The organism is Shewanella sp. 10N.286.48.B5 (genome assembly GCF_002874355.2).
Lineage (GTDB): Bacteria > Pseudomonadota > Gammaproteobacteria > Enterobacterales > Shewanellaceae > Shewanella.
On the sequence record NZ_MCVG02000001.1, the window covers coordinates 2,825,902 to 2,883,572 of the forward strand.

Annotated in this window: 53 protein-coding genes (2 of these 53 only partly in view); 36 read left to right on the plus strand and 17 right to left on the minus strand. The window is 42.1% G+C overall.

The features are described from left to right. From ychF to BCU57_RS12195, 3 genes are all read right to left on the minus strand, one after another. On the minus strand, positions 1 to 715 hold the 5' portion of the coding sequence (gene ychF, locus BCU57_RS12185) for a redox-regulated ATPase YchF (RefSeq protein WP_102438973.1). 377 nt of this gene lie to the left of the window's left edge; the window shows 715 of its 1,092 coding nt (coding positions 1-715); the start codon lies at positions 713 to 715; its stop codon lies beyond the left edge, outside the window. 75 nt (positions 716 to 790) lie between these two features. After that, positions 791 to 1,378, minus strand: a complete 588-nt coding sequence (pth, locus tag BCU57_RS12190; protein ID WP_102438975.1) for an aminoacyl-tRNA hydrolase — start codon at positions 1,376 to 1,378, stop codon at positions 791 to 793. A gap of 262 nt (positions 1,379 to 1,640) precedes the next feature. Continuing rightward, positions 1,641 to 2,864: an FAD-dependent monooxygenase gene (locus BCU57_RS12195; protein ID WP_102438977.1), complete on the minus strand. Its 1,224-nt coding sequence runs from the start codon at positions 2,862 to 2,864 to the stop codon at positions 1,641 to 1,643. Between the two features lie 259 nt (positions 2,865 to 3,123). Here BCU57_RS12195 and BCU57_RS12200 point away from each other — a divergent pair, with 259 nt between their 5' ends. The 7 genes from BCU57_RS12200 (at position 3,124) to BCU57_RS12230 (ending at position 9,790) form a co-directional block, all read left to right on the plus strand. Next, on the plus strand, positions 3,124 to 3,543 hold the full coding sequence (locus BCU57_RS12200) for a hypothetical protein (RefSeq protein WP_102438979.1): 420 nt from the start codon (positions 3,124 to 3,126) through the stop codon (positions 3,541 to 3,543). Between the two features lie 92 nt (positions 3,544 to 3,635). Continuing rightward, positions 3,636 to 5,066, plus strand: coding sequence for a tRNA (N6-isopentenyl adenosine(37)-C2)-methylthiotransferase MiaB (gene miaB, locus BCU57_RS12205; protein WP_102438981.1), 1,431 nt, complete (start codon positions 3,636 to 3,638; stop codon positions 5,064 to 5,066). Positions 5,067 to 5,199: 133 nt separating this feature from the next. Beyond that, positions 5,200 to 6,306, plus strand: coding sequence for a PhoH family protein (locus BCU57_RS12210; protein ID WP_102438983.1), 1,107 nt, complete (start codon positions 5,200 to 5,202; stop codon positions 6,304 to 6,306). Beyond that, positions 6,296 to 6,760, plus strand: coding sequence for an rRNA maturation RNase YbeY (gene ybeY / locus BCU57_RS12215; protein WP_102438985.1), 465 nt, complete (start codon positions 6,296 to 6,298; stop codon positions 6,758 to 6,760). Before BCU57_RS12210 ends, ybeY begins: the two co-directional genes overlap by 11 nt. 51 nt (positions 6,761 to 6,811) lie before the next feature. Further along, positions 6,812 to 7,690, plus strand: a complete 879-nt coding sequence (gene corC / locus BCU57_RS12220) for a CNNM family magnesium/cobalt transport protein CorC (RefSeq protein WP_102438987.1) — start codon at positions 6,812 to 6,814, stop codon at positions 7,688 to 7,690. A 43-nt stretch (positions 7,691 to 7,733) separates the two neighbouring features. After that, positions 7,734 to 9,260 carry an apolipoprotein N-acyltransferase gene (lnt, locus tag BCU57_RS12225; RefSeq protein WP_102439162.1) on the plus strand — a complete coding sequence of 509 codons (1,527 nt, stop codon included), beginning with the start codon at positions 7,734 to 7,736 and terminating at the stop codon, positions 9,258 to 9,260. Between the two features lie 14 nt (positions 9,261 to 9,274). Continuing rightward, positions 9,275 to 9,790, plus strand: coding sequence for a prepilin-type N-terminal cleavage/methylation domain-containing protein (locus BCU57_RS12230; RefSeq protein ID WP_102438989.1), 516 nt, complete (start codon positions 9,275 to 9,277; stop codon positions 9,788 to 9,790). Between the two features lie 157 nt (positions 9,791 to 9,947). Here BCU57_RS12230 and BCU57_RS12235 read toward each other — a convergent pair whose 3' ends face one another. Further along, complete coding sequence (locus BCU57_RS12235) at positions 9,948 to 10,448, minus strand: zinc ribbon-containing protein (protein ID WP_076543105.1); 501 nt, start codon at positions 10,446 to 10,448, stop codon at positions 9,948 to 9,950. A 120-nt stretch (positions 10,449 to 10,568) separates the two neighbouring features. On the opposite strand from BCU57_RS12235, the gene leuS reads away from it, so the two are divergent. The 14 genes from leuS (at position 10,569) to lipA (ending at position 25,241) form a co-directional block, all read left to right on the plus strand. After that, positions 10,569 to 13,148, plus strand: coding sequence for a leucine--tRNA ligase (gene leuS, locus BCU57_RS12240; protein ID WP_102439165.1), 2,580 nt, complete (start codon positions 10,569 to 10,571; stop codon positions 13,146 to 13,148). Between the two features lie 136 nt (positions 13,149 to 13,284). Continuing rightward, a complete protein-coding gene (lptE, locus tag BCU57_RS12245) occupies positions 13,285 to 13,779 on the plus strand; it encodes an LPS assembly lipoprotein LptE (protein ID WP_102438991.1) in 495 nt (164 codons plus the stop codon). Further along, entirely contained in the window at positions 13,779 to 14,810 is a 1,032-nt protein-coding gene (gene holA / locus BCU57_RS12250) for a DNA polymerase III subunit delta (RefSeq protein ID WP_102438993.1), read from the plus strand. The genes lptE and holA overlap by 1 nt, the downstream gene beginning before the upstream one ends. After that, positions 14,807 to 15,532 carry a nicotinate-nucleotide adenylyltransferase gene (gene nadD, locus BCU57_RS12255; RefSeq protein ID WP_102438995.1) on the plus strand — a complete coding sequence of 242 codons (726 nt, stop codon included), beginning with the start codon at positions 14,807 to 14,809 and terminating at the stop codon, positions 15,530 to 15,532. Before holA ends, nadD begins: the two co-directional genes overlap by 4 nt. Before the next feature lie 119 nt (positions 15,533 to 15,651). Continuing rightward, positions 15,652 to 15,981 carry a ribosome silencing factor gene (gene rsfS, locus BCU57_RS12260; protein ID WP_076543101.1) on the plus strand — a complete coding sequence of 110 codons (330 nt, stop codon included), beginning with the start codon at positions 15,652 to 15,654 and terminating at the stop codon, positions 15,979 to 15,981. Then, on the plus strand, positions 15,981 to 16,451 hold the full coding sequence (gene rlmH / locus BCU57_RS12265) for a 23S rRNA (pseudouridine(1915)-N(3))-methyltransferase RlmH (RefSeq protein ID WP_076543100.1): 471 nt from the start codon (positions 15,981 to 15,983) through the stop codon (positions 16,449 to 16,451). The genes rsfS and rlmH overlap by 1 nt, the downstream gene beginning before the upstream one ends. 95 nt (positions 16,452 to 16,546) lie before the next feature. Next, positions 16,547 to 18,403: a penicillin-binding protein 2 gene (mrdA, locus tag BCU57_RS12270; RefSeq protein WP_102438997.1), complete on the plus strand. Its 1,857-nt coding sequence runs from the start codon at positions 16,547 to 16,549 to the stop codon at positions 18,401 to 18,403. Continuing rightward, a complete protein-coding gene (gene rodA / locus BCU57_RS12275; RefSeq protein ID WP_102438999.1) occupies positions 18,400 to 19,512 on the plus strand; it encodes a rod shape-determining protein RodA in 1,113 nt (370 codons plus the stop codon). Before mrdA ends, rodA begins: the two co-directional genes overlap by 4 nt. Positions 19,513 to 19,607: 95 nt before the next feature. Beyond that, positions 19,608 to 20,639 carry a lytic murein transglycosylase B gene (mltB, locus tag BCU57_RS12280; RefSeq protein WP_102439001.1) on the plus strand — a complete coding sequence of 344 codons (1,032 nt, stop codon included), beginning with the start codon at positions 19,608 to 19,610 and terminating at the stop codon, positions 20,637 to 20,639. Positions 20,640 to 20,688: 49 nt separating this feature from the next. Continuing rightward, positions 20,689 to 21,504 carry a septal ring lytic transglycosylase RlpA family protein gene (locus BCU57_RS12285; RefSeq protein WP_102439167.1) on the plus strand — a complete coding sequence of 272 codons (816 nt, stop codon included), beginning with the start codon at positions 20,689 to 20,691 and terminating at the stop codon, positions 21,502 to 21,504. 281 nt (positions 21,505 to 21,785) lie between these two features. Then, entirely contained in the window at positions 21,786 to 22,976 is a 1,191-nt protein-coding gene (locus BCU57_RS12290; protein ID WP_076543096.1) for a serine hydrolase, read from the plus strand. Positions 22,977 to 23,254: 278 nt separating this feature from the next. After that, positions 23,255 to 23,521 carry a DUF493 family protein YbeD gene (ybeD, locus tag BCU57_RS12295; protein ID WP_076543127.1) on the plus strand — a complete coding sequence of 89 codons (267 nt, stop codon included), beginning with the start codon at positions 23,255 to 23,257 and terminating at the stop codon, positions 23,519 to 23,521. A 102-nt stretch (positions 23,522 to 23,623) separates the two neighbouring features. Beyond that, on the plus strand, positions 23,624 to 24,274 hold the full coding sequence (gene lipB / locus BCU57_RS12300; protein WP_076543095.1) for a lipoyl(octanoyl) transferase LipB: 651 nt from the start codon (positions 23,624 to 23,626) through the stop codon (positions 24,272 to 24,274). A gap of 1 nt (position 24,275) precedes the next feature. After that, positions 24,276 to 25,241, plus strand: coding sequence for a lipoyl synthase (gene lipA / locus BCU57_RS12305; RefSeq protein ID WP_076543094.1), 966 nt, complete (start codon positions 24,276 to 24,278; stop codon positions 25,239 to 25,241). A 70-nt stretch (positions 25,242 to 25,311) separates the two neighbouring features. On the opposite strand, the gene BCU57_RS12310 is transcribed toward lipA, so the two are convergent. The 4 genes from BCU57_RS12310 to BCU57_RS12325 form a co-directional block, all read right to left on the minus strand. Then, entirely contained in the window at positions 25,312 to 25,530 is a 219-nt protein-coding gene (locus BCU57_RS12310; RefSeq protein WP_076543093.1) for a DUF6500 family protein, read from the minus strand. Between the two features lie 60 nt (positions 25,531 to 25,590). Beyond that, complete coding sequence (gene rimI, locus BCU57_RS12315; protein ID WP_102439003.1) at positions 25,591 to 26,064, minus strand: ribosomal protein S18-alanine N-acetyltransferase; 474 nt, start codon at positions 26,062 to 26,064, stop codon at positions 25,591 to 25,593. Between the two features lie 115 nt (positions 26,065 to 26,179). Further along, a complete protein-coding gene (locus BCU57_RS12320; RefSeq protein WP_102439005.1) occupies positions 26,180 to 26,545 on the minus strand; it encodes a hypothetical protein in 366 nt (121 codons plus the stop codon). A 228-nt stretch (positions 26,546 to 26,773) separates the two neighbouring features. Then, positions 26,774 to 27,625: a GGDEF domain-containing protein gene (locus BCU57_RS12325; protein ID WP_102439007.1), complete on the minus strand. Its 852-nt coding sequence runs from the start codon at positions 27,623 to 27,625 to the stop codon at positions 26,774 to 26,776. A 383-nt stretch (positions 27,626 to 28,008) separates the two neighbouring features. Between BCU57_RS12325 and BCU57_RS12330 the strand changes: the two genes are divergently transcribed. The 4 genes from BCU57_RS12330 (at position 28,009) to BCU57_RS12345 (ending at position 34,250) form a co-directional block, all read left to right on the plus strand. Then, complete coding sequence (locus BCU57_RS12330; protein ID WP_102439009.1) at positions 28,009 to 29,664, plus strand: amidohydrolase; 1,656 nt, start codon at positions 28,009 to 28,011, stop codon at positions 29,662 to 29,664. Positions 29,665 to 29,932: 268 nt separating this feature from the next. Continuing rightward, positions 29,933 to 30,637, plus strand: a complete 705-nt coding sequence (locus BCU57_RS12335; RefSeq protein ID WP_102439169.1) for an oxidative stress defense protein — start codon at positions 29,933 to 29,935, stop codon at positions 30,635 to 30,637. A 235-nt stretch (positions 30,638 to 30,872) separates the two neighbouring features. Continuing rightward, positions 30,873 to 31,805, plus strand: coding sequence for a dihydroorotate oxidase (locus BCU57_RS12340; RefSeq protein ID WP_102439011.1), 933 nt, complete (start codon positions 30,873 to 30,875; stop codon positions 31,803 to 31,805). A gap of 276 nt (positions 31,806 to 32,081) precedes the next feature. Next, positions 32,082 to 34,250: a cation:dicarboxylate symporter family transporter gene (locus tag BCU57_RS12345; protein ID WP_102439013.1), complete on the plus strand. Its 2,169-nt coding sequence runs from the start codon at positions 32,082 to 32,084 to the stop codon at positions 34,248 to 34,250. 58 nt (positions 34,251 to 34,308) lie between these two features. Here the strand turns inward: BCU57_RS12345 and BCU57_RS12350 are convergent, their stop codons facing one another. The 3 genes from BCU57_RS12350 to BCU57_RS12360 form a co-directional block, all read right to left on the minus strand. Next, positions 34,309 to 35,667: a metal-dependent hydrolase family protein gene (locus BCU57_RS12350; RefSeq protein ID WP_102439015.1), complete on the minus strand. Its 1,359-nt coding sequence runs from the start codon at positions 35,665 to 35,667 to the stop codon at positions 34,309 to 34,311. 227 nt (positions 35,668 to 35,894) lie between these two features. Continuing rightward, positions 35,895 to 36,476 carry a hypothetical protein gene (locus BCU57_RS12355; protein WP_102439017.1) on the minus strand — a complete coding sequence of 194 codons (582 nt, stop codon included), beginning with the start codon at positions 36,474 to 36,476 and terminating at the stop codon, positions 35,895 to 35,897. Between the two features lie 245 nt (positions 36,477 to 36,721). Then, positions 36,722 to 38,959, minus strand: a complete 2,238-nt coding sequence (locus BCU57_RS12360; RefSeq protein WP_102439019.1) for an acyl-CoA dehydrogenase — start codon at positions 38,957 to 38,959, stop codon at positions 36,722 to 36,724. A 312-nt stretch (positions 38,960 to 39,271) separates the two neighbouring features. Between BCU57_RS12360 and BCU57_RS12365 the strand changes: the two genes are divergently transcribed. Together BCU57_RS12365 and BCU57_RS12370 are read left to right on the plus strand one after the other, a co-directional pair. Beyond that, complete coding sequence (locus BCU57_RS12365; RefSeq protein WP_102439021.1) at positions 39,272 to 39,919, plus strand: SOS response-associated peptidase family protein; 648 nt, start codon at positions 39,272 to 39,274, stop codon at positions 39,917 to 39,919. A 385-nt stretch (positions 39,920 to 40,304) separates the two neighbouring features. Beyond that, on the plus strand, positions 40,305 to 40,535 hold the full coding sequence (locus BCU57_RS12370; protein WP_102439023.1) for a cytochrome c3 family protein: 231 nt from the start codon (positions 40,305 to 40,307) through the stop codon (positions 40,533 to 40,535). A 146-nt stretch (positions 40,536 to 40,681) separates the two neighbouring features. On the opposite strand, the gene BCU57_RS12375 is transcribed toward BCU57_RS12370, so the two are convergent. After that, positions 40,682 to 41,353 carry a DsbA family protein gene (locus BCU57_RS12375; RefSeq protein WP_102439025.1) on the minus strand — a complete coding sequence of 224 codons (672 nt, stop codon included), beginning with the start codon at positions 41,351 to 41,353 and terminating at the stop codon, positions 40,682 to 40,684. 148 nt (positions 41,354 to 41,501) lie between these two features. Between BCU57_RS12375 and BCU57_RS12380 the strand changes: the two genes are divergently transcribed. The 4 genes from BCU57_RS12380 to BCU57_RS12395 all read left to right on the plus strand — a co-directional run bounded on the left by BCU57_RS12380 (position 41,502) and on the right by BCU57_RS12395 (position 45,899). Then, positions 41,502 to 41,780 (plus strand): peptidylprolyl isomerase, encoded by a 279-nt coding sequence (locus tag BCU57_RS12380; RefSeq protein ID WP_102439027.1) that lies wholly within the window; start codon positions 41,502 to 41,504, stop codon positions 41,778 to 41,780. Between the two features lie 95 nt (positions 41,781 to 41,875). Beyond that, entirely contained in the window at positions 41,876 to 42,517 is a 642-nt protein-coding gene (locus tag BCU57_RS12385; RefSeq protein WP_102439029.1) for a sulfotransferase family protein, read from the plus strand. A gap of 144 nt (positions 42,518 to 42,661) precedes the next feature. Continuing rightward, complete coding sequence (locus BCU57_RS12390; protein ID WP_157936438.1) at positions 42,662 to 43,402, plus strand: DUF2057 domain-containing protein; 741 nt, start codon at positions 42,662 to 42,664, stop codon at positions 43,400 to 43,402. A 127-nt stretch (positions 43,403 to 43,529) separates the two neighbouring features. Beyond that, on the plus strand, positions 43,530 to 45,899 hold the full coding sequence (locus BCU57_RS12395) for a penicillin acylase family protein (protein ID WP_198589941.1): 2,370 nt from the start codon (positions 43,530 to 43,532) through the stop codon (positions 45,897 to 45,899). On the opposite strand, the gene BCU57_RS12400 is transcribed toward BCU57_RS12395, so the two are convergent. Then, complete coding sequence (locus BCU57_RS12400; protein ID WP_102439033.1) at positions 45,896 to 46,864, minus strand: TDT family transporter; 969 nt, start codon at positions 46,862 to 46,864, stop codon at positions 45,896 to 45,898. The genes BCU57_RS12395 and BCU57_RS12400 overlap by 4 nt on opposite strands. Positions 46,865 to 47,097: 233 nt before the next feature. Here BCU57_RS12400 and BCU57_RS12405 point away from each other — a divergent pair, with 233 nt between their 5' ends. Beyond that, positions 47,098 to 48,024, plus strand: a complete 927-nt coding sequence (locus BCU57_RS12405) for a LysR substrate-binding domain-containing protein (protein WP_372004499.1) — start codon at positions 47,098 to 47,100, stop codon at positions 48,022 to 48,024. A 299-nt stretch (positions 48,025 to 48,323) separates the two neighbouring features. Here the strand turns inward: BCU57_RS12405 and BCU57_RS12410 are convergent, their stop codons facing one another. Next, positions 48,324 to 48,698, minus strand: a complete 375-nt coding sequence (locus BCU57_RS12410; RefSeq protein WP_102520808.1) for a hypothetical protein — start codon at positions 48,696 to 48,698, stop codon at positions 48,324 to 48,326. A 409-nt stretch (positions 48,699 to 49,107) separates the two neighbouring features. On the opposite strand from BCU57_RS12410, the gene BCU57_RS12415 reads away from it, so the two are divergent. From BCU57_RS12415 to BCU57_RS12425, 3 genes are all read left to right on the plus strand, one after another. Then, positions 49,108 to 50,829, plus strand: coding sequence for a bifunctional protein-serine/threonine kinase/phosphatase (locus BCU57_RS12415; RefSeq protein ID WP_102439037.1), 1,722 nt, complete (start codon positions 49,108 to 49,110; stop codon positions 50,827 to 50,829). 50 nt (positions 50,830 to 50,879) lie between these two features. Then, positions 50,880 to 51,320: a cyanase gene (cynS, locus tag BCU57_RS12420; protein WP_102439039.1), complete on the plus strand. Its 441-nt coding sequence runs from the start codon at positions 50,880 to 50,882 to the stop codon at positions 51,318 to 51,320. A 506-nt stretch (positions 51,321 to 51,826) separates the two neighbouring features. Beyond that, the gene (locus tag BCU57_RS12425; protein ID WP_241901124.1) at positions 51,827 to 53,752 is read left to right on the plus strand and encodes a putative bifunctional diguanylate cyclase/phosphodiesterase; all 1,926 of its coding nucleotides are present in this window, start codon (positions 51,827 to 51,829) and stop codon (positions 53,750 to 53,752) included. Between the two features lie 307 nt (positions 53,753 to 54,059). Here BCU57_RS12425 and BCU57_RS12430 read toward each other — a convergent pair whose 3' ends face one another. The 3 genes from BCU57_RS12430 to BCU57_RS12440 all read right to left on the minus strand — a co-directional run bounded on the left by BCU57_RS12430 (position 54,060) and on the right by BCU57_RS12440 (position 56,994). After that, entirely contained in the window at positions 54,060 to 55,526 is a 1,467-nt protein-coding gene (locus BCU57_RS12430; protein ID WP_102439041.1) for a carbon starvation protein A, read from the minus strand. A gap of 530 nt (positions 55,527 to 56,056) precedes the next feature. After that, positions 56,057 to 56,593 (minus strand): NUDIX hydrolase, encoded by a 537-nt coding sequence (locus BCU57_RS12435; protein ID WP_102439177.1) that lies wholly within the window; start codon positions 56,591 to 56,593, stop codon positions 56,057 to 56,059. Positions 56,594 to 56,673: 80 nt separating this feature from the next. After that, positions 56,674 to 56,994 carry a hypothetical protein gene (locus BCU57_RS12440; RefSeq protein WP_102439043.1) on the minus strand — a complete coding sequence of 107 codons (321 nt, stop codon included), beginning with the start codon at positions 56,992 to 56,994 and terminating at the stop codon, positions 56,674 to 56,676. A gap of 287 nt (positions 56,995 to 57,281) precedes the next feature. On the opposite strand from BCU57_RS12440, the gene BCU57_RS12445 reads away from it, so the two are divergent. Next, positions 57,282 to 57,671 carry the beginning of a M13 family metallopeptidase gene (locus tag BCU57_RS12445; protein ID WP_102439045.1) on the plus strand. It continues 1,683 nt past the right edge of the window, so the window shows 390 of its 2,073 coding nt (coding positions 1-390); its start codon is at positions 57,282 to 57,284; its stop codon lies beyond the right edge, outside the window.

The window sequence follows — 57,671 nt, forward strand, 5'->3', positions numbered from 1 at the left end:
CGGCACATACTGCAACCACCACGGCGTTTTCTGTCGCGGCAATGGCTTTAACAGCATCTAAATGTGGATTATTCTCAAATCCATCTTCAGATACGTTAGCAATGTACATGGTTGGCTTTAGGGTTAAGAAGTTAAGGTAGGCAATTGCAGCCATTTCTTCTTTGCTTAACTCTAATGAACGCAGCATTTGGCCTTCATCTAAAGTTGGACGCATTTTTTCAAGTACTTCTACTTCAAACTTAGCATCTTTGTCGCCGCCTTTAGCGCGCTTTTGCTGACGGAAGATAGCACGCTCTAAGCTGTCTAAATCCGCTAACGCAAGTTCAGTGTTGATAACATCAATATCGCCTGCAGGGTCAACCTTGTTAGCAACATGAACGATGTTGTCATCTTCAAAACAACGTACAACGTGACCAATGGCATCCGTTTCACGAATGTTAGCTAGGAACTTGTTACCTAAACCTTCACCTTTTGATGCGCCAGCAACTAAACCTGCAATATCCACAAATTCCATTGTAGTCGGTAAAATACGTTCTGGATTAACAATCGCTGCTAATGCATCTAAACGTGGATCAGGTACTGGAACCACACCCGTATTTGGCTCAATGGTACAAAACGGGAAGTTAGCAGCTTCGATTCCTGCTTTAGTTAACGCATTAAATAGTGTTGACTTACCAACATTTGGCAAACCCACAATGCCGCATTTAAAACCCATATTTTTACCTTTATATAATTAAACTCACCTAGGAAGTGGTAAGTTGTGTCAAATCAATAATCAAAGCGCGGCTAATTAGAGCGCTTTGAATGTGTGTAATCGGTGCATCGCTTTCGCCATGTCTTGTTTAAACAATATTTCAGTTGAACGCACCGCTTCATCTATTGCTGCGTCCATCTTTTCTTGATCGCTCGCTGGCGCTTTACCTAAGACATAACCACTGACGCGGTTTTTATCTCCAGGGTGACCAATACCAATACGTAATCGGTAAAAGCCTTTTTCATTGGCAAGCTTAGCAATAATATCTTTTAAGCCGTTATGACCACCATGACCGCCGCCCAATTTAAACTTGGCAACGCCCGGCTCCATATCAAGCTCATCATGGGCCACTAATATCTCTTCAGGTAAAATACGAAAAAAGTTCGCTAATGCGCCCACTGACTTACCGCTTAAATTCATAAACGTAGTAGGTATAAGTAGACGCACATCTTTACCATCAATAGTGACTCTGGCGGTTAAGCCAAAATATTTACTGTCTGGCGCTAAGGTGGCGCCACATAAACGCGCTAACTCTTGTACATACCATGCACCCGCATTATGACGAGTGTGGGCGTATTCTGCACCTGGGTTAGCAAGGCCGACAATTAGTTTTATTTGACTCATTAGCACTCAATTTCAGTGGTTAAATGACTGCGTTATCTTCAATATCATTTATCCATCTTAATAGTTATAGACTAAGATTTTGTGATTTGAAGGCGCTAAAGCGCGGCATTTTAACACTCAAAACTGAACTCAACAAATACACTGTGATAATTAGACAGAATGGGGATAACCTCACTGTGAAAAAGTTCACAGTGAATATAGTTAACCGCCATTAGAAATTGCGTGGTGGGGGAAGGCGTGATTGCTGATTAAATAGAATAAGTTACGCTAAACCCAATGCGTATTTAAGCACTTTCTGTTTGATCGGATTATCGTAGTTTGCCAGTTTCAACAACCCATTTCTTAACAGTTTTATTGGTAATAAATCATTACTAAAGCCTGCATAGAATGCATCCATTGCTGACATCATCAATAAATTATCGCTATAACGTTTGCATTGATACTGCTTTAAACAAGATGCTGTCCACCAAGGTTTATCATTGCCTACGGCATCGGCAATGGTTGCAATCAATACATCGACATCTTTAAAACCAATATTGACGCCCTGCCCTGCAAGCGGGTTAATGGTATGGGCTGCATCACCTAAAATCACAATATTATCTTGGCAATAATCTTGGGCATGACGTCTTGTGAGCGGGAAACTGCCTCTAGCTATAACGGTAAAGTTCTCATCAAGCCTTGATGGAAAGTTAAGCTTAATTTGCTCAGCCAGTTGTTTATGATTGAGCTGCATAAGCTGCTTAATGCGACTATTACTGTCATACCATACTAATGAGGCGTTATTACCCGGTAATGGCAGTAATGAGCGTGGCCCTTGAGGGGTAAACTGTTGCCAAGTTATGTCTTGCTGCGCGGTGTCAGTTTCAACATTAATGAGCATGGCTGACTGAGCATAATCCCAGCCAGTAATACCAATACCGGCCCATTGTCTTACTTGTGAGTTAGCCCCATCTGCGCCAACTAATAATGATGCATGTAATTCAACGCCACTTTTAAGGGTCGCTTTAATTCCTTGAGACAATGATTTTACGTCACTATTGCTCATTTCAATACGCTCGAACTTAGCAACGCTATCAGGGCAATAACAATGCACATTGTCCATCTTTTCAATTTGCTGCCACAGACTCAGTTGAATTAAGCGGTTCTCAAAAAAATAGCCCAGATGTGATTCATCGATCTGATCAGCATGAAAACGGGTAATGCAATCATCGAGCTCCCAGGTTTCTAAACCTTTATAGGCCACATGACGCATAGTGCGTAATTGCTCCATGACACCTAAGCGTTCAAGTAATTGCTCAGAGGCCACACTAATAGCTGATACGCGCAAATCTAACGGCTGCTCAGGTAAATAGGCTTTAGGCGCGAATGCTTCAACCATGGCAACATTTAAGCCAAGCTGACCTAATCCTACAGCTACAGCTGCGCCCACCATACCACCGCCAACGATGACGACATCATGTTCAACTACATTCGATGCTTGATGCATTGTCTATTTACCTTTAAAAAAGCTGTAATACTGAAACAACATTGACTGTGACGATTATTATGCCAATAAGTGTCATTGAAACTATGTACAAAGGTGTCTGTAACGCCTCGATTGTGTCGATATGTTGCTATCTTGAGTTTGAGCAACACTTGCTTACACTGGTTAAACTTTAACCACCAAACCTTACCTTATACTGAGACTGTCTAGTATGACATGCCTTGCAACCAACCCCTTAAATGCCAAGGTAAGAGAGGATAGTATGTTCAGTCAAAGCACCTATGTACAATCTAATAATGGAACCCTTAAATCACTAACAAGCAGCCGTAATACGTTAATGAGTTATGTAAAAAAGTTTACTAAGTCACTCTATACTATGCCGCTACTTGCAGGGCTTGTTGCTGGCGCAGCCATTATGCCAATGACAGCACAAGCCGAAGTACAACCGATGGAAACCATTACGGTTATTCACCGTTCATCCTTCGATTATGCCTTATATCAACAAACCACGGAAATGCTTACGCAGTTTAATAGAGAGCTAGCGCAAAAAATAATTGTTCAAGCAAGACAAGATAACGTCACAATGGCGAAACAATTTGGCTATTTTACCAATCAATCAAATGAGTTAGCCCAAATAGATAAACACCCTGAAAATATAGGGGTATTAGTCATTTCAGAATAATGCCGCTTAAGTGTGCACAAAGGCTAGCCAGCGAGCCTTTGTGCAGTTAAAATACTCGGCTATTTTTCTGTGGTAATAGAACGGCGTAACTGATGAGTAAAAAACTACACATAAAGACCTGGGGCTGTCAGATGAATGAATATGATTCATCTAAAATGGCTGACTTGCTGGACGATTATCAAGGTTATACCTTGACTGAGGATGCTGAAGAAGCAGACGTACTGCTACTAAACACATGTTCAATTCGCGAAAAAGCGCAGGAAAAAGTGTTTCATCAGCTTGGTCGCTGGAAAACCCTCAAAGACAAAAAACCTAATCTAATTATCGGTGTAGGTGGTTGTGTTGCCTCACAAGAAGGTAAAGCCATTAAAGAACGTGCTCAGTGCGTTGATATTATTTTTGGCCCACAAACCTTACATCGCTTACCTGAGATGATCACCCAAATTAATAATGGCGATAAAGCAGTTATTGATGTGAGCTTTCCTGAAATTGAAAAATTCGATCGCCTACCTGAGCCTCGCGCTGACGGTCCATCGGCGTTTGTGTCTATTATGGAAGGCTGCAGTAAATACTGTTCATTCTGCGTAGTGCCGTACACCCGCGGTGAAGAAGTTAGCCGCCCGGTTGATGATGTCATTTTAGAAATCGCACAACTTGCTGAACAAGGTGTACGTGAAGTAAACCTGCTTGGTCAAAACGTGAATGCTTTTCGCGGTGCTACCCATGATGATGATATTTGCACCTTCGCAGAGTTATTGCGTCTAGTGGCATCAATTGATGGTATCGACCGTGTGCGTTACACAACGAGTAACCCCATTGAGTTTTCACAAGACATTATCGATGTTTATGAAGACACCCCTGAAGTGGTGAGTTTCTTACATTTACCAGTGCAATCGGGATCAGATCGCATTCTAACTAATATGAAACGTGGTCATATGGCAATTGAATATAAATCAATTATTCGTCGTTTACGTAAAGCGCGCCCTGATATCCAAATCAGTTCCGACTTCATTGTCGGCTTCCCTGGTGAGTCAAATGCTGAATTTGAAGACACCATGAAGTTGATTGAAGATGTCAGTTTTGACCACAGCTTTAGCTTTATCTACAGCGCCCGTCCAGGAACACCAGCGGCTGATTTGCCTGATGATGTCACCATGGAAGAAAAGAAAAAGCGCTTAGCGATTTTACAAGACCGTATTACCCAACAAGCCATGCGCTACAGCCGCCAAATGTTAGGCACTGTTCAACGTATTTTAGTTGAAGGCCCTTCAGTTAAGAACCCTATGGAGCTTCGCGGCCGTACTGAAAATAACCGCGTAGTGAACTTTGAAGCTGATCCTAAGTGTATTGGCGGTTTTGTGGATGTTGAAATTGTTGATGTATATACAAACTCGCTGCGCGGCGTATTTATTCGTGGCGAAGACGAGATGGATTTACGTCGAAGTTTACGTCCGTCAGATATCGTAGCCAAACACAAAACTGATGATGATATTGGTGTAAGCCAATTTACCCCAGGCAGCTAATTTAGCCATAAAACGGGTTTATCATTATTTAATAAAGGCGGCCTCGAGCCGCCTTTATTGTGCTTTTCAGTTAATACCGTGGTATTTTAACTTTTATACCTATTCGCATTCTTTTTCTTTTGGAGCATTATTTTTGTCCACTAAAGTTACTACCATGAATTTATACCTCGAGCCTGCTGAAACTCGAAGAATTGCCTCATTATGTGGTCCATATGATGACAACATTAAACAGCTTGAACGTCGTTTAGGTGTTGAGATTATCCATAAGAATAATCATTTCAAAATCGTTGGCCTGCCAAGACATGCCTTTAATGCTAATAATTTACTGAAACAGCTATACATTGAAACCCAAACTGTTAAAGGTAGCACCCCAGATTTAGAGCCAGAGCGAGTGCATTTAGCCATTCAGGAGGTCATTAACCTCGAAGCTGAATCATCGGCTGAAGATGACACCCTGCATATCAAAACTAAACGCGGCATCATCAAACCTCGCAATCCAAACCAGTCTGTGTATGTGGCGAATATGGCCAAACACGACATTACCTTTGGTGTGGGACCTGCCGGTACCGGTAAAACCTTTTTAGCAGTTGCCGCAGCTGTTGATGCCCTTGAAAGACAAGAAGTAAGACGAATACTCCTTACCCGCCCAGCTGTTGAGGCTGGCGAAAAATTAGGTTTTTTACCAGGGGATTTAAGTCAGAAAGTCGATCCCTATTTACGCCCGCTTTATGATGCCTTATTTGAAATGATGGGCTTTGAGAAAGTTGAAAAGCTACTTGAACGTAATATTATTGAAGTCGCGCCTTTAGCCTATATGCGTGGTCGAACCCTAAATGATGCGTTTGTTATATTGGATGAAAGCCAAAATACTACTGTTGAGCAAATGAAAATGTTCTTAACCCGTATCGGCTTTAACTCGAAAGCGGTGATCACCGGTGATATTACCCAGATAGATTTGCCTCGCAGTCAAAAATCAGGGCTTCGCCAAGCCATTGAAGTATTGAGTGAGGTCGATGAAATCAGCTTCAACTTCTTTATGTCTCAAGATGTGGTGCGTCATCCGATTGTGGCAAGAATTGTCGAAGCTTATGAAGCCTTTGATTCAAAAGAGCTAGCACAAAAAGCTGAAAAAGAGCGCCAGTATAAACAACGTCAAACGGCCTTTAATGAACAAATGGCCAATGTGGACGTTAACGCCAACGAGATCAGTAAAGACGGAGCAATAAATAATGAGTCTTAAACTTGATTTAGATCTGCAAATTGCCGTTACTGACAGCAGTAAGCTCCCCAGCCGAAGTGAATTTGAGCTATGGGTAGCGACAGCCCTTGGTAACACTATGGCGCAAGCTGAACTGACCATCAGAATTGTTAAAAATACTGAAAGCCAGCAACTTAATAATACTTACCGTGGTAAAGACAAGCCGACTAATGTATTGTCTTTCCCCTTTGAAGCGCCTCCAGGGATTGAGTTACCGCTATTAGGCGATCTCATCATTAGTGCTGAGGTGGTAGAACTTGAAGCAAATCAACAAAATAAGCCCCTTGTCGCACATTGGGCCCATATGGTTATTCACGGCTGCTTGCATTTACTAGGCTATGACCATATTATCGATAATGAAGCTGAAGAAATGGAGTCATTAGAGACTCAACTCATTGAAGGCTTAGGTTTTTCAAATCCATATAAGGAAGCGTAAATAAATCAGACGACTGCATATAACATGCTGATTTTGATTTAGTAAAATATTATGAGTGACGACATCCCACCGAGTACCAACGCCCGTAAGAAGAACTGGATTGGCAAAATTAGTCAGATGTTTCAGGGCGAACCTCAAAATCGCGAAGACTTAGTTGATGTAATTGCTGGCGCAGAAGAGCGCTCTTTAATTACTGAAGACACCCGCGAAATGATGAATGGCGTATTAGAAGTATCAGGGTTGCGGGTACGCGACATCATGATCCCTCGAAGCCAAATAGTCACATTGCAAATCGATAGCACTGTTGAAGAGCTACTAGAAACAGTCATTGAGTCTGCACACTCCCGTTTTCCTGTGGTCAACGAGGATAAAGATCATATTGAAGGTATTTTGCTTGCAAAAGATTTACTTAAATATGGTTTCAAACAATCAGCTCAACCTTTCTCATTGCATCAAGTCATCAGGCCTGCGGTTGTTGTGCCTGAAAGCAAACGCGTTGATGTACTGCTAAAAGAATTCCGCTCCCAGCGATATCATATGGCCATCGTGGTCGATGAATATGGCGGTGTATCCGGCCTAGTGACGATTGAAGATATCTTAGAAGAAATCGTCGGTGAAATCGAAGACGAGTTCGATCATAGTTCAGTAGAAGATACCGAAATCAAAAAGATCAGTAACACCGTGTTTATGATTAAAGCACGTACACCGATTGATGAATTTAATGACGCTTGTGGCACCCAATTTAGCGACGAAGAATTTGATACCGTAGGCGGCTTAGTTTCACACGCATTTGGTCACTTACCAGAGCGAAATGAAACTGTCGTTATCGATAATATCGAGTTTAAAGTCACCAATGCTGACACCAGACGTTTAATTCAACTTAGTGTGAAGTTACCCGATCAAAAACTGCTAGAAGAACTTGACGACTAACTCTGTGCTAAAAAATAAACTTTCCAAGTCATCAGTGATTAAAATGGTGACTGCATTTGTTGCAGGTGCTTCAACCACACTTGCTTTTGCCCCCTACGCTATTTGGGCTTTTTACCCCGCAGCAATGCTGTTTGTTTTATGGCAAAGTCGCAGCCTAACCCCGAAAGAAAACTTCTTTCATTGGTTAAGCTTCGGCTTTGGCTGTTTTGCATTTGGCATTAGTTGGGTACATGTCAGCATTGATACCTTTGGTGGTTTACCGCTAATAGTATCAATGGCATTAATGGCAATATTGGCGCTTTATCTGGCCTTATTTCCAGCGCTAGCAGGTTATCTCACTGCGAAACTGTCCCAATATCAGCAAACTCAAGGCTGGCAAGTTTATTTTCGTTACTTAGGGTTATTCCCCGCACTGTGGGTATTTACCGAGTGGATGCGCGGTTGGGTTCTCACAGGTTTCCCTTGGTTATGGGCAGGCTACAGTCAAACCCAAGGGCCATTGTCAGAGCTTGGCAGTATAATTGGCGCATTAGGCTTAAGTTATGTTATCGCACTGGTTTGTGGCAGTATCGCACTGGTGTTATATCAACGTTTTGCCAGTGTTATCATCATATTCTCTTTGATATTTATCAGCACTTACCTTGCGCCGCACATCTCCGACATAAGCCCACGAAATGAAACGGTTAAAGTGGCTTTAGTACAAGGCAATATTGAGCAAAGTATGAAGTGGGAGCCTGACGCACTATGGCCAACTTTACTCAAGTATATGGATTTAAGTCGGCCTAATTTTGATGCTGATATCATCATTTGGCCTGAAGCCGCGATTCCAGCGCCTGAAGCTATGGTGGCAGACTTTTTACATAATACCGACAAGGTGGCTAATTTAAATAATAGCGCCATCATTACCGGTATTATTAGCATGCAACAAAATGACTTTTATAACTCATTAATTGTATTGGGCAATGCCTATCATCCTCAGCAGACTGAGGGCGATTACGTTGGAAGTGGCATTAATGATTACAAGAAACATCATCTATTACCAATAGGTGAGTTTGTCCCTTTTGAAAGCCTTTTACGCCCAATAGCCCCGTTTTTTAATTTACCCATGTCATCTTTTGCACGTGGCACCTATGAGCAAAAAAACCTTAATGCTTTAGGCTATCAAGTGGCACCGGCTTTATGCTACGAAATCGTCTTTCCTGAGCAATTACGCGCCAATGTGAATAAAGACACTGATTTTTTACTCACAGTGTCTAATGATGCCTGGTTTGGTGACTCTATCGGGCCACTGCAACACATGGAAATAGCCCAAATGCGCGCAATTGAGTTGGGGCGCCCCTTAGTCAGAGCCACCAACAACGGTGTTACCGCTGTGGTCGATATTAAAGGCCGTATTACTCACCAACTGCCACAGTTCAAATCTGGAGTATTAGTGGCTGACGTTGCCTTATATGACGGTGAAACTTGGTTTAAGCGAATAGGCCAAACACCGTTACTCATATTATGTAGCTTGATAATTTTATTTAGTTTTATAAATCAACTATTATTAAACAAAGGCAGAAAAAAATAGCAAGGAGGCCATGATTGCAGCAAGCATTGCCAGTTAAGCCAAATATATTCAATCCAAATGGATTTACATTAATTGAGTTAGTGGTGGTCATTATCATTTTGGCCGTCATTGCCATTATTGCTGCGCCAAAGTTTATCAACTTTGCCACTGAAGCCCGAATTAACGCATTATCACAATTACAGAGCAGCGTTAAAGCAGCTAATACCCTCGTTTATGCACGCACGCAAATGCCCAGTATTTCTACCCGAAGTGTTCCAGGTCGTGATGATTTAACCGATATCGATTTAGAAGGCGATGGCAGTTTCAATACCCGTTTAATAAACGGTTATCTTGATAATACTGATATCGAAAAATGGATTGTGTCGATGGACGATTGGGAAATCCAATATCGAGGTGCACCTGAAACCTATATTGGATATGATCTCAATGACGATGGTGAAGTGCGTGATGACAACTGCTATTTTTTGTACACCCAGGCCAGTAGTGAAGCTAACCCGCCAACATACCAAGTTAGCACCTCGGGTTGCTAAATATGCGCTTTAAACTCAGTTAATCGATAAAAAATTGACCATAAAACACTATTGCATAAACATAAGACCTAAAGCACTATGCCACTTAAGTCAGCTAGCATAGTTGCTGTCTCAAACAATCTCTAAAATCGTGCTATTGTTTGAAATAGGCAGCGCTTTAAGGCGTTAGCGCTTCTCGAGTGAACATTTCATTATCGCATTGTGGGCAATCTGGAATAATACTGGGGAATTCAATTTTCATTTCATGATTACACTCAGTACAAATCACTTTACCTTGGTTAATCACCTCCCCTGACATATAAAAACCCTGATGCTTAAAGTCTTGGGCAATTTCATGCCACTCTACTTGGCTGCGATCAGTAATTTCACCCAGCCAGTGCCATAAGGTGTTTTCAATACCAATGACAGTTGGGCTAAAACTGAGGTTATCGGCATTTTCCTCTTTTATGTAGCTGGCGATGTCACGCTTTAAAAAATCTTCTGCTAAAGCAAGCTCCTCGGCATCGGCGGCTGACTTTAATTGCAAATAATCTTTACACTGGGTCACAGAAGCAAAAAGGCTCTTTGCCGTCAATGAGTTATCTTCATCATATTGTTTCTTAACTTGCTCAAAAAGCGTCTTATATAGTGCTAATAACGCTGAACTTCGTCCACTCATAGTAAATACTCCTTCATCTGAACCTTTTTAATGCATCACTTCTAGTTTATTCTATGCAGATCTTACTCGCGCTTTTTAGCGCTAGATCAAACAATGGGCGGCATTGGCCGGAATAGAGTGATGCAAGAGCAATATAATCCCTCAGAAATTGAAGCCTTGGTGCAAAAGCACTGGGAAGACAAAAAAACCTTCGAAGTAACTGAAGATGCAAACAAAGAGAAATTTTACTGTCTCTCTATGTTCCCTTATCCATCAGGCCGACTTCACATGGGACACGTGCGTAACTACACCATAGGTGATGTTGTTGCTCGTTACCAACGTTTGCAAGGTAAAAATGTGTTACAACCTATCGGTTGGGACTCATTTGGTCTACCTGCAGAGAATGCCGCAATCAATAATAAGACTGCGCCTGCGCCATGGACTTATGAAAATATCGACTACATGAAGAACCAACTTAAGCTATTAGGCTTTGGTTATGATTGGAGTCGTGAAATCGCGACTTGCACCCCTGAGTATTACCAGTGGGAACAATGGTTCTTCACCCAGTTATTTGAAAAAGGCTTAGTCTACAAAAAGACCGCCTCAGTTAACTGGTGTCCAAACGATGAAACAGTACTGGCTAACGAGCAAGTACAAGACGGTTGCTGTTGGCGTTGTGACACTGAGGTGGTTCAAAAAGAAATCCCTCAGTGGTTCATTAAAATCACCGATTACGCTGAAGAGCTATTAAACGATATCGATAAGTTAGATGAATGGCCTGAGCAAGTTAAGGCGATGCAACGTAACTGGATTGGCCGCAGTGAAGGGATTGAAATGACTTTCGGTGTTGCTGGCAGTGACGATAGCTTTGATATCTATACCACTCGTCCTGATACCGTGATGGGCGTAACCTATGTTGCAATTGCCAGTGGTCACCCTCTTGCTGAAGCTGCAGCAAAGAATAACCCTGAGCTTGCTGCATTCATTGAAGAATGTAAAAACGTTGATACTACCGAAGCGGCTATGGCTGCAATGGAAAAGAAAGGCGTTGCGACCGGTCTTAATGCAATCCACCCATTAACCGGCAAAGAAGTGCCTATTTGGGTCGGTAACTTTGTATTAATGAACTACGGTACTGGCGCAGTAATGTCAGTTCCAGCCCATGACCAACGTGATTATGAGTTTGCTAAAAAATACGGTTTAACCATTGAAGCTGTGATCAAGCCTGCTGATAGCGATGTGGATATCAGTGAAGCTGCCTTTACTGATAAAGGCGTGCTATTTAATTCAGGTGAGTTTGACGGTTTAGAGTTCCAAGCTGCATTCGATGCTATTGATGCCAAACTGACTGCTGAAGGTAAAGGTAAGCGTCAAGTGAACTTCCGTCTGCGTGACTGGGGGGTATCGCGTCAACGCTACTGGGGCGCTCCTATCCCTATGGTTACGCTTGAAGATGGCACCGTAATGCCAACACCAGCTGAGCAACTGCCGGTTGTATTACCTGAAGATGTGGTAATGGATGGTATTCAAAGCCCGATAAAAGCTGACAAAGAGTGGGCTAAAACCACGGTAAATGGCCAGCCAGCACTGCGTGAAACTGATACCTTTGATACCTTTATGGAATCATCTTGGTATTACGCCCGTTACTGTAGCCCCCATGCAGATCAAATGCTTGATCCTGCTAAAGCAAACTACTGGTTACCAGTGGATCAATATATTGGCGGTATCGAGCATGCTTGTATGCATTTGCTATACTTCCGCTTCTTCCACAAGTTGCTACGTGATATTGGTTTAGTTGACTCTGATGAGCCAGCCAAACGCTTACTGACTCAAGGTATGGTATTGGCTGATGCTTATTACTATAACAACGAGAAAGGCGCCCGCGTTTGGGTTTCACCATCTGACGTTACAGTACAAGAAACTGACGATAAAGGCCGTGTAGTAAAAGCGGTAGACAGTGAAGGTCATGAACTGGTTTATACCGGCATGAGCAAGATGTCTAAGTCTAAGAATAACGGTATCGACCCACAAGAAATGGTTGATAAATACGGTGCTGACACCGTGCGTTTATTCATGATGTTTGCAGCCCCACCTGAGTTAACCCTTGAGTGGCAAGAATCAAGCGTTGAAGGCGCACATCGATTCATTAAGCGTTTCTGGAAAACAGCTCATGATCATATCGCTCAAGGTGATGTGGTTGAACTTGACCCTAAAGCACTTGATAACAATCAAAAAGCACTTCGTCGTGAATTACATAAAACCATTGCTAAAGTCAGTGATGATGTTGAACGCCGTCAAATGTTCAATACCGCCATTGCCGCTATCATGGAACTGATGAACAAGTTGCAAAAAGCCCCGTCTGCTAATGAGCAAGACAGAGCCCTGATGCAAGAAGCATTATCAGCAGTAACACGTTTGCTTTACCCAATCATCCCACATACTTGTTTCAGCATGTGGACAGCCTTAGGTAACCAAACTGATATCGAAGATAGCCTATGGCCAACAGTTGATGAGTCAGCACTAGTTGAAGACAGCAAACTGATTATCGTGCAAGTTAACGGTAAGCTGCGTGCTAAAATCACAGTAGCTGCAGATGCTGCTAAAGAAGAAGTAGAAGCCCTAGGTTTAGCTGATGAAAACGTACAAAAATTCACTGATGGCGTCACCGTACGCAAAGTGATTTATGTACCAGGCAAACTGCTAAACATCGTTGCTAATTAATCATTTATAAGTAACGATAGCTTGAAGGTGACAAATGACAAGCAATTAGCCTCGTCATTCGTCGCCTTCATAAAGTTAAAGATGTAACCTAATACCCATCTTATGCATGTACAGTTAAAGGATGCCAAAAACAGTGATGCTAATTAAACGCATTAACTTGGCCTTGTTGGCGCTCGTCATTATGACCAGTGCTGGTTGCGGCTTTAAATTACAACGTAGCTATTCAATTCCTGCCGAACTTGAAGAATTGCACCTGCGTTCCAATGACCAATACAGTGAACTCACGCGTCTAGTTAATGAACGCCTACGTATTCACCGTGTGGCAACCGTACCTGCATCAGATGAAACACCGACTTTAAGCCTCATCAATGACTCCCTAGAGCGTGCTACCCTATCTTTATATCCTACGGGTAACGTAGCTGAGTATGAGCTTATTTATGTGGTTAATTACACTGTTATGTTCCCAGGCAGCGAGCCACAGCGATTCGTATCTGAAATTCGCCGTGATTATCAAGACGATCCGCGTACAGCACTAGCAAAAAGCCGAGAAATGGAAATGTTAGTCAAAGAAATGCGTATTCAAGCGGCTGATAATATTATCCAAACTCTGGCCTCAATCGAGGTGAATTGATGCGGGTTTACCCAGATCAATTAAATCAGCATCTCAAAACACTCCATGGTTGTTATTTACTCTTTGGTGACGACCCATGGTTAATTGAAAACTGCAAAGCGCAAATTCTCAGCGCAGCTAAAAAACAAGGTTTTGAAGAGCGGGTACATTTAACTCAAGACAACAGCTTTAGCTGGAATGATTTGCAACAAGAGTGGCAATCAATGAGTTTATTTGCCAGTCGCCGCATCATCGAGTTGACGCTTCCCCAAGCAAAACCTGGCACTGAAGGTTCTGCTGCGCTGACCGCCATGATGCAAAATCCTAATCCGGATATTATTCTGATTATCCATGGGCCAAAGATATCTGCTGAAACCAAAAGCAAATGGTTTAAATCCCTTGATAACGACGGTATTTATTTACCTTGCGCTACCCCTGAAGGGAAACAGTTCCAGCGCTGGTTAGATAATCGCATTCATTTTTACAAGTTACAGGTGCAGATGGACGCCAAAGCCATGCTGTTTAACTTGTTTGAAGGTAATTTGTTGGCTGCTGAGCAAGCCTTGCAATTATTGCAATTACTCAGCCCTGATAAGCCAATCCACAGCGATCATTTAAACGATTATTTTGAAGATCAGTCGCGCTTTACTGTGTTTCAGTTAACCGATGCGCTACTAGGAAACCACCAAAAACATGCCCAGCATATGTTGGTACAGCTTAATGCTGAAGGCACTGCGATGCCAATTCTAATGTGGGCATTGTTTAAAGAGTTAAATGTATTACTCAGTTTAAAATCTGCAGTAGAGCAAGGCGAGCAACTGAATAGTTTATGGTCTAAACATCGTATTTGGGATAAGCGTAAACCCTTTTATCAAGCGGCATTAACCCGACTGAGCCTCAGTCAAATCGAACACATGCTAGCCTTTGCCTCAAAAATTGAGCGCAACCTCAAGCAGCATGGGGTAGAAGATTGGACCGCTATCAGCCATTTAAGTCTGTTATTTGATCCTAATGCCCACAGACGATTAGCCCATATAGAACTGCAAACATGAAGATTGGGATTTTAGGCGGCACCTTTGATCCCATTCATTATGGTCATATCAAACCTGCCATTGAAGTAAAACAACAGCTCAATTTAGACAAAATTTGGCTAATGCCTAATCATATCCCGCCTCACAAACAAACCACTAAAGTTAGCAGTGAGCAACGCTTAGCTATGGCTGAGTTAGTTTGTCAGCAATATGATGAGCTTGAAGTGTGTGATATCGAAATTAATCGTGATAGTCCATCTTACACTGTGACCACTCTTGAGTTATTAACCCAGCGTTATCCCCAGCATCAATTTTATTTCATAATGGGCACAGACTCTTTTATTCAGCTAGCGTCATGGTATCAATGGCAGCAATTATTTGCCCTGTGCCATTTGGTGGTTTGTCGCCGCCCTGGTTGGTCAGCGAGCCATGACCATCCGATGATGCAACTGCTTAAACAAAAGCAAGTAGATTGTCAGCAAGCTGAGTCGATTGAGGCTAAAGTTGGCAATATATTCCCAGTTGAAGTGACCTTGCAAGATATCTCCTCTACTGAAATAAGGGCGCAGCTGACTCAGTTAATGGCTAACGAAACTCACTTACCCACCCAAAGCACTAAACTACTCGCACAAAGCACTCATTTTTCCGCTGATGGCTCTTTGAAATTAGCAAAAGGCTCATTAAATAAAAAACTCCCAGCGTGCATCCAAGCCTATATTTTACAACATCAACTTTACCGTTAACCCCTCGTAATTCCCGCCTCAAAAATCGCTGCTGTTAAAATCAATTTCAGCTTCAATTGCGCTCGCATAGGTATTTTGCGTATAATGCCCCGTTATTTTTATATATCGAGGTAAGTGACGTGCAGAGCACGGAATTAAAAGATTTTGTTATCGATAAAATCGATGACCTGAAAGCCAAAGACGTTGTGGTATTAGACGTTGCAGAACAATCACAAATCACTGATTTTATGGTTATTTGCTCTGGCACATCAAAAACACACGTTCGCGCAATTGCGGAAAATATGATCGTTGAATCTAAAACTGCAGGCTTACAACCATTAGGTGTTGAAGGCCGTGAGAGCAGTGAATGGGTACTGGTTGATCTAGGTGGCGTAATCTTACATGTAATGCAAGACCAAACACGTGAGTTTTATGATCTAGAAAAACTATGGTCTGAAAACAACGCATAATGAAGTTACAACTGATTGCTGTTGGCACCAAGATGCCAGATTGGGTAACCCGCGGATTTGAAGAATACCAACGTCGTTTTCCTCGTGATATGGCGTTAGAGTTGATTGAGATCCCCGCAGGAAAGCGCGGTAAAAATGCTGATATAGCACGCATTCTTCAAAAAGAAGGCGAACTAATGCTAGCAGCAGTACCCAAAGGCAATCACATTGTAAGCCTAGACTTGCCTGGTAAGAACTGGGAAACCCCACAACTTGCCGAGCAACTCAGCAAATGGCAGCTTGATGGCCGTGATGTCAGTTTATTGATTGGCGGTCCTGAAGGTCTTGCGCCAGCATGCAAAGCTGCTGCAAGCCAAAGCTGGTGTTTATCCGCCCTCACTTTGCCCCATCCATTAGTTCGAGTACTGGTTGCCGAAAGCCTTTATCGAGCATGGAGTATAAATAACAACCACCCCTACCATAGAGAGTAAACCTTATTGGTCAAGGCTCTGGTAAAAGCAAAGCTAATTCAGCTAATATAACAAATCTGAATTTATTAGCCTGAATCTCATCGGAGAAAGCTTAAGTGTCGCCAAAAAAGCGCATTGCCATGCACGACCACGCTGCCGAGTCGTCGCTATTCAAACGTCGTGCTTTGTTCACTTTCCTGTGCGTGTTTATTCTCATCAGTGTTTTACTGTCTAACCTTTATCAACTGCAAGTTGTCTCATACACTGATTATGAAACCCGCTCTAATGACAACCGTATCCGCGTTGTGCCCGTAGCCCCGAGTCGCGGCTTAATCTACGACCGTAACGGCCAACTGCTTGCTGAAAACCAGCCGTTTTATACCCTAGAAGTCATCCCAGAAAAGTCTAAAGATATTACTGCGACCCTAGATAAACTCAATGAGGTTATTGCCCTTACTGAAGAAGAGCGTGAAAGTATCACTGAAAGATTACGTTATCATCGCCGCTTTAAACCATTAACCATCAAAAGCCGATTAACTGAAGAGCAAGTTGCCGCATTCAGTGTTAACCAACATCAATTCCCCGGTTTTAGAGTCGAAGCAGGCCTTAAACGCCATTACCCCTATGAAGATTTGATGACTCACGTATTGGGTTATGTGGGTAAAATTAACACCCGTGATCGCGCATCTCTTGAAAAATCGGGTACCTGGAAAAATTACGCCGCCACTAATGATATTGGCAAACAGGGGATTGAAAAGTTCTATGAGAGCCTATTATTAGGCACCCCTGGTCACCTTGAAGAAGAAGTGAATAACCGTGGCCGGGTGATCCGCACCTTGAAGGTGACCCCGCCAACGCCTGGGCAAGATATTTACCTCACCTTAGATTTAAAACTACAGCAAAAAGCTATGGAACTATTAGATGGTCGCCGCGGCTCAGTGGTTGCAATCGATCCACAAGATGGCGGCGTACTTGCGATGGTATCAAGCCCAAGTTATGACCCTAATTTATTTGTTCACGGTATTAGCAGCAAGGCGTATAACGCACTACTAAACGATAAATCACGCCCTCTTATCAACCGTGCAACCCAAGGCCAATACTCACCAGCATCAACAGTAAAACCGCATATTGCACTACTGGGCTTAGAACAAAAAGCCATTAGCGAAAAAACCCGCATCTGGGATCCAGGCTTTTGGCAAATCCCCAATGTCGAACGTAAATACCGCGACTGGAAACGCTGGGGCCACGGCTGGGTTGATGTATACAGTGCCATCATGGACTCCTGTGATACCTTCTTTTATGACTTAGCCTATAAAGTCGGTGTCGATAAGATTGCTGATTTCATGAACCAATTTGGTTTTGGCGAATCAAGTGGCATTGATATCTACGAAGAAGCTAACGGCATCATGCCATCAAAAGATTGGAAGCGCATGCGTTACAATCAGCCTTGGTATATTGGTGATACGATTTCGGTGGGTATTGGTCAAGGCTACTGGACCTCAACACCATTACAGCTTGCTAATGCCGCCACCATTTTAGCCAATCACGGCACCCGTTATACGCCGCATTTATTAAAATCATTTAAAGATGACACCGCTAAAATCGATACCCCGATTGATGAGCGTGAACCAATAAAATTAAACGATGATAATAACTGGGAAATCATTAACGAAGCGATGCGAAAAACGGCTGATAAGTCTCGCTTTACTGATGCCAAATATACCGCAGCAATGAAAACCGGTACTGCGCAGGTATTTAGTGTTGCCCAAGATGAAAAATACGATGCTGATACCGTGTCAGAGTTTTTACGAGATAACGCCTTAATTATTGCCTACGCGCCTTATGAAAACCCTAAGATTGTTCTCGCGGTGGTTATTGAAAATGCTGGCTGGGGCGGAGTCAATGCTGGACCTGTCGCCCGGGCGCTATTGGATGAATACATGTTACGAGATCAATGGATGGTGGAACAATGAATACCTCACACCACCCACACAAACAGACTATTTGGCAAAAACTACACATAGACTTACCGTTATTGTTGGGCCTACTCGCGCTAATGATTTTTGGCTTGTTTGTGATTTATTCTGCCAGCGGTGAAGACTTTGCCATGATGGAAAGGCAATTTACCCGCTTTGGCTTGTCATTATTTGTCATGTTTATCTTTGCCCAAATAAACCCTGAAATTCTCAGGCGCTGGGCTTTACCTATTTACGTGGCAGGTATCATCCTACTGCTTGGGGTACACTTTTTTGGCACCATTAATAAGGGCGCACAGCGCTGGCTAAACTTAGGCTTTATGGAGTTTCAGCCATCAGAACTTATCAAACTCGCCTTCCCTATTACTATGGCGTGGTACATCAGTAAATTTCCGCTACCACCGAAAAAACGTTATTTAGCCGGTGGTTTGGTTATTCTGCTAATTCCTACGTTACTGATTGCTAAGCAACCTGATTTAGGCACCTCAATTTTGGTCGCCGCTTCGGGGATTTTTGTGCTGTTTTTATCAGGCATGAGCTGGGTAATTGTCGGCAGTTGTGTGACCGCGGTTTTAGCCTTTTTACCGGTACTGTGGTACTTCTTAATGCACGACTATCAGCGCACTAGGGTGATGACCTTGTTTGATCCTGAGCGCGACCCTCTCGGCGCGGGTTATCATATTATTCAATCGAAAATCGCCATTGGCTCAGGTGGCCTATGGGGTAAAGGCTGGCTGCAAGGCTCACAATCACAACTTGAGTTTTTACCAGAGCGCCATACCGACTTTATCTTTGCTGTTATCGGTGAAGAGTTTGGCCTGATCGGCAGTTTACTGTTACTTGCCCTGTATATGTATATCATCGGTCGCGGCTTGGTGATCGCATCGCGAGCGCAAACCTCCTTTGCTCGCTTACTGGCAGGCAGTATTACCTTAACCTTCTTTGTTTATATTTTCGTCAATATTGGTATGGTATCTGGCATCTTACCTGTTGTGGGAGTGCCCTTACCTTTAATCAGTTATGGCGGCACCTCGATGATGACATTGATGATAGGTTTTGGCATTCTGATGAGTATTCAAACCCATAGACGCTTTGTGGATAGGTAATCCCAGCCAAACCTAATGAAATAACTTAATAAGGAAAACTGCCGCACAGCTGAATTGACATCACTTAGCGGTAGTCCAATTACACAGGACCTTAAATGCAAATAACAACTAAAATCGCAACAGCGCTGGCATTACTTCTCAGTTCAACAACACTTTTTGCGGCGCCAACGCCGCCAACAGAGCAAGAAGTCAGCGCACTAAAACAGGCTTTTATCACTGAACAAGTGAGCAAGGGCTTTACCGAACAAGAAGTTCAGCAATTCCTATCATCTGCTAATCATAATCAAGCCGTACTTGATGCTATTTCCAAACCTTGGGAAGCCAAACCTTGGCACCAATACTATCCCATCTTTTTAACTGACTCCCGTTTAGAAAAAGGCTTAGCCTTTTGGCAACAAAATGCTGAAACCATCAAGCAGGCCTCAGAAAAATTCCAAGTTGACCCGCAAATCATTGTTGCCATTATCGGTATCGAAACCTACTACGGCGGCTACATGGGTAACTATAAAGTACAAGATGCGCTGTATACATTAGGCTTTTACTATCCTCCTAGAGCCACCTTTTTCAGGAAAGAATTTGGCAACCTGATGTCATTAATTAAAGAAGAGCAATTAGATAATGACAACCTTAAAGGCTCTTACGCTGGCGCTATGGGTTATGGCCAGTTTATTCCTTCAAGCTATCGTCACTACGCGGTTGATTTCAGCGGTGATGGCCGCCGAGATCTATTGAATAGTAAGCCGGATGCTATTGGTAGTGTTGCTAATTATTTCCACCAACACGGCTGGAAAAAAGGCGCACCTGTTGCCCTTAAATTAAATCACACCGTTGAAACCGCGCCTAAAGCCAAGGTATGGCTTAAAGGCAAGCCGACACAAACTGTGGCTGATATCTTGACCCCAAGTTTATCCCTAGCGGTTGCCAAAGATATTGATGCTTCGCAATCTGCATTACTGATCAAACTTGAGCAACCCAAAGCAACAGACTACTGGTTAGGGCTTAATAACTTTTATGTGATTACCCGCTACAATCGCAGCCCACTATATGCCATGGCGGTATATCAATTTAGCCAGCAATTAGCAGCTGCGTACCACTCAGGTGCAGCCCCTGCACATGACAACAAATAAGATGCGCACTCACATGAACGGTCAAATAAACTGTCACATTAAATATGACATGCTAAAAAAGTCACTCATTAGTCTCGCCGTGGTTGGGTTGTGCGGTGCATTGGCTGCGTGTTCAAGTTCACCGACGCCAACTAGCCAAGATGACCGCTATCAGCTCAAAGATGATCGCGCCCCTAAAAGTGCCCCCGATGTCAGTAAGGTTGAAGATGCCCACCCAAAGTATGAGCCCTATAGTCGCCAAGGAAACCAGCAAAACTATACTGTGCGCGGCAAGTCATATCAGGTGATGTCGAGCGCGAAAGGTTTTAAACAAACGGGCGGCGCATCTTGGTATGGGTCAAAGTTTCATGGCCACCTAACATCAAACGGCGAAACCTATGATATGTACTCCATGTCAGCAGCCCATAAAACCTTGCCATTACCAAGTTATGTGCGAGTCACTAATGAGGCTAATAACAAACAAGTCATTGTCAGAGTCAATGATCGTGGCCCATTCCATGAAGGGCGCATCATTGATTTATCCTACGCAGCGGCCTACAAAATTGGTATGTTGCAGCAAGGCACCGCTAAAGTCAGCATTGAAGCCATTCATATTGAGTCACCAGAATCAATGGCACTAGATGAACTAAAAGACTCCAGCGTGCATTTTATTCAAGTGGTGGCCTCTAAAGATCTGCTGCGGATTAATGTGCTGGCAAAAGAGCTTGAACAAAAGTACCAAGTGCCGGCAAAAGTTGAAGCGGCTAATGGCTTTTATCGCCTACAACTCGGGCCAATTGGACAGCGTTATTTAGCGAATAAAGTATTAGTGCAGCTAAAACAAGATGGCCACCCTAATAGCTATATGATGTACCCTAAAAAATAACCAGTTTTTGAAAAATAATAAATTAGCCTGCCTGACAGTTTATTTATGTTAATGAAGCTTAATGTCAAATTGTCAGCGACTAATGATATAATGTTTTTAATTATGTCGTTTATTCATTTAAACCTACTAAAGGTGCTTTAAAGTAATAATCTTGCTTGGTTTTTATGCTATTTTTGATAAATGCGTTTGTTGGTGCTTTCACTAGCACATCAAACACGGTAAGTTAAAAATAAACCCTAAACGACGTCACCTTCTACATTGACCAGAGATGTGCCAATTTAATGATGAATATTGTTAACACTCCCCTAAAATCTTTGCTGTTGCTTTCTGCGGTATCTTTTTCATCTCAAGCAGCCAACGCAGCTAATGCACCTATGGTTATGCCTAATGCGCCGACTGTCGCCGCTAAAGCTTATGTTCTAATGGATTACAATTCAGGGCGCGTGATTGCTGAAAGCAATGCCTATGAATCACTTAACCCTGCTAGCTTAACTAAAATGATGACCAGTTATGTTATTGGTCATGAAGTTAAAGTCGGTAATATTTCTTTAGATGATGAAGTAACCATCAGTAAAAAAGCTTGGTCTAAAAACTTCCCAGATTCGTCAAAAATGTTTATTGAAGTGGGTAAAACTGTCACGGTCGAAGATTTAAACCGCGGCATTATTATTCAATCAGGTAACGATGCCTGTGTGGCAATGGCAGAACATATCGCCGGCACCGAAGATGGCTTTGTTGACTTAATGAACTCATGGTCAAAGCAACTGGGCATGACCCAAAGTTACTTTGAAAACTCACATGGTTTAGATTCTGATAATCACAAAACCACCGCCTATGATATGGCATTGCTAGGCGCAGCGTTAATTCGTGATGTGCCAGATGAATACCGTGTTTATTCAGAAAAATCTTTCACCTTTAACGGCATTAAACAATATAACCGTAACGGCCTATTGTGGGATAACAGCCTTAATGTTGACGGCATCAAAACTGGCCATACATCAGGTGCGGGTTACAACTTAGTGTCTTCAGCAACCAATGACGGTATGCGTCTCATTACCGTGGTGATGGGTACTAACAGCGAGTCAGCCCGTAAAGCTGAAAGCAAAAAGCTGCTTAACTACGGTTTCCGTTTCTTTGAAACCATTACCCCATATAAAGCTGGCGACACCTTTGTTACCCAAAAAATCTGGTATGGTGATCGTGAAACGGTTGATTTAGGTGTCGTTACCGACACGCCTATTACCATTAATCGCGGTCAAGCTAAAAACTTACAAGCAAACTTTGAGCTAACTAAGCCACTAACGGCGCCGTTAGCGAAAGGCGAAACTGTTGGCCGTGTTTTCTTCCAATTAGATGGCAAAGACATAGCTCAATTCCCATTAGTCACTTTAAATGAAGTCAATGAAGGCAGCTGGTTTAGCAAATTGATGGATTACTTCAAGCAAATGTTTGAAGGCTGGTTTGGTGAATAATAAGCTAAGCTATTTTCTAAATAATTAGCAAAATGGTCAGTTAAACAAACTGATATCTACAATAAAGCCACCTTCGGGTGGCTTTATTGTTATCGAAGCAGCAGCGCAAAACTAACGCCTTAGGTAATAAATTACAATGGCGCAGTAAAAATGACCATCAAACGCTGCTCGCAGACTTGTATTACAGTATAATTACCCCATATAGAAGTGATAACAGCTTCAACTGTACCTGCTGTAATATCTACAAACAGGCGCATTCAACCGTAGAGAGCAAACACATGTTAGAAACAAACTTTGGCGAACTAATGGATTTTCCAAATTCATGCCCATTCAAAGTCATCGGTAATGCTGACGATACCTTAGCTGATCGCATCGTTGCTGTAGCGCAAAAACTCGCTCCTGGCGATTATGCGCCAACAGTCAAAGCATCAAGCAAAGGCACCTACTACGCAGTATCAATTCGTATTACTGTTACCAGTAAAGAACATATTGAGCAAGTTTATACAGATCTTGCTGCAATTGAAGGTGTAAACCGCGTACTTTAACACCGCTCAAAATGGTATAAAACGTGATCCACCTATCACTTTGATGTTATTTCAGTGATAGGTGCGTATAATAAGCCAACTTTTTTGAGGGAGAGCTTGCCCTTGCAAACTCAGACGTTACATATCAGGCATCTTGGCCGCCAAGATTACGAGTCGGTCTGGCATGCCATGCAAAGTTACACTGACAATCGCGACAGTGACAGCAACGACGAGCTATGGATAGTTGAACATTCACCGGTATTCACCCAAGGCCAAGCAGGCAAAAGTGAACACATTCTCAATCCTGGCGATATCCCAGTGATCCAAGTGGATCGCGGCGGACAAGTCACTTATCACGGCCCCGGCCAACTGGTTGTCTATCCACTCATTGACATAAAAAGAAGTAAACTCGGTGTGAGACAATTAGTGAATAATATCGAGCAAAGCATCGTTGATATGCTCGCCATGTACGATGTCAATGCTTACGCCAAAGCAGATGCACCCGGTGTCTATGTTGACGAGCGAAAACTCGCGTCATTAGGGTTACGCATTCGTAAAGGCTGCTCTTTTCATGGCCTTGCCCTCAACGTCGATATGGATTTAGCACCATTTCTGCGCATTAATCCTTGTGGTTATGCCGGACTTGAAATGGTGCAATGCAAAGCCTTAGGCGGCCCACAAACCGTGACTGAAGCTGGCGACAAACTGATTCAAACATTAAGCCAAGTATTAGGCTACCAAGAACTTGTACATCATCAAGGATTAGCAGAATAAAATGAATAGGCCTGAAAGATTACAACCCGGTGTTAAATTGCGTGATGCTGAAAAAGTCGCGCGTATCCCTGTTAAAGTGGTTCCATCTGAACGTGAAACCATGTTGCGTAAACCAGATTGGTTAAGAGTAAAACTCCCTGCATCAAACCAGCGAATTACTGATATAAAATCAGCACTGCGTAAAAACGGTTTGCACTCAGTATGTGAAGAAGCCTCATGCCCTAACCTTGCTGAATGCTTTAACCACGGTACTGCCACCTTTATGATCTTAGGGGCGATTTGTACTCGTCGTTGCCCTTTTTGTGATGTTGCCCACGGCCGTCCACTAAAGCCTGATGCAGCTGAGCCTAAGAAACTCGCGCAAACCATTCAAGATATGAAGCTTAAATATGTGGTGATCACCTCTGTAGATCGTGATGATTTACGTGACGGCGGCGCACAGCACTTTGCTGATTGTATTCGTGAAATCCGCATCTTAAATCCTGAAATTAAAATTGAAATTTTAGTGCCTGATTTCCGTGGCCGTATTGACGCCGCTTTAGATATTTTAGCCACTGAGCCACCAGATGTGTTCAACCACAACCTTGAAACAGCGCCAATGCATTACCGTAAAGCGCGCCCTGGGGCAAATTACCAGTGGTCATTGGATTTACTAAAACGCTTTAAAGACCGTCACCCTGATGTTCCAACTAAGTCAGGTTTAATGATGGGCTTAGGGGAGTCAAACGAAGAAATCGCCGATGTATTACGTGATTTACGTGCTCATAACGTCGAGATGTTAACCTTAGGTCAATACTTACAACCAAGTAAGTTCCACTTACCGGTTGAGCGTTACGTGCCACCAGCAGAGTTTGATGAGCTAAAAGCATTAGCTGACGAGATTGGCTTTACCCATGCAGCCTGTGGCCCGCTTGTACGTTCAAGCTACCATGCGGATTTACAAGCGCAAGGTAAAGAAGTGAAGTAAGCTTTATTTGCTTCCTAAGAGACTAAAACGGCGCCTAGAGCGCCGTTTTTAATGTCTGTTATTAATAGTATTACTTACCAGCTTGAACCATTGCTTTAATCACATGGGCTTTAACGAAATGATCAAGTTGATGAGTTTCAATCCACCAAGTCGCAGCTTCCATCAATAATATCGGGTCATCGTTCTTATTGGCAAAAAAGGCATAAAATGATAAACCAACATTATCGCCTTTGGCGGCAATTTTTTTATCGCACACTTGGATTATTTTGGCTCTTAACGACTCTCTCATTTAACGCTCTTTATTGGTTTAACAATATTAATTTACTCAGCATATGATTCATTCAGTCATTTATTCTGGCAATAACCTGTAATCCATCAAGATAGCATCTTCACGGCCAGTTACGCTTGGGTAATAACCCGTGCGGCGACCTGCTTCAACAAAACCTAATGTATTATACAAGCCAATTGCAGCAAGATTAGACTGTCGAACCTCCAACATCACCACCACTGCCTGTTTCACTTTAGCATCATAGATAACATGATTAAGTAGCTGCTTTCCTAGACCCTTTCCTTGTTGATTCGGCGCAATACAAATATCTAATAACGTCAGCTCATCGACAATTTGCTGCACAATGGCAAAACCAATAAGCTCATCTTTATCAAAGACTCCATAAACGCGATATAAGCGGCCAAAACAGTCTTCTAAGCTTGCTAAACTCCAAGGGTGAGAATGTGCAGCAGACTCAATTTCAAACATTGCAGCTGTGTTTTCAGGAGATAATAACGAAATTGTTAAACTTGTTTGAGGAGAAGCTGAAGTCATAAGGTTTCTTCAATAGTGGAAGTTTGAATAATCGAAGCTTTAAATAATCGAAGCTTTAAATAATCGAAGCTTTAAATAATCACTGTTTTATATCGTCAATGTCAGTAACTAAATTCTAAGCTGACTTATCTGTATCAATCGAAGCCGTTTTATCAAGCTGCAAACCAAGCTGTTGCCACAGGTCTCTCTTACCTTGATGGCCTTGCAATAACGCCTCAATAGGATCGGTAATAATCCAAGCCACTCGTGGACGGACGCGCATTTTGCGCATATCCCAAATCACCTGCATGCCTTTGACCATTTCAGTATCAAACTCACATTGTGACTCATCAATATGTAATAGCGACAACACGCTTTTAACCAAACTATGCTGGCTAATATCATCACCGTCATCATGAATAATTAAATACGGCTTGCCTTGGCTATCAGCGCTGCGCCAACGGGTTACGCCCATGGCATCTAAAAAAGCTGATTTTTCCATAGTAATTCTCTATCAATGATCTCGTCACTAGAATAGCAGTTCATTAACCACAATGTGAGAGCAAATCAGCTTGAGCGGGTAGATTTAATCCAATTAAAGCCTTAACAACAAAAAACCGCAATAATTTAAAAACCTTGGTAAATACATATCTGGTTAATAGGAGCCCTAGGTTCTTCAGAATGAGCGATATTCACCACTCGCGATTCTAGTTTTAAGAATAATGATCCCTTAACTCTTTTCAACATCTAAAACAGATTCAGGTAGTGTGGTTGTCGGTAGATGAGATTGATAATACTGATGGGGCATTTCATTCTTTTTTGCGTGATACATGGCGATATCGGCATGCTTAATTAAGGTTTTGCTATCTTGCCCATCTTCTGGATACTGAGAAATTCCAATACTGGCGGCAATGACAATCAAATGTCCAGCACAAGGAATGTCAATTAATAGTGCAGTTTCAATATCTTTCGCCACATCAGAAATATTCAGATTGGCGGTATCAGGAATAATAATCGCAAATTCATCACCGCCAATACGGGCCGTTAAGCTATTTTCAGGTACGACTTGCAAGATCCGCTGGGCAATCACTGTTAAAATTCGGTCCCCTTCTGGGTGCCCAAACGTGTCATTAATCATTTTAAAATTGTTAATGTCTAACATTAAGCAATAAAAACCTTCACTTTTTAGCGCTAACATTTGATCCATATGGCGATAAAAGTGCTGACGATTGGCTAATGTGGTTAACAAATCATGGTTCGCTTGATGGTGCTTTTGCTGCAATAACACATCAATATCCATAATTGTTTGCTTACTTAGGTTCGTCACCAAGTACACAAACCCGCCGCCAGCGAAGAAAATACCAGCCACCACTAATTGTATAAAATCAATCTCACTGGTAGAGCTAAATAATAAAGATAAATAACTGAGGTAACTGACAATAAATAATCCAATTAACAATAACAGCGTCAACCAGCCTTTATTACTAAACTGAGAATAAGCACAGATGGCATAAGCTGGGCGTAACGATAACACCAGCCCGATGCTTCCAACCAGCACCAAAAATAAAGCAACATAATCCATAGCACACCCAAACAGTTGTCAAAATCACATTCGATTCATTTTATTCAGTTCTCGAAGCTCTTTGCCATAAAAGACATTGGCGTTGGAATTCACTGAAACCGATAAGGTTAATTAATATAAATATTGTTATATATTAACCTATTACATAATTTAAAGTATACCAGTTCATCGCAACTATCGATATTCAAGGTTTAGCCAACGGCCTACTAAATAAAGAGGGAGCATTGCGCTTTCGAGATGAATATTAACCACCAAAGTGCTACAGCCCTAGAGTCAAAGGTCTCTTTTCAAAATAAAGCAGTTAACATTTTGGTAACAGTGTGGCATTTTGTATTTAAGATACGCTAAAAACACAAATAATAAGAACATGGACCGGTTTAATCATGCTTAAGAACTATAAATTACTATTACTTACTTGCCTTTGCCTTCCCCCGTTAACAAGCCTTGCCCAAAGTAAACTTATCAATAATATCAATGGCTACACTGTCAGTAATGGTAAATTAGTTGAGTTTAAGGCATTACAATTTAACGGCGATGTCATTGAAAAAATCTACCTTGAAAATGAACATCTTCCCTACAGTACTAACACCAGTATTGTAAGAATTGATGGACAAGGCAAAACCTTACTACCAGGCCTTATCGATGCGCATGGTCATGTTTTAAGCTATGGATTAAGCCTGATGCGAGCCCAGTTACGTGGCAGCGTGACTGAACAACAAGCCGTTGAAACTGTTGTAGCATTTAGGCAATTACAACCAACAATGCAATGGATACAAGGACGCGGCTGGAACCAAGTGTTATGGCCACAACAAAACTTTCCCGTGGCTGCATCACTGGATAAAGTCTTTCCCGATACCCCTGTATGGTTAGTTCGCATTGATGGCCATGCTGGCTGGGCAAATAGCGCTGCGATGAAAATCGCTGGTATTAGCTCTGCCACCACCAGCCCTGAAGGTGGTGAAATTATCAAATATGCTGATGGTCAGCCGACAGGGGTATTTATTGATAATGCCATGAGCCTGATCACTACTAAAATCCCACAACCTTCTATCGACGAGCAACAAGAAATACTGCTAACAGCTCTTACTTCGCTGGCTAAGCAGGGATTAACAAGTGTCCATGATGCAGGTATTGGCAGTGACACTATCGCGGCTTATCAGGCACTTGATTATGCCGATAAACTGCCAATTCGCGTGTACGCCATGATAGATGCTCAAGACCCTGAATTTGACAAGATGATGCAGGCAGGGCCGATGGCTTCAGGCTCAGATAAATTACACATCAGCAGCGTAAAAATATCCGCCGACGGCGCCCTTGGCAGTCGCGGCGCTGCATTGATTGAAGACTATAGCGATTTAGCTGGCCACAAAGGTTTATTACTTTATTCAAAAAAAGATCTCGGCGATACCATACAACAGGCGATGGATGCAGGCTTTCAGGTCAATACTCACGCCATTGGCGATCATGCCAATAAAATAGTATTGGATCATTACCAAGCGAATATTGCCACAAGTAACAGCCGTCATTTACGCCATCGCATAGAACATGCCCAAGTGTTGCAATTAGCCGATATTCCACGTTTTGCGCAACTCAATGTTATCGCATCAATGCAAGCAACCCATGCCACAAGTGATAAAAACATGGCATTAGACCGAATTGGTAATGCCCGTATAAAAGGCGCCTACGCTTGGCGTAAGCTACTTAATGCCAATACGATTATTGCCGCAGGCTCTGACTTCCCCATTGAGTCGCCAAATCCTTTTTATGGCCTGCACGCCTCGGTAACTCGTCAAGATCACGACAATCAACCTGTTGATGGCTGGTATCGCCGCGAAAGCATGAATTTAACCGAAGCATTAGCCACATTTACCACCCACGCCGCTTTTGCCGCCCATCAAGAGCAAATGATTGGCCAACTTGTCCCTAAGCGTAAAGCAGATTTTATTCTGATTGATAAGGATATCTTTGCTATTAACCCTAAAGATATTTGGAAAACTAAGGTGCTGGAAACTTGGGTTGATGGTGAGCGAGTAGAATAACGCCGCAATCATTTTTAATATGCCTAACCTAAAAGCCTAGCGATTAATTTAACTAGGCTTTTTTACGCCTATATTTTGCATTAAACGCCAAACGCCTAAAAAGTGCTTATTAAAAACTGACTTTTCTTAATTAGGTTTTATCGCGTCAAAAATAAAATTCAATAAATTAACCCTTTTCAAATTTGCTCTCGTTTATAGCTATAACAAGGTTACTACCAACCTCATTTATTGTTTGGAGCACGACATGACAACATCAACACATCGCATTATAAAAACAACCTTAATGAATGGTTTGCTAGCAACAGGATTACTATTTGGTTCACTGTCTCAAAATGCTATTGCTGCTGACTATAATTTTCCACATATTGAAACGGTTGGTACGAGCCATTTAAAAATAGCCCCTGATATGGCGGTAATTTCAGTTCAAGTCAGCCTAACTAAAGATGATGCTAAGCAAGCTAAAGTCGCTGTTGATCAAGCCGTCGCTAAATTCATCAAGCGACTCAAGGATGCTGGAGTCGATAAAAATGCGATATCTAGCGCTAATTTGAGCATTCAGCCGCAATACCATTACCCCTCGAAACAACCCAAAGAGTTAGTGGGTTACCGCGCTAACAGACAAGTGATTGTTACCATCAAGCAGTTGCCTAAGCTTAATGACATTTTAGATTCCGCATTAGAAGAAGGCATTAATCAGGTGCAAAATATCAGTTTGAAATCATCAAACGAAACTGCAGCGATTGAACAAGCAAGACAAGCCGCTATTAAAGATGCCAAACAAAAAGCCCAATCATTGGCCCAAGGGTTTGAGCGTGAGCTTGATGGTGTTTGGAAAATCCGTTACTTAACTCAGCAGCCGGTACAACCTGTGATGATGCGTATGGCGGCAATGCAAAGTGACACGGCCGAAAGCTATCAATACGGTCAAGTCAGTGTCGAGGAGCGTGTTGAGGTCATTTACAAATTAAAATAGCTATAAACGTAAGTGGCGATTAACAGCAACAGTTCATCGCCGCCTTACTCGGTGGTATAAAGAACAGCGCATAAAGAACAGCAGCATTTATGCGCTCTAGTTAACACTCTTAAAAAATAATCACACATTTGTCATATTTATTGTTTTTAATCAATACCTCTATTGTCCCGCTGCATAAACTACCTCGCAATTTACACATGCTTTTTTATTGTTTATTCCACCAAGAGGACGCTTCATGAACATCGATTTATCCACTGAAATTGCTGGTATTAGCTTAGACAGTTACTTAATGAATGCCTCTGGCCCCAAGTGCACCACTTGGGATGAACTGCACACGATTGCCCAATCTCATTCGGCTGCTGTGGTCACTAAATCTTGTACCATGGAAGCGCGCGAAGGCAATCCTGAGCCACGCTATAAAGATTTACCATTAGGTTCGATTCAATCGATGGGCTTACCCAATTTAGGTTATAAAGCTTATTTAGCAATGGTGCCTCAATTAAAAGCATTAGGTAAACCTGTTGTTGTAAGCATTTCAGGCTTTAGCATTGAAGATAATATTGAAATGGTCAGCGCCTTTCAAAACAGTGATGTTGACCTAATTGAAGTTAACTTCTCTTGCCCTAATATCCCCGGTAAAGCGCAGGTCGCCTATGACTTTGAACAAACTGACAAAGCACTCGCTGCCCTAACAGCGCTAGGCAATAAACCAATTGGGATTAAACTGGCGCCTTATTTTGATATGTCACATTTTGTGGCAGCAGCCAATGTCATCAAAAAATATCCAGTAAAATTTATCACCTGCATTAACTCAATCGGCAACACTTTAGTTATCGACCCGTACACTGAGCAACCCATAATCAAGCCTAAAGGCGGCTTTGGTGGTTTGTGTGGTGATTATATTAAACCTGTCGGTTTAGCCAATGTGCGCGCCTTTCGTGAACTGCTGGATGATGACGTACAAATCATTGGCGTTGGCGGGATAAAAACCGGAATCGATGCCTTTGAATACCTACTCGCCGGTGCTGATGCGGTACAAATCGCGACCTGTTTTGAAAAAGAAGGTGAAGCTTGCTTTGAGCGTATTGAAACAGAACTCGCTGACTTCATGCGCGGTAAAGGTTACCAGTGTATTAATGACGCTAAAGGCAAATTAAAACCGCTTTAATGATACCAGTGGCACATTAAGCCTCTGAATATCTGTATTGAAACTCCCCCCCTTCCCCTTTAAAGCCACTGTATTTACAGTGGCTTTTTAGCCGTTTCAAAAACACTGCATATAAATAAATTCAGTAAGATATTTATTGTACAAATTATCCCTAATCCAAACTAACACTGTTAATATTAAACTTGAGCAACAACTTTGTAGCATTATCAAAACATTAGCCTGCTAACGGTTAATGTGAGTTTACCCTCAAGCCCAGATAATAAATGGAACATAACTGTGTTTAAAAAATTACTTGCGATGACCAGTTCAACCCAAATGCTAGTGGCTATGTTTGTCGGCTTTGCTGTGGGGATATTCTTTGGCGAGTCCGTAGGCTGGCTTAGCGCTATCGGTAATGGCGTTATTTTATTAATGCAAATGACCGTATTGCCTTACATAGTGGTATCGCTTATTGGCGGTATAGGCAAACTGCAAAAAAGCACGGCCATATTAATTTTTAGCCGCGCTGGCGCCATTATGTTATTGCTGTGGTTAGTCGGTTTAGTTCTCACTGCGTTAATGCCATTGTCTTTTCCGTTTATTGAATCAGCATCGTTTTTCAGCACCAGTATTATCGAACCTGCCCAGCCGATTAATTATTTTAAGCTCTATATTCCTTCAAACCCGTTTGAGTCGATGGCGGAAGGCTATGTTCCTGCCATGGTGGTATTCAGTATTGCCTTGGGTCTCGCGTTAATTAGTATGGAGGGCGACAATAAAAAGCTGGTGTTAACCTTCATGCATACCATCACAGAAGCCTTTTCTCGGATCACCCAAGGCTTGGTTAAAGTGTTGCCTATTGGTATTTTTGCCATGTCAGCATCGGCGGCTGGCACTATGGGAGTTGATGAATTTGCCAGTATGCAGGTTTACCTTATTAGTTACTTTGCTTTGTGCTTATTGCTCACATTTGCAGTGCTACCTTGGATAGTTTCGTCATTAACGCCAATCACTTATAGGCAGACGGTTAACATAAGTAAAGCCAGTTTAGTTACCGCCTTTGCCACAGGTAATATCTTTATTGTTATTCCGGTAATTATTGCTGAGTGTAAGCAAATTATGCGTGAGCATAATAACTTAACTGAAGATGGCGTCACCCTGATTGAGATTTTGGTGCCTATTGCATTTACCTTCCCCAATATCGGTAAATTAACCGTTATCTTGTTTGTCTACTTTGCTGGCTGGTTTAATGGCACCCCTGTTGATATCAGCGCTATGCCATCATTGTCTGTTAGTGGCTTATTATCTTTATTTGGTAGTGTGTATGTCGCCATTCCTTTTATGTTGGACTTAGTGCAACTACCTTCAGACTTATTCCAACTATTTGTCATGTCAGGCTTTATCACAGGCAAGTTCAACTCTATTGCCGCAGTAATGAACCTATTCGCCCTCACCCTATTAACCGTGTGCTTATTCCAAGGGACACTGAAAATTCGTCCGCCGCAATTAATTAAAATGTCGGTTGGGCTTTTAGCCAGTACCGCGGTCACCATTGTTGTTTGCCGCATAGGTATGGGATTATTTATACATAGCCCTGATATCACCAGTGAGGTGATCGCCAACATGAAAGTGGCTGACAAAGTGCCCACGAAAGTGACTCGCCAATACCCTGAAATCGGTAAAACGCCCACTCAAGCAATCGCCAGCGTCCATTCCATTCGCCAACGTGGCTTACTAAGAGTCGGTTACATTCCCAGTAATGTGCCTTTTAGTTACTACAATAATGCCGGCCAGTTAGTGGGCTTTGATATTGCAATGGCCACTAAGTTGGCGGAGGACTTGAAAGTCGAGGTAGAGTTTATCCCGTTCAAAAAAGATAAGCTCGCAGCGTCATTACAGGCTGGCTATTTTGATGTCGCCATGTCGGGGCTGTCAATGGATATCAAACAAATGGACAGGCTTAGTTATGGCGAACCAGTGCTAGAGCTTAACATCGCCATTGCCACTCAAGATCATCGGGTTAATAGCTTCAAAACTGATGAGTCCATTCTCGAAATGGAAAATACCACCATCGCCTATGTTGAACATGATGATAAAATTGCCGATGCCAAGAAAAAACTGCCTCATATTAATTTTGTTAAAATTGACGGTTATAAAGATTTCTTTAGGCAAAAAGCGCCCAAATACGATGCGGTGGTGATCAGCGCTGAAGCAGGTTCAGCTTGGACATTATTCTTCCCAGGCTACGGCATTGCCATTTTAGAAGGTAAAAATCGCTACCCTGTGGCTTATGCTGTCGCACAAACTAATCAGTCACTATTAAACTACATTAATAACTGGCAAAAACTGCGCCGAGTCGATGGCCACCAGCAACAATTTTATGATTATTGGATGCTAGGAAAAGGCGCAACCACACCAGTGCCGCGATGGTCGATTATTCGTGATGTACTGCATTGGGTTGACTAAATTAACCATCCATTAAAAAGGCTCCTTCGGGAGCCTTGGTGATAATGATTAGCCAAGGTTATTGCTTATGTACTTTACCTGATTTCATGACAAAATGAATATCAAGTAAGGCATCAATACTTTCAAGGGGGCTCGCTTTCATTGCAATAATGTCAGCATGCTTACCTTGTGCTAGCGTGCCTAGAGTATCGCTCATATCAATAAGGTCAGCAGCGTTAATGGTCGCACTGACTAAGATATCTTGATTGCTCATCCCCGCCTGACTCATCAGCACAGCCTCCTTAGCGTTATCGCCGTGGCGTGATACGCCGCTATCTGTACCAAAAGCAATGTTAACCCCCGCTTTATAGGCATTACCAAAGTTGTTTTGCATATCATGACCGACCCTAATCGCTTTGGCTTTAATTGCTTCAGACATAAAGTTGCCATCACTTTTAGCCATTTGAACCACAGTGTCACCCGCTAACAGAGTTGGCACTAAGTAAGCCCCTGACTTTTTAAATAGCTTAATCGATTCTTTATTGGCGTAACTGCCATGTTCAATGCTATCAACACCTGCTCTCAGAGCCGCATTAATCCCTTCAGCCGCATGGGCATGGCTGGCGACTTTACGCCCTAATGCATGCGCTGCATCAATGACTTCTTTTAACTCGTCATTGGCCATCTGCTGGCCTGTGCCGGTATTGGTATCTGACAACACGCCGCCTGTAGAGGTAATCTTAATCACATCAGCGCCATATTTTATCGCTCGGCGCGTGGCACGGCGGCAATCAAAGGGACCATCACAAATGGTTTTAGAGGTCAACATATCCAGCAGATCAGGGCTCTTACCATCCACATCACCATGCCCGCCAGTGACAGAGACGCCGCCTGAAGCAATAATTCGAGGGCCTGCCAACCAGCCTTTGTTAACCGCATCACGAAGCGCATAAATCTGCTCAGGCTTGGCGCCTAAATCTCTTACTGTGGTAAAACCAGCTAACAGTGTTTTATTTGCAAAATAAGCACTTTTCATTGCCACATCGGCATCTGACATGCGTAATGCTTCGCTGTCATTATTGGGCCCTAACTCCCCTTGTAAATGCACGTGCATATCCATTAAACCCGCCATGACAAAGCTGTCTTTGAGGTCAATATATTCAAGGGTATCTGCTTCAGTTATTTGGCTGGATGGAAGCTCAATATAGCCACTGTTGATGGCGCTGATTTGACCATCTTTAATCACTATCGATTGCTTAGTTGTCGGCTTTTCACCTGCAACAGCAAGTAACTCCCCGGCATGGATAACGGTAAAGTCTGCTGCTTGAAGCGCAAATGGTGTGCTGCATAAACTCACCAGCAATCCCAGTTTATAGGCTTTTTGATAAGGCTTTTTGTTAGAAAGCGCATTTGTGAGTCTTGAATTAAACCTTGTCATAATTCCCTGCTTCTTATGAGTTAATTTCCTGAGTATTAACATGCCTAACCACAGGCGTGTTTACAAGCTATTCACATCTTCAGCAGCAAATTAATCCCGTTATTTAATGATAAAGTAATAGCTAATACCTTGCTAAGTTGATTTCACCACATAAAAAAGCCCGAACAATTGAGTATTGAGCGGGCTTTTTTCTATCCAACTTTTTCAAGCGTAAATTTTCCCTAGGACTAGAAACGAAAATCAATGCCAAAATACACTTGCTCGCTATCATTTAGGGACAATGACAAACTGTTGTCGTTACCAGCACTGGAACTGAAGTTATGTTTTAAATAGCGAAAACCAAGTTCAGAACTAAAGTCATGGCCTAAATCAAACAATAGCCCTGTTTGACCACCAAAAACGTAACTGCTACTGCTGTCTTGATAACTGCTATCTAAATTGGTGAGTTGAATTTGGTTACCACTTAATCCCGCCGATGCCCCAATAAACCAATTGATATGATGTGCATCGTCAATAGAAAATAGTTTGTCATAGGACACTAAAATCCCTTCATGTTGATTCATATCATCAGAGTTATAGGAATAAGCACCGTATAAACGGTTACTTGGGTTTAACGTTATCGCTGTTCTATATTGATAATTAATGCCACTTTCTTGAGTATCAGAAAGCCCCACAGAAGAAGCGCTATAATCGGCATAACCCACAACGCCGCCCACAATGGCCTCAGCACCATGACCAACACTGGGCAGCAAGCAAATAAAAGTCACCTTGAGTATTAACGCCAATTTGCTGTTATAAGCACGAGTCATTATTCCTCCACAAAGTTAGTGACCATCATTAATTTATACGCCCTAGCGCTGAGCAAAAAACGAACTAAGATCAAACTTTGATGATTAAGACGCGCTTAAAATACAGCTTTAATACAAAATTGTGAGCCGGTTACAATTTAATCGACAATTAATCAAACATTAATCTTGCCAACATAAGCCCTAAACGCAAAAAAGCCGCTTAAAAGCGGCTTTTAACATCCTAAACAAGGCTGATTTTAGCGATATTAGTTAGCGATTTTTAAATCCGCTTTATCGGTAATTATGTTCATATCAAAATCAAACTCATCAACTCGGATCGCACGTTCACGCTTTAAGTTGTAATCTTGCAGCTGCTTATGCTCATCGGCTGTAATAACCTTAGCTTCAAGCGCGGCATCCAGTGTTAACGAGAAACGAACCCCAGCTTTAAATACACGCTGTTTAAGGGCCTTTTTCACTTTAGCTAGCATAGGTAAACATGCCATTTTAGCTAAGTAAGCTTGCTCATTAATGTAGTTACCATCACCAGCAACAGGCTTAATTAAATGAGTTAACTGCTTTTTAAATGTGGTATCAAGCTGGGCTTGATGGGCAAGCTCTCTGACCAAATCATCATTCACTTTTGGCATTTTAGCTGAGTAAGTCATGGTGATTAAACGCATGAACTGGCGAGTCGGCTTAGATGGGAAGTTCTCTAGGAAGCCTAGTAGTGCTTCTTCAGCTTTACATAGCGCCCAACGAGTCGCGTAATCAAAGTATGGCTTAGCTTGCGTGCGCTCATCTGCTGACACTTTTTGCTCGTAAAAACGAATCGATGCCATCGCCGCATAAAGGTAACTCATTACATCACCTAGACGTGCTGAGATCATTTCAGCCTGTTTAAGCTTGCCGCCTAATACAAGCAACGAGAAGTCAGCATAAACAGCCAGTTTAGATGCAAGCTTGTGTACTGATTTTTCGTAACCAATAACTTCAGGCAATGCAGATGAAGCAGGAGCAGTAAATGGCAATACGCCTAATTTGAATGCGCGTAAACTATTACCAACACTGTAACCTACGGTTTGTCTGAAAATACGGTTAAAGGTTTTATCAGCATCACTTGCATCACTATGAATTGATTCAACCATACTTTGTAAGTGAGGATGACAACGCATCACCCCTTGACCAAAAATCATCAAGTTACGGGTTAGAATGTTGGCACCTTCAACGGTAATTGCAATAGGTTGCGCCACATAACCTGATGCTAAGGTATTTTGTGGTCCACGTTGAATCGCTTTACCAGCTTGAATATCCATAGCAGAATCAAGAACATCACGTCCAAGCTCTGTCATGTGATACTTAGCAATAGCTGTTACTACAGAAGGTTTTAAGCCTAAACCTAATCCTTCAGTGGTTAGCACTCGCATCGCCTCTTGCAAGTAAGTTTTACCGGCAATATCTGCAAGCTTTTCTTGAATACCTTCAAACTTACCAATTGATAAACCAAACTGTTCACGCACAGCGGCATATTCAGCAGAAGACTTAAATGAACATTGGCTAACTGAAACACCTAAAGCCGGCAGAGAAATACCCCGACCTGCGCCTAAACAGCTAACCAGCATTTGCCAGCCGCGACCTATGTTGCTTTGACCACCAATAATAAAGTCCATTGGAATAAACACATTCTCACCACGGGTAGTACCGTTATAAAAACGACAGCCCATAGGATCATGACGGTTACCTAATTGCACACCAGGGTGCGCCTTAGGAATAAGCGCACAAGTAATACCAAGCTGTTCTTTGCCACCTAATAAACCTTGTGGATCTTCAACTTTAAACGCTAAACCGAGTACCGTAGCGATTGGCGCTAAGGTGATATAACGCTTATCCCAAGTTACTGATAAACCCAGTACTTGCTCGCCTTGATACTCACCCATGGTGACGGTACCAATATCAGGAATACCACCAGCATCAGAACCCGCTTCAGGGCTTGTTAACGCAAAACATGGAATTTCTTGGCCGTTAGCTAAACGAGGCAACCAAAAGTCACGTTGGCTATCTAAACCGTAGTGCATTAATAACTCGCCAGGACCTAAAGAGTTAGGCACCATGACCGTAACAGCAACCGCAGAACTTTTAGCAGCAATGGTCGCTACGATAGTTGAGTTAGCATAAGGGCTAAACTCAAGTCCACCGTAAGACTTAGGAATAATTAAAGAGAAGAATTTGTTCTCTTTTAAGTAAGTAAGAATATTGTCTGGTAAGTGTTTACCATTTTGAATCTCAAAATCATCAACCATTTCGATTAATGTTTGCACCGGGCCATCGAGGAAAGCTTGCTCATCAGCTGACAGCGTTGCCCCAGGAATGTCACGTAAGGCGGCAAAATCAGGAATGCCCTGATAAATAGACCCTTCTAACCAAACATCTCCGGCATCTAACGCTTCTTGTTCTGTCGTCGAAATACTTGGCAATACTTTTTTAAATGTTGTTCTTAAGCTCATAGTTTTACACTCATCAGACCAGACTAATAGTGTGCATTACGTCACAAAAATTAAATTAGATCAAACATTCTAATTAAAAATAAACCCAATAATTACAACAACAAAGTAACATTTAAAAAATAATACCAGCATTTCATAAACTTACACGTGTGCGCTGAAGCAAAAAATTTTTAAAAAATTTATACGCTCGTTTGAATTTTTAAAGTCGAGAATGCTATTTAAGCAAATTTCAAAGCTACTCGACACAAATCATTAGTCAAACTCATGGGAAAAAATGCTACTTTAAGTGAATGTAAATAAAAAGGGGCCGAAATGATGTGTGGCAGAATTGAAATGCTATTTGATGGCATGAAGCAAACACTTGATGACTTGTTTGATATGCCACTGTCGATACAAACAAACCTTGATTTACGCCCAACAGATACTGTTACCTGCATCACTCGTACTTGCCCTGAAACAACCCCATCAATAAATGCCGCAGACCCTAGTAGCACTGCAATTGCAACAATAAGTCACTCGGCAAATATTCCGCCTTTAACTGTCATAAATAGCCTTTGGGGGATAAAACCTAATTGGTCTAAAAAAATCATTATTAATGCCCAAGGAGAAACCGCGGCCGACAAAGCAACCTTTGCCAATGCCTTTAAACAGCAGCGCTGTATCATCCCTTGTAGTGCTTGGTTTGAGTGGCGCGATGAACGCCAGACTAAAAAACAAAAGTATCGTTTCAGTCACGCAGCTAATAAGCCATTGTTTATGGCTGGCATACTGTACCCTGAAGAAAATCAACTGGTTACACTTACCATTAACCCTAATGATAAATGCGCTCAGTATCACCACCGCATGCCATTGTTTATTCCGTCTACCGAGATTAACAACTGGCTTTATCACGATGTTTCGCAGCTCCAGCCATTACTTAATCCACTACCAGATAAATGGATTAAGATCTGTCGCGCCTAAATGATTAAGCCGCTTTCTCCAAAAAATTCCCCCTGTTAATTCTGAACTCGGATAGGGTTAACACATTTTAATTTTCTAGAATTTTATTAAGCAGATCACAACCTTGAGAATTAACTAAGCTAGAAAATGCAAAACTGTAGCTTTAAGGGCAATTTTAAGTTTCAATTAACATAAATCGATAAGATAGTCTTCGAGTAAGGCAGTTTAGGCTGTATTACAAAGACTAATTTAAAAAATGTGCTATCCAATTTTCAGTGTTCTTAGTTTTAAAGTAACGGATTTATTTTCATTAAGATATTGGTTCATTGAGTATGCGCAGTTTGTTAAGGCCAACTTAGGTTCTTAGCATGGGCGATTAAGCCCCTTAACTGATGATGGAGTTACTATGAAATATTTATCTATGATTGCTGCACTTATGTTTGCAGGTTCTGCTTTTGCTGTTGATTGTGTTGATTGTCACAATGCTATCAATGTTGAAGAGCATGCTGAAATGGAAGCAAACATCGAAACTTGTAATGATTGTCACAGCCTAACTGACGCTCACGAGTTAGATACTGATCTACATACACCAGATCTTACTATTACTGAATGTGCTGATTGCCACACAGTAAAATAAGCTCCTTAACCTTGATGTAGATTGTCCATAATCCAGATTTGGTCAAACTAGTTAATCAAGTGTAAGCGCTCTATAAAGAGCAATAAAAACCAGTTGCCTTGCAACTGGTTTTTTTGTGCCTGTCATTAACCAAAAATAACTGATAGTTACTCAGCTAACAGCTTGTTAATCGCTTTTAGACTGACATTAACGTCTTTATAATCCAATGGAACACAATAGCTTTGCTGATCAATCGCCAATACCAGTGACGGAAAACCCTCAATAGGTAAAGACTGAGCAACATTAAGCTCAGACAGTAATTGCTGCTGCGTGGCACTGGAGGTTAATTTCGCCCTAAAGTCTGCTTCATCAATACCCAGTTGGCTTGCGAATGCAATGAGTGTGCTGTCATCTGAGGGGTTTTGCGCCTGCAAATAATAGCCTTGTTGAATGGCAAACAGCATTTGCTGCTCTAAACCATAGTGCCTTGCCACAAGGCAAGCCCGACAGGCGGGATAAGTCGAACGCCTTGGCTTGCATTGACGCCAAAAATCAAAATTAAATTGGGTTCCTAGCTGCGTCGCTATTTTTTGCCAGGTGTTAGCTAAAAATTGCTGCATTTCTAGTGGCATTGGCACATCGGAGTCTGGGGCTAAGCCGCCTAACAGGTATGTCAGTTGCACCTGAGGCAACTGCAGCTTGATTTGCTCAGCTAATGCCAGCCAAGTGGGGCGATATCCCCAGCACCAACTGCACATAGGGTCGTAAACGTAAAACAATTGCACTTGCTTACGGGCTAATGGCTGATCCACTAACGGGCTGCTGAGTCGTTGAGGCATGTATCACTCATCTGTTTTAAAGGGACTAAGCTAGCTGTTATACCATCAATTCAACTAAAAATCAGAGTCAAACTCGGGCGATTAAATTCGATTCAAATTTTGCCATTAAACAAGGTATAATCTGGCCATTATTGATTGGAGAGTCCCCATGGCCAGAACCGCTGCAGCACTGCACATATTAGTTAAACACAAAACCCAAGCAGAAGACTTAATCAAGCAACTTGATAATGGCGCTAAATTTGATGTGCTAGCAAGAAAACATTCATCGTGCCCTTCAGGAAAAAGTGGCGGTAACTTAGGTGAATTTAAAAAAGGTCAAATGGTGCCACAATTCGATAGAGTCTGTTTTACTGGTGAGCTTATTACCCCCCATTTAGTTAAAACCAAGTTCGGTTGGCATGTGATAAAAATTTTGTACCGCACCTAAGGAGCCACCTTAGTTTATTGCGTTTTCGGCGCACATTTAACTCACCATACCCAAGCCTAACATCATTGTTTCTTGAGTATTAATCGAGAGCAATCATGTCCAAAGTGTTTATCATTGGTTTGCCCAGAACTGGCACCACCAGCGTGAGTGCTGCCTTACTTGAACAGGGATTAAAAGTCGCCCATATCGGTTTAACCAAACGCGCTTTTGAAGTGGCCGATGTGGTTTCAGATGTGCCCTGTTTTTGTGATTACCCACAGTTAGATCAGTTATTTCCCGATGCCAAATTTGTCTACATCGACCGACCTATCGACACTTGGGTTGCATCAATACAAATGCTGCTCACAAAAATGAGGCCAAACCTTGCCGATAAAACCGGCACCTTCCATCCGATCCTTAAGCGCTGTTTCAAACAAACTTTTGGCCCGTTAGACGCTGATAATCTGCTAGATGAAGCGCGTTTAAAAGCTTGCTACCTTGCGCATCAACAAGCTGTTTACCATTACTTTAAGCATCGAGATGACTTTCTATCGATCAAACTTAGCGATAACAATAGCCTGCAAACTTTACTCAACTTCATTGGTATACATGACAGCCCCACTGCTGAGTTTCCACAGCTTAATGTTGGCACCCATGTGGCAAGCTGGGGCGAATATAAGCACCCTAATAAAGTGAACACCAACTTAGCAGGCCCTGAACATCGCAAGTTTTTTGATTATCAAATTCCTAAAAGTTAGTTATGCCTAAGTTGTAACTCAGGCGAGCTTTGCTATAACTTAATGGAACGATTAAGCATTGTTTTGAACAAATAGTCACTGCTCGCTCAGCATCATTCAATGCCAATAGTGACCATACCCACTTCTAGCCATAATGAGAACACCATGAAATTACATCCACTTATCATCGGACTCCTCATCGTCATCACCAGCCCTGCAAGCTTTGCCGCTAGTGTATTAGATATTCCTAGTAGTGTTGATGTATTGCTATTGAATGGCCAACAATTGGATACTGATGAAGTGACTTTGGTTGAAGGTGACAATCAGCTGCTATTTCGCTATCAGGTTAATTACCGTGATAGCGGCATGCAAACGCAATTTAAATCTGAAGCGGTGATCGTAAAGTTTAGCGCCAGTAATGATACCTATCGCCTTAAACTGCCAAGCATACGCAATCGAAATGCCGCCAATAGCTTTAATAAATCGCCCCAATTAACCCTTACCAATAGCCAAGGTCTACCTGTGGAGTTTATACAAGATTTACTCCTAAAAGATGGGCTGCAATTAGGCCGCGATTTTGAGCTTGAGCTCAGCCAGTACAACCTTAGCAATAAACCTGCCGCCATGAGCTTTACGCCGCTAAGTGTCGACAACGCCAATCTCGCGACTAAGCCAGCGTTAACTGCTGCACCAACAATAACCTCGACAGCAACGATAACTCCTGCGTCAACGACCACAGCAGCACCTGCCACTGTCGCGGCTGCGCCAGCATTAGCTCCGACAGTGATGACACCTAAGACAATTGCTCAAGATCAGGCAGAAATCACTGAAATGCTCGATTATTGGTACAGTAAAGCCAATCAAGAAACTCGCGCTAAATTTAAAGCCAAAATTAATCAGCAATGATTAACTAACCCTAATTTATAAACGCTATTTTATAACGTTAAGTTATTTTGCTATAAGCAACAAAATGCTGTTAACAAACTAGTAACCTTGGTTATCATAGACTCGAATATTCTTTAGGGTCATAACCATGTCTATTAGCTTTACCAAGGTGCTGCAATCTAACGTCACCAAATACACGCTCACCAGCCTAGTCGTACTGTTCATGCTGGTGTTATTAGCCATTTATAGTGTATTGCGCCTAAGTATGCCCAGCTTAAATACAAGCTTTAATAGCCAAGATATAACAGCGCCTGTCACCATTGAACGTGATGAACTCGGCACGGCGATTATCAGCGCCAGCAACCGCCTTGATGCCTCTTATGCCCTTGGCTATGCCCTTGGCTATGCCCACAGCCAAGACCGCTTTTTTCAAATGGACTTATTACGACGCAATGCCGCAGGTGAACTAGCTGAAATATTTGGTGAAAAGGCACTTGAGCGTGATAAAAACCGCCGCTTTCATCAGCTACGCAAACGGGCACAAATGATATTTGATGGCTTAACCACAAAAGAAAAGCAAACCCTTAGGGTTTACACTAAAGGGGTAAATGCCGCACTGAAGGCGCAAACTCTGTCCTCATTTGAATACCTACTCACCCAATCAAGTCCTCAACCATGGCATGAAACCGACAGCTTATTGGTCATATTTAGTATGTATCTTGATTTACAAGGCAATACCATTAAGCGAGATATGGCCTTAACCCAAATAAAACAGACCTTTGGCCCCGATATGCTGGCATTTTTAACCCAAACAAGCCACCATCAGGCAGCTCTTGATGATAGCCAAATCCCCTACTTTGACGGCGATATCCCAACACTTGAGCCCCAGCTTTTGGCTCAAGCAAACAGCAGCACAATCACCGCCCCATTAGAGGTCGGCAGCAATAACTGGGCAGTGACCGGAGAGCTTACCAAGTCTGGCCGGGCAATGTTATCTGATGATATGCACTTATCGTTTGCCGTACCTATTATCTGGTATCGAGCGCAATTAAATTACCCCAGCATTAGCGATGCTAAAACCAATAATGTCCCAAATAATACCAATCCATCGGCGCAAATAACTGGCGTCTCATTACCCGGCGCGCCAGCCATTGTTGTGGGCTCTAATGGCAAGCTCGCTTGGGGATTTACCAACAGTTATGTGGACACCGCTGACTGGGTTGAAATTGACGCCAACACTGAAATAGCGCTTGAATATGAGCCGATTAAACTGCCCAGCTCAGAAGTGATGCATACAGTACAAGTCAGTGAATATGGCCCGGTAAAAACCGTTAATGATAAAAACTACGCACTATCATGGGTCGCCCATCAAGACTATGCGGTTAATATGGGCTTAATTGAACTAGAGCAAACAACCACAGTCGATCAAGCCATGGCATTAGCCAGCAGTATCGGTATTCCAGCACAAAATATGTTGTTAGCAGACAGCCAAGGCAACGCGGGCTGGAAGATAGCTGGCGCGCTACCAAGTCGTAGTAATCCTGCCAATGTCGCTCAAACAGCAACTGAAGTGCAAACCCAAGCTTGGCAGCAACCCCAACCCAATGTCCCAAGTGTCATTAACCCACTCAGCCATCGTATTTGGACCGCTAATTCACGGGTGCTCTCCACCCACGATTTAGCCCAATTCGGTGATGGCGGCTATGCTCTTGGGGCCCGCGCTACGCAAATTCGGGACAGATTACATGAGCAAGAGCAATTTACTGAAACTGATTTTTTTAATTTGCAGCTAGATAATCAAGCACGATTTTTACAGCCTTGGCAGCAATACCTACTTAATCTGCTAAGCCAACAACCCAAACGGTTCGCTGAAGATGTTAAGTTCATCAATCAATGGGGCGATTGTGCCTGTGCAGACTCGGTGGGCTATAGCTTAGTAAAACATTTTCGCGCCGCCATGATAGATCAAAGCTTTGCGCCGATTGAAACTAATCTAACAAGCCAAGGCAGCAGCTTAGCTGTGATTAAGCGCTATTTAGAAACGCCTATGTGGCAACTGATCAATCAGCAGCCTAAAAGCTGGCTACCTAAGCAATTCCAAAGTTGGGATGAATTTGCCATCAGCGCCTACAAACAGGCTAAAACCGCCTTACTTAAACAGCACAGTCAAGATAATCAGCTAGCTGATTTACGCTGGGGTGAGGTAAATAAGCTCGACATTAAGCACCCATTTTCAAAACAGATGCCCTTACTGAGCCATTGGTTAGATATGCCTGCTGCACAAGGTTATGGCGACAGCTTTATGCCAGCGGTGCAAGGTGCCTCATTTGGCGCCTCACAGCGATTTATTGTACAACCGGGCAATGAGCAAGATGCCATCATGAGCATTCCTGGTGGGCAATCTGGCCACCCGTTATCGCCTTATTATCGTAGTGGCTATCAGCAATATGTTAATAATCAAGCTACGCCATTATTGCCACAAACTATTGAGCACACATTAACCATTAAGCCGCGCTAAACTTGCGCGGATTTTGCCCTTCGGGGTTGGTAAAAGTGTAAATAGCACGCGGCCACATACACCACTACCACGGTGGCTATCGATAATTCTATAATAGCCAGTATCCGCACTTGCTGAATGTATTGCTCAGCCATATTAATGCTTTGCATCCAGCTGATCATTTTAAATAATGCTGTCGCGCCTATGACCATAGGGAAAGTAAACGCGGCATAGCCAGGGCTAAAAGGGAGGGTTAGTAACTTAAAGAAGGCTAAATAAATAATACTGGTCATCAGCACTGCAATGCCAAATAGTAAGGCAATGATAATGGGTGATGGCGTAGCCGTTACCGTTAAATAACCCGCTAGTGATAAGCTTGCTGGCGCCGCTAAAATTGCCATGGTCGGTTTAGCCGCATCAGGCACTTCATGGGTAAATATCAAACGATAAATCATCACCGGCAGCATCAAGGCATAGGCAAGCATGCCAAATACCAAGGCGATATGGACGATTAATGTCAATTGCGGGTTACCTGAAAAAGACACATCGGCCACGATAATCCCCACCGGCGGCACAAACCAACTTGGCACCATATGATGTAGCTCAAATGCTTTAGCGCGGTGATATAAAAAGCTAATCAAAAATACGATATGAAGCCCTACTGCAAATAACCATAAAGCATCACCGACTTGAGGGTAAAAATGCCCAACTGAGTTAGATACTACCATGGTGGCCATGGCAAAGGTCGGTACTACACTGCCAACCACAGGGTGCGCTAAATCTGCCTTTAAGGTATGAGACAGCAATAAAAACTTCAGCGTTAACACCAGTAATAATAGGCTCGCAATAGCAGCGCTGCCCCATTGACCATAACCCTGAAAATCGGCGAGATTCTCCCAGCACCAACCTAAGCTAGCAATCGCCAATGCTAAGCCTGCCATAGGGGTTGGAGCGGTCATTAATTTAGCTTTAGCGATGTTTATCATGGTGGCCTCAACTTAACTCTCGGATAAACCCCTTTGTTAGCAATCAAAGAGATTGCAATAAAAGAGTTTCAACTTTTTAGCTTGAGTTGATATTACTCTTGCTAATTGTTCAGATATATCCAATTATTTAAAACATGCGTTAAGTTTAATTGAACGTATAATTAGGCCATCAACAAAACAACTGACAATAAAAGCAAACTGGCGTTAAACCTAAGTCAGCGCTAATGATAACCATGAAAAGCGGGGATGATAACACCATGGCGATACTGATATCTTTGCGGCAGCTCAATGTATTTAACGCTATTACTCAGCACAACACCTTAACTGCAGCAGCTGAAAAACTATACTTATCAAAAGCGGCGGTAAGCATGGCGCTAGCAGAGCTTGAAAAACACTTAGGACAGCCACTATTTGATCGCGTAAATAATCGACTTATCCTTAATCAAGAAGGTCAAAAACTGCTGCCTTTGGCCGATGAATTACTGGATCGCGCCCAGCAAATCAATACCCTCTTTGATGATGAGCACGCCAATAGCGGTAAACTCAGGCTTGGTAGTAGTGACACCATAGGCAACCATGTTAGCCCTTATTTACTGAGCCAGTTTCGCCAGCAACAGCAACACTTCAGCCAAAGTTTATTCATTTCAAACTCCGCTACTATTTGCCAAAAACTGCTTGATTTTGAACTAGATGTCGCCTTAATTGAACGAGATAATTACCACCCTGATCTCCTCTCTGTGCCCTTCAGTGCCGATAACATGTGTGTTATTAGTGCTTCTGAGCACCCTCTAGCTAAGCTTGAAAAGGTAACTATTAACGATTTAGACAATCATGATTGGGTGTTAAGAGAGCCAGGTTCCGGATCGCGAGAATGCTTTATCAATACGCTGGCACCACAACTTAAACACTGGCAACTGGCCTTTGAGCTTAATACTACAGAGGCGTTAATTAGCAGTGTCTCAGCAGGGCTGGGCTTAGGTTGCTTATCCACCTTAGCCGCGCAATATGCTATAGAAAGTGGTCGAGTTAGTTTACTCAAACAACCAATTGAAATGCCGCGCAGCTTTTGGCTGCTGGTACATAAAGACAAATACCAAAGCCCACTACTCAAAAGATTTATGACGTTTTGTTTGCAATGGCAATCAAGTGTTCAGCTTTGATATCAATAAGGTATTGCAGCGGCAGTAATGCCGCCCATTTGTTTCTGATTGCTAGTACATAAAGACAAATACCAAAATCCACTACTCAAACGCTTTATGAGGTTTTGTTTGCAATGGCAATCAAGTGTTCAGCCTTGATATCAATAAGGTATTGCAGCGGCAGTAATGCCGCCCATTTGTTTCTGATTGCTAGTACATAAAGACAAATACCAAATCCCACTACTCAAATGCTTTATGAGGTTTTGTTTGCAATGGCAAACGAAAAACTAAATAACTTGTTCATCGAGTCGAGCTGAAAATCACTTCGTAGTAGGTGCCGCTACCGTTATACGCTCTTGGTTAGATAAGCGAATTTGAATGCCATCCACAGTGGTAATACGCTGCGCTTCAATGTCTTTTTTGCGCACATAATAAGTTGCCGACATCGCTTCAACAGGCGATGAAATGGTCACTTGCACAATTTTATTATCGTCATACCATGACCAGCCCCAAAAGGCTGCAGTTACTAGCATCGAAACGGCGATCATCGGATAAATAATCAACTTTGAAAATAGCGGTGAAGAATCACTGCCCATTGACACTAAAGCCGGCTTTTTCTTTGTGCCACGACCGCTGCGTATGTACAGCACACAAGCGACGATCACTAACAAGGTTACCAGTATTTTTGTAAGCACAGCGTGTTCCACAGTTAATTAGCTTAAGTATAATTATACTGATTTTAAAGATATAAACCGTTATATAAAACACAGCCCGTTAAATTAACTATTGCTAATGGATAATGTTTTAACCCCAAAGCCAATAAGCCAGTCACAGCCGCTATTTCGATCTATTTAAGTGCGTTAATTATTCGCACTGCACCATTACGTAACAAAGCAAACGACCAACTGAGCGCCATCACAGACTTTCATTGGTTTAACTTAGTTACCGCTAGGCAATAGTAATGCTGCAACGCTATAACTTGTTAGCCTTTTGACTGAGTTAACATTGCGCACTGGCCACGTTTTGGAATGTTAGTTGCACTTAAAAGCAAGTATTTATGATTGGCGCTGATGAGCCATTACTTTTAGCTTAATAAGAAAATATATGACTCGAAAGCTCACCGTTTCAATAGGCCAATATTCCAACAAAGGCATTAAGGAAATCAATCAAGATTTTCATGGCGCCACGATCCCAAAGCAACCACTATTGACCTCTAAGGGCATTGCTATTGCCATTGCTGATGGGATCAGTAGTAGTGATGTGAGCCAAATTGCCAGTGAAGCTAGCGTAAGGGGCTTTTTAGATGACTATAGTTGCACGCCAGAATCTTGGTCGGTTAAAAAGTCCGCCGCTCAGGTGCTAACCGCCACAAACTCTTGGCTCTATTCCCAATCCCAAAAAAGTGAACATCGATTTGATAACGATCGTGGTTATGTATGCACTTTAAGCGCGATGGTCTTCAAATCGACCACTGCCCATATATTTCATATTGGTGATAGCCGCATTTATCGGTTGCGGGATAATGAAATAACTCAGCTTACTGAAGATCACCGCCTGTGGATAAACGCTCATAAAAGCTACCTTAATCGCGGCCTAGGTATCAGCCCCTTCTTAGAAATCGATTATGATGCTAAGGCACTAGAACTCGGTGATACTTTTATCTTAACAACCGATGGCATTTATGAATTTATTTCCGAAGACGAAATTAACTCATTAATAAAATTACATCATCAAGCCTTAGATATTGCCGCCCAAGTCATTGCAGAGGTTGCACTGGCCAATGGCAGCCAAGACAATTTAACCATTCAAATTATCCGCATTGATGACTTGCCGCTGCAAAGCGCTGATGAAGCTTTACAAAAACTCACCGAACAACCTTTTCCACCTATTCTTGATGCCAGAATGAATTTTGACGGCTATCAAATCCTCAGGGCTTTGCACCATAGCAGTCGCAGCCATGTGTACTTGGCCATGGATATCGACAACCTAGAAAAAGTTGTCATTAAAACACCATCAATAGATTTACAAGGTGATCCTGCTTATCTTGAACGATTTTTAATGGAAGAGTGGATTGCCAGAAGGCTAAATAATGCCCATATCCTTAAGCCTTGTCCGCCCACTAAACAGCGTAATTATCTCTATGTAGCCATGGAATACATCGAAGGCATTACCCTGAGCCAGTGGATGTTAGATAATCCACAACCCGCTATTGAAACCGTGCGTGATATTGTCGAGCAAATAGCTAAAGGCTTGCGGGCTTTTCATCGGCAAGAAATGATCCATCAAGATTTACGCCCTGAAAACATCATGATTGACATTAATGGCATGGTAAAAATCATAGATTTTGGCGCCACCAAAGTAGCTGGTCTTGCTGAAATATCATCCCCAATCGTACATGCCGATATTCTCGGCACAGTGCAGTATACCGCCCCCGAATACTTTGTAGGTGAAGTTATCACCCATATGGCTGATAACTTTTCACTGGCGGTGATCACCTATCAAATGCTCAGCGGCAAATTACCCTTCGACGGTAAGATGTCCCAAGCAAGGACCAAAGCGGCGCAAAACCGCTTGGTATATCAATCAGTACTGGATGATGAGCGCGACATCCCGGCCTGGATTGATGATGCGTTAAAAAAAGCGCTCCATCCTAATCCTTATAAACGCTACAGTGAATTATCAGAATACTTATACGACTTGCGTCATCCCACTCAAGCTTTTTTAAATAAAACCCGTGCCCCACTTATCGAGCGCGAGCCTGTTAAGTTCTGGCAAGGGATTTGTGCAATCTTAAGTCTCATCATCTTGCTATTAATATTTCGCTGATGTGCTAATTAACTTTACCTTAACTATGTCACTTAAACTGGAGCTGCACTATGGAAATCAACACCCTAAGTAAAACGATTTTAGCTGCCAAAAAAGCACAAAAACTCACCTTCAATGATATAGGTCAGATGGTGGGCCGAGATGAGGTCTGGGTGGCGGCATTATGCTACGGCCAAGCCTGTGCATCTGAAGCTGAAGCAATTCAAATTGCACAAGCCTTAGGTATCGAAGCAGAGCAAATGATGCCACTAACCAACTCCCAACTTAAAGGCTTAGGCCCGACAGTGCCTACCGATCCATTGGTGTATCGCTTTTACGAGATCATGCAGGTGTATGGTATGCCGATGAAAGCTGTGATCCATGAAAAATTTGGTGACGGGATAATGAGCGCAATCGATTTTAGTTTAAACATTGATAAAATTGAAGATCCCAAAGGCGATCGCGTATTAGTGACCATGAATGGTAAATTTTTACCTTATAAGAAATGGTAACTGGCAATTACAACTGAGCTAGACAAGGTGTAACTACCTAGACCATGCCTCGCCGATTAATAAATCCTATCGCCATTAATGGGCGGTGGGATTTTTGTAACAGTGACGCGATAAAGTTAACCGAAGCAGTGCTATTACCTTAATACTTTTGTGCCATCTATGTTGGGCAAATAACTGACGGGTCAAAGCCAATTGGCTATAGTGCCGAATATAATGCTAATTCATATTATTACTTCACCTTATTGCACTGTAAAAAAAGCCAATTTAAAGCCAGTTACAAATCTGGTTAAAACGCTCCCCTCGTCCACAGAAAAAGCTTTGTCACATTCGTAACACATTATATTTATTGCACTTTTTAACAATTCGATAACCCAAAAAATCTTGTATCCCCGTATTAATGAGCTTATAATTCAGCCGCTACATCATTGAAACAAAATTGCCAACTACCGTAAACAAAATGCGAACATCATACGATTTTCAATCGGCACACTTTACTAAGACTCTTTATGACTAAAATTTCAAAGTTCGTATTCATGTTAATTAGCTTTTTGATGATGATGAACGTATTACTGGTGTTAAGTTTTAGCCAGGGTATCGATGCTATTCATACTGAAAATTTTCACCACAACGTAATTAAGATTGCACCTGCCAATGTCATAGATACTAATTCCAATTGGGAAAAGTGGCTGTTTTTAGAAAATGATATCGTGAAATCTGGGCAGCATTACTTTGCGGTACTGGCTCGGGATGACAATGAACTCACCGTAGTCAAGGTCACAGACGTGTTTGGCGCTATGATGATGTTCAGTAATGTGCCATTACTACTCATGTTTCTATTTGCCTGCTTTATCCCTTTTTATATCAAAGCCAGTTCTGATAAGAAGAACAGTGCATCACTTGAATTTATCAGTAATGAAACCGATAAATTGTTAGCGACCTTCAAAATAAAGCAGCCAAACAATCACACTAACAATACTCTGTCACACATTAGCGTGGCATTAAATGAGTTAAATAGGCATGTAAAACAACAAAATATTGATACCCAGTTAACTATATTTCAAGACAAGCTCACCGGTCTTGTCGATCGCCATGCCTACCTTGAACACTTAGAAAAACAGTTACAACGCGCCCAAAAAGATGGCACCAAACAAGCCTTACTATTCATAGACTTAGATGGATTTAAACAGGTTAATGACTCCTTTGGCCACAGCTTTGGCGATGAAGTGCTCATTCAAGTTGCCAATCGATTATCCACAGTGATCAGAAACCATGACCTTAGCTATATCGGCTCTGGGGTAAATTTAGAGCTAAATCTATCCCGCTTAGGCGGTGATGAATTCTCTATTTTTATTGATCACATTGACGATGACAACCGTGCAGTGGAAGTCGCTAAAAACGTGCTACAAGAAGTTGAACGAGATTTCGTACTTGGTAATAAAATCATAAAAATTGGTGCTAGCATTGGCATTGCTAGCTACCCTGACAGCGCATCAAACCCCAATACACTATTACAAATGGCCGATGTGGCCATGTACCGCGCCAAAGCCGATGGTCGCGGTATTTTTCGTGTCTATTCGCCAGAAATGGGTAATAAAATTCGCCGCTATCACTACCTACTCGAAGAAATGCGTTTAGCCATTGCCAGCCAAAATTTCAGCTTATCATTTCAACCGATTGTCAGCGTTGATGACTGCAGTATCGATTACTTCGAATGCTTAGTCCGTTGGAATCACCCTATTGAAGGCCCAATCACCCCAACTGAATTTATCCCAATCGCAGAAGACTCAAACTTGATCATTGAACTGGGTAACTGGATTTTATTTGAAGCCTGTCGCCAAATGTCAGCTTGGCACAATGCCGGCATGAATAAAGTCCGAATTTCAGTGAATATCTCAGGGGTGCAATTAAAGCATGTGCCGTTATACGACTGGATTATGGACACCTTAGCGAAAACAGGCTTACCAGCTAGAGCATTATTATTGGAAATAACAGAATCATGTTTAATCCATGCATCTGACACTATTATTAATGATTTACAAAAACTACGCCGCCAAGGGGTATTAATTGCCATCGATGATTTTGGCACTGGCTTTAGCTCCCTTTCAACATTGGCTAATTTACCCGTTGATGTGATCAAAATTGATAAGCTGTTTATTGACCAAGCTACTATTAACCCTAAATACGAAAAGATTTTAGATTCGATTAGTAACTTGGGGAAAACCCTTGATTTAAAAGTGGTTGCTGAAGGCGTTGAAGTGGCCTCTCAATTTGAATTAATCAAAAAACTGGGCATTCATTGTGTGCAAGGTTACCTCATCAGTCGACCTGAAACCTCATTCAATGTTGGTTCTAAAGTGATTAAAAACAACCTCAACCATATTGCATTAACGGGCACAGGTGTGTGTAATCCGATTATCAATAAAGATGAATAAACCTAACCGCAGCTAGCCTTAATAAAGGGCATGATAGCAGCATCTACCTTGCCCTTCATTTTTTGGGATACGTCAAATTGACCACACTCAGTGAATACAATGGCTAATCGCTATTACTGATCATCAACTGACTTCTAAGCTGGCTTTTTAACTTGCTGTACGACCCAATTTAGGCATAAAAAAACCGATGCATACATCGGTTTTTGGGGCTTAAATAACATCTTTTATGTGATTGCTTAACTGCGATCACCTAATTGTTATCATCTATCGTTTAAATCATTGCTGAATTAGCCGATATCAGAGCCTATTAAGCGTGCGCGACTTTACGTTTACTGTGGGCAATAATCAGCCCTACTAAACATATAATCCCAACAGCGATACCCACTGGCTGGCTTAACTCTTGTGGTAAACCAAGGCCAACACCCGCAGTCATAATATAAGAGACTGTGATAGAAGTACCGACGATTGCAGGTAAACTCACAATCCAATGGAAAGTACCACGGTTAAATAAGTACTTAGTTGCCAACCACAGTACACTGGTTGAAAGTAACATGTTGGAGAAGGCAAAATAGCGCCAGATTAATGAGAAATCAATCTTAGTCATAAAGTATGCAATCACCAGAATTGGAATGGCTAATAGCAAACGGTTACGCATACTTTGCGGGATTTTAAACGCATCAATGATGGTCAAACGTAATGAACGGAACGCGGTATCCCCTGAGGTTATCGGGAAAATTGCTACAGCAATAATCGCCATAATACCACCAGCAACGCCAAGATAAGTGCTCGCAACTTGGTTCACTACAAGGCCAGGCCCACCCGCATCAAGAATACTCTTAAGCTCAACATATCCACCAGGGAAAGCCGCAATACCTGCTGTTGCCCATACGCAAGCAACAATACCTTCAGACATCATTGCGCCATAATAAACTGGGCGAACATATTTTTCATTGGTTAAACAGCGAGCCATAATAGGGGCTTGAGTAGAATGGAAACCACTAATGGCACCACAAGTTATGGTGACAAATAATAACGGCCAAACTGGTAAACCATCAGGATTTGGCTCTAGTAAATCATTGTTGTAATGGCTATGGTCAAAATAAGCAAAAATATCAGCAACCTCGGGCAATTGCGGCGCACTGATAAGCAGTGCCACTGCAATTGATACTGTCATCACAATCATGAGTAGACCAAATAATGGGTACAATTTAGTGATAATTTTATCAATGGGTAACAGTGTCGCTAAGAAGTAATAGCCTAAAATAACCAATACCCAAAAGGTATTGTTAGCCAAGATGGTACCTTCAAATAACTCTAAGTTACTTAACAGTCCCGCAGGACTCATAATGAACACCACACCAACGAAGAACAATAACATCGCAGTGAATACCAACATCACCCCTTTAAAGTACACATTAAAATAGTGACCGGCGATTTCAGGTAAGCTTTTACCGTCTTCTTTGATGCTCATAACTCCAGAGAAGTAATCATGCACCGCGCCGCCAATAATATTACCCAATACAATCCACACTAAGGCGATTGGACCGTATAATGCCCCCAGGATAGGACCAAAGATTGGCCCGACACCAGCAACGTTTAAAAATTGAATAAGGTACGCTCTAACGGGATGAACTTTGACGTAATCAACCCCATCGTCAAAACGTGTTTGAGGTGTTTTTGCATTTGGGTCAATGCCCGCTTGGCGCTCAACAAAAGGGCTGTAGAATTTATAAGCGAGGACTAACATCGCAATACAAATAAAGAAAATTAGCATTTTTTATTATCCATACTTGGTAGGGTATTTGGTTAGCATAGAGTGTCAGGTAGTTACTAACATTGGTCAAGCTATCCAGAGTTATACCAAGGTCGGGGTTGCGTTACTCAAATCATTAAACTGTAGATATATTACCAACCAAAAGAAATAATCATTCGCGTGACATCAAATCGCCCCTATCAATAAAGCTTAAGCCACTAATAAAACAGCTATTTCAATAATTTAGTCAGTCTCTATGAAAACTGTATTTCAAAACTGTTGCTTAATTACTAATTAATAAACCTGCAAGCAAAAGCCATTTTTGTGATCGCCGTCCATACTTGGAAATTCAAAAGAACGTTCACATCTCAAAAAGTAGCAAGGTAGCTATTTATTAAAGAGCTTAGCAATTAAGCACTAAGCAGTTATAACCATACTCGCCGCAATGACGACGCCCCTACGTTATTTGCTGGGCGTTAAAGGAATATGTTGAGTAACCATTATTAGCTCAACACTAACTCTACGACCCCAAGTATCCTCTTAGCTCAAAGCTAGCTATTGATAAGCTCAGCTTTAATTAGCTTAAGTAAAAAGGTTTCACGTTCAATGGATAAACCTTTTTTAGCGCTATTGGCAATGGTATTAAGGTTGTGCTGAATCGCTTCATCAATATCAATCCATACAGGCTGCATGCCGTTGCTAATTTCGTGGGCTTCAAATCGGGTCTCACCCAGCTCACTATCTATCTCACAGCTAAAACAGTAGCTCAGCATGTTTATCACTTTATAGCCATCACGATCCCAAGGGCGATACTCTTCATAAACCCCAAATGCGGTAATATTGCTAATAGATTTCGCACCGGTTTCTTCTTGTAGCTCGCGGATCAACCCTTGCTCAATATCTTCATGGGCATCAACACCGCCACCTGGCAAGCTGTAATCGTGATAACGCTCGGTATATAACATCAAAATATTATTACCTTTTAATACAATTGCTCTAGCAGCAATTCGCGTCAGCATATGTGGTTGATTAGCAGCAACAAACTCGATAGGTGTGTCAGAGTGATGACAGGTTTTTAAGTGGCGCATAATATTCAATATGATGAAAAAGCGCATGATACGTGGCAAATAACTTGATTTCAATCTAAGAGGTTAGCGGCAACTACTGATTAATCGTTAATCATCGACTCACATTCAAAACCTTGCCTCATTGAATCAAAACGGCATTTAGACCCACATTGCCAAGGGGCATTCTGATAAGTGGCAGACATATCTTGGGAGTACACTTTGCAAGAAGCATAGTCATCAAAGCCATCTTGCCTAAGATAACTTGCCGATTCATAACCATTTTTATACACGAATGAGGTCCACGTTTCTGGAGTATGGCTTTCGTTAGCTTTATTGATATAGCTAACAGCTGAAACCGTTGCTAACAATAAGCTTAAAATAATGATAATCGATTGTTTATTCGCAGTTTGTATTTTTGACATCGTTAGCCTAAAACGCTGAAAGTGAATAGCATAAACTAGTTATACACAAACTACGCGCAGATTAATATGCGCCCGTTAACTGCGGTTAAAACTCACCGCCCAAACAAGCTTTAAAGCATGGTGTTACTACTTCTAGCCGAATAACTTAACGCCCAACAATGCTTTGCTCAAACTTGCTAACAATTACAAGGTTGACATTTCCCCTTGGCTTAACAATATTGTTAGCTAATTTTTATCTAAAAAACGCTCTATAAATACTTTAATTACCAACAAGGAAGAAGATAATAATGAAAAAGTCCTTAATCGCCCTCGCCCTCGCCTCCAGTTTTTTAAGCGCATGCGGTACATCTGATGTCAAAGTCACTAATGAAGCAGCAGAAGTCACTGCCCAAGCCAAAGGCGCAGCTGAGCTTGGTAGCTTTGGGGTTGATTTAAGCGCCCGCAATGAAGCAGTTAAACCCGGTGATGACTTCTTTATGTATGCCAGTGGTACTTGGTATGACAACTTTGACATGCCAGCAGATAAAACTCGTTATGGCGCATTTACAGCATTAGCTGAGCGCAGTGAAACCCAAGTTAAAGAAATCATTGATGATATAACCAGCCGCAATGACTTAAATGCTGAAGAGCAACTTATCGCTGATTTTTATAATGCTTACATGGACACTAACACCATT

Bases quoted from the DNA above. Each gene is read 5' to 3' on its own strand.
- BCU57_RS12425 (WP_241901124.1), top strand. From the start codon at position 51,827: ATGACTAAAATTTCAAAGTTCGTATTCATGTTAATTAGCTTTTTGATG.
- BCU57_RS12310 (WP_076543093.1), bottom strand. From the start codon at position 25,530: ATGAGAGAGTCGTTAAGAGCCAAAATAATCCAAGTGTGCGATAAAAAA.
- rodA (WP_102438999.1), top strand. From the start codon at position 18,400: ATGAATACCTCACACCACCCACACAAACAGACTATTTGGCAAAAACTA.
- BCU57_RS12370 (WP_102439023.1), top strand. From the start codon at position 40,305: ATGAAATATTTATCTATGATTGCTGCACTTATGTTTGCAGGTTCTGCT.
- BCU57_RS12400 (WP_102439033.1), bottom strand. From the start codon at position 46,864: ATGATAAACATCGCTAAAGCTAAATTAATGACCGCTCCAACCCCTATG.
- holA (WP_102438993.1), top strand. From the start codon at position 13,779: ATGCGGGTTTACCCAGATCAATTAAATCAGCATCTCAAAACACTCCAT.
- BCU57_RS12360 (WP_102439019.1), bottom strand. From the start codon at position 38,959: ATGAGCTTAAGAACAACATTTAAAAAAGTATTGCCAAGTATTTCGACG.
- BCU57_RS12405 (WP_372004499.1), top strand. From the start codon at position 47,098: ATGAAAAGCGGGGATGATAACACCATGGCGATACTGATATCTTTGCGG.
- BCU57_RS12390 (WP_157936438.1), top strand. From the start codon at position 42,662: ATGAAATTACATCCACTTATCATCGGACTCCTCATCGTCATCACCAGC.
- BCU57_RS12375 (WP_102439025.1), bottom strand. From the start codon at position 41,353: ATGCCTCAACGACTCAGCAGCCCGTTAGTGGATCAGCCATTAGCCCGT.
- BCU57_RS12235 (WP_076543105.1), bottom strand. From the start codon at position 10,448: ATGAGTGGACGAAGTTCAGCGTTATTAGCACTATATAAGACGCTTTTT.
- BCU57_RS12200 (WP_102438979.1), top strand. From the start codon at position 3,124: ATGTTCAGTCAAAGCACCTATGTACAATCTAATAATGGAACCCTTAAA.
- BCU57_RS12350 (WP_102439015.1), bottom strand. From the start codon at position 35,667: ATGACAAGGTTTAATTCAAGACTCACAAATGCGCTTTCTAACAAAAAG.
- BCU57_RS12395 (WP_198589941.1), top strand. From the start codon at position 43,530: ATGTCTATTAGCTTTACCAAGGTGCTGCAATCTAACGTCACCAAATAC.
- BCU57_RS12415 (WP_102439037.1), top strand. From the start codon at position 49,108: ATGACTCGAAAGCTCACCGTTTCAATAGGCCAATATTCCAACAAAGGC.
- ybeY (WP_102438985.1), top strand. From the start codon at position 6,296: ATGAGTCTTAAACTTGATTTAGATCTGCAAATTGCCGTTACTGACAGC.
- BCU57_RS12430 (WP_102439041.1), bottom strand. From the start codon at position 55,526: ATGCTAATTTTCTTTATTTGTATTGCGATGTTAGTCCTCGCTTATAAA.
- lnt (WP_102439162.1), top strand. From the start codon at position 7,734: ATGGTGACTGCATTTGTTGCAGGTGCTTCAACCACACTTGCTTTTGCC.
- BCU57_RS12385 (WP_102439029.1), top strand. From the start codon at position 41,876: ATGTCCAAAGTGTTTATCATTGGTTTGCCCAGAACTGGCACCACCAGC.
- BCU57_RS12195 (WP_102438977.1), bottom strand. From the start codon at position 2,864: ATGCATCAAGCATCGAATGTAGTTGAACATGATGTCGTCATCGTTGGC.
- BCU57_RS12320 (WP_102439005.1), bottom strand. From the start codon at position 26,545: ATGGAAAAATCAGCTTTTTTAGATGCCATGGGCGTAACCCGTTGGCGC.
- BCU57_RS12285 (WP_102439167.1), top strand. From the start codon at position 20,689: ATGCTAAAAAAGTCACTCATTAGTCTCGCCGTGGTTGGGTTGTGCGGT.
- pth (WP_102438975.1), bottom strand. From the start codon at position 1,378: ATGAGTCAAATAAAACTAATTGTCGGCCTTGCTAACCCAGGTGCAGAA.
- BCU57_RS12355 (WP_102439017.1), bottom strand. From the start codon at position 36,476: ATGACTCGTGCTTATAACAGCAAATTGGCGTTAATACTCAAGGTGACT.
- rlmH (WP_076543100.1), top strand. From the start codon at position 15,981: ATGAAGTTACAACTGATTGCTGTTGGCACCAAGATGCCAGATTGGGTA.
- mltB (WP_102439001.1), top strand. From the start codon at position 19,608: ATGCAAATAACAACTAAAATCGCAACAGCGCTGGCATTACTTCTCAGT.
- lptE (WP_102438991.1), top strand. From the start codon at position 13,285: ATGCTAATTAAACGCATTAACTTGGCCTTGTTGGCGCTCGTCATTATG.
- cynS (WP_102439039.1), top strand. From the start codon at position 50,880: ATGGAAATCAACACCCTAAGTAAAACGATTTTAGCTGCCAAAAAAGCA.
- rimI (WP_102439003.1), bottom strand. From the start codon at position 26,064: ATGACTTCAGCTTCTCCTCAAACAAGTTTAACAATTTCGTTATTATCT.
- BCU57_RS12435 (WP_102439177.1), bottom strand. From the start codon at position 56,593: ATGCGCCACTTAAAAACCTGTCATCACTCTGACACACCTATCGAGTTT.
- BCU57_RS12380 (WP_102439027.1), top strand. From the start codon at position 41,502: ATGGCCAGAACCGCTGCAGCACTGCACATATTAGTTAAACACAAAACC.
- ybeD (WP_076543127.1), top strand. From the start codon at position 23,255: ATGTTAGAAACAAACTTTGGCGAACTAATGGATTTTCCAAATTCATGC.
- lipA (WP_076543094.1), top strand. From the start codon at position 24,276: ATGAATAGGCCTGAAAGATTACAACCCGGTGTTAAATTGCGTGATGCT.
- BCU57_RS12290 (WP_076543096.1), top strand. From the start codon at position 21,786: ATGATGAATATTGTTAACACTCCCCTAAAATCTTTGCTGTTGCTTTCT.
- corC (WP_102438987.1), top strand. From the start codon at position 6,812: ATGAGTGACGACATCCCACCGAGTACCAACGCCCGTAAGAAGAACTGG.
- BCU57_RS12325 (WP_102439007.1), bottom strand. From the start codon at position 27,625: ATGGATTATGTTGCTTTATTTTTGGTGCTGGTTGGAAGCATCGGGCTG.
- nadD (WP_102438995.1), top strand. From the start codon at position 14,807: ATGAAGATTGGGATTTTAGGCGGCACCTTTGATCCCATTCATTATGGT.
- BCU57_RS12330 (WP_102439009.1), top strand. From the start codon at position 28,009: ATGCTTAAGAACTATAAATTACTATTACTTACTTGCCTTTGCCTTCCC.
- BCU57_RS12440 (WP_102439043.1), bottom strand. From the start codon at position 56,994: ATGTCAAAAATACAAACTGCGAATAAACAATCGATTATCATTATTTTA.
- BCU57_RS12340 (WP_102439011.1), top strand. From the start codon at position 30,873: ATGAACATCGATTTATCCACTGAAATTGCTGGTATTAGCTTAGACAGT.
- leuS (WP_102439165.1), top strand. From the start codon at position 10,569: ATGCAAGAGCAATATAATCCCTCAGAAATTGAAGCCTTGGTGCAAAAG.
- BCU57_RS12365 (WP_102439021.1), top strand. From the start codon at position 39,272: ATGATGTGTGGCAGAATTGAAATGCTATTTGATGGCATGAAGCAAACA.
- miaB (WP_102438981.1), top strand. From the start codon at position 3,636: ATGAGTAAAAAACTACACATAAAGACCTGGGGCTGTCAGATGAATGAA.